Source organism: Dysgonomonas sp. HGC4, assembly GCF_001261715.1.
Lineage (GTDB): Bacteria > Bacteroidota > Bacteroidia > Bacteroidales > Dysgonomonadaceae > Dysgonomonas_A.
Map to the genome: position 1 here is coordinate 1 of NZ_CVRU01000163.1, position 57,671 is coordinate 57,671.

At 36.4% G+C, this 57,671-nt stretch carries 30 protein-coding genes and 3 pseudogenes (1 of these 33 running past the window's edge); 18 read left to right on the top strand and 15 right to left on the bottom strand.

Features of this window, described 5'->3' with window-relative positions:
- Positions 1-123 precede the first annotated feature (123 nt).
- The 5 genes from HGC4_RS15850 to HGC4_RS19305 are packed head-to-tail and all read right to left on the bottom strand — an operon-like array spanning position 124 to position 2,688.
- Positions 124-519, bottom strand: coding sequence for an HAD-IB family phosphatase (locus HGC4_RS15850; RefSeq protein ID WP_050711119.1), 396 nt, complete (start codon positions 517-519; stop codon positions 124-126).
- Positions 488-709 carry an HAD family hydrolase gene (locus HGC4_RS15855; protein ID WP_050711120.1) on the bottom strand — a complete coding sequence of 74 codons (222 nt, stop codon included), beginning with the start codon at positions 707-709 and terminating at the stop codon, positions 488-490. The genes HGC4_RS15850 and HGC4_RS15855 overlap by 32 nt, the downstream gene beginning before the upstream one ends.
- A 14-nt stretch (positions 710-723) precedes the next feature.
- The gene (locus tag HGC4_RS15860; RefSeq protein ID WP_306332072.1) at positions 724-1,950 is read right to left on the bottom strand and encodes a DUF6080 domain-containing protein; all 1,227 of its coding nucleotides are present in this window, start codon (positions 1,948-1,950) and stop codon (positions 724-726) included.
- A 16-nt stretch (positions 1,951-1,966) separates the two neighbouring features.
- Complete coding sequence (locus HGC4_RS15865; RefSeq protein WP_050711122.1) at positions 1,967-2,464, bottom strand: UbiA prenyltransferase family protein; 498 nt, start codon at positions 2,462-2,464, stop codon at positions 1,967-1,969.
- Positions 2,461-2,688 (bottom strand): UbiA family prenyltransferase, encoded by a 228-nt coding sequence (locus HGC4_RS19305; RefSeq protein WP_373419317.1) that lies wholly within the window; start codon positions 2,686-2,688, stop codon positions 2,461-2,463. Before HGC4_RS19305 ends, HGC4_RS15865 begins: the two co-directional genes overlap by 4 nt.
- Positions 2,689-3,233: 545 nt before the next feature.
- On the opposite strand from HGC4_RS19305, the gene HGC4_RS15875 reads away from it, so the two are divergent.
- Entirely contained in the window at positions 3,234-3,587 is a 354-nt protein-coding gene (locus HGC4_RS15875; RefSeq protein ID WP_050711124.1) for a hypothetical protein, read from the top strand.
- 163 nt (positions 3,588-3,750) lie between these two features.
- Positions 3,751-4,389: a murein L,D-transpeptidase catalytic domain-containing protein gene (locus HGC4_RS15880; protein ID WP_050711125.1), complete on the top strand. Its 639-nt coding sequence runs from the start codon at positions 3,751-3,753 to the stop codon at positions 4,387-4,389.
- Positions 4,390-4,447: 58 nt separating this feature from the next.
- Here HGC4_RS15880 and HGC4_RS15885 read toward each other — a convergent pair whose 3' ends face one another.
- The 10 genes from HGC4_RS15885 to HGC4_RS15930 form a co-directional block, all read right to left on the bottom strand.
- On the bottom strand, positions 4,448-5,470 hold the full coding sequence (locus HGC4_RS15885) for a zinc-binding alcohol dehydrogenase family protein (protein WP_050711126.1): 1,023 nt from the start codon (positions 5,468-5,470) through the stop codon (positions 4,448-4,450).
- 24 nt (positions 5,471-5,494) lie between these two features.
- The gene (fucP, locus tag HGC4_RS15890; protein ID WP_050711127.1) at positions 5,495-6,742 is read right to left on the bottom strand and encodes an L-fucose:H+ symporter permease; all 1,248 of its coding nucleotides are present in this window, start codon (positions 6,740-6,742) and stop codon (positions 5,495-5,497) included.
- Entirely contained in the window at positions 6,739-7,665 is a 927-nt protein-coding gene (locus tag HGC4_RS15895; protein ID WP_050711128.1) for an amidohydrolase family protein, read from the bottom strand. Before HGC4_RS15895 ends, fucP begins: the two co-directional genes overlap by 4 nt.
- Before the next feature lie 40 nt (positions 7,666-7,705).
- Positions 7,706-8,638 (bottom strand): aldo/keto reductase, encoded by a 933-nt coding sequence (locus HGC4_RS15900; RefSeq protein WP_050711129.1) that lies wholly within the window; start codon positions 8,636-8,638, stop codon positions 7,706-7,708.
- An 80-nt stretch (positions 8,639-8,718) separates the two neighbouring features.
- Complete coding sequence (locus tag HGC4_RS15905; RefSeq protein ID WP_082204211.1) at positions 8,719-11,460, bottom strand: glycoside hydrolase family 78 protein; 2,742 nt, start codon at positions 11,458-11,460, stop codon at positions 8,719-8,721.
- A gap of 47 nt (positions 11,461-11,507) precedes the next feature.
- A complete protein-coding gene (locus HGC4_RS15910) occupies positions 11,508-14,825 on the bottom strand; it encodes an MGH1-like glycoside hydrolase domain-containing protein (protein ID WP_050711188.1) in 3,318 nt (1,105 codons plus the stop codon).
- Between the two features lie 54 nt (positions 14,826-14,879).
- Positions 14,880-15,833, bottom strand: a complete 954-nt coding sequence (locus HGC4_RS15915) for a glycoside hydrolase family 43 protein (RefSeq protein ID WP_050711189.1) — start codon at positions 15,831-15,833, stop codon at positions 14,880-14,882.
- A 5-nt stretch (positions 15,834-15,838) separates the two neighbouring features.
- Positions 15,839-18,970, bottom strand: a complete 3,132-nt coding sequence (locus HGC4_RS15920; RefSeq protein WP_050711131.1) for a DUF6298 domain-containing protein — start codon at positions 18,968-18,970, stop codon at positions 15,839-15,841.
- 113 nt (positions 18,971-19,083) lie between these two features.
- Positions 19,084-19,731, bottom strand: a complete 648-nt coding sequence (locus tag HGC4_RS15925) for a DUF3826 domain-containing protein (protein ID WP_050711132.1) — start codon at positions 19,729-19,731, stop codon at positions 19,084-19,086.
- A gap of 180 nt (positions 19,732-19,911) precedes the next feature.
- Positions 19,912-21,600 carry a polysaccharide lyase gene (locus tag HGC4_RS15930; RefSeq protein ID WP_050711133.1) on the bottom strand — a complete coding sequence of 563 codons (1,689 nt, stop codon included), beginning with the start codon at positions 21,598-21,600 and terminating at the stop codon, positions 19,912-19,914.
- Between the two features lie 671 nt (positions 21,601-22,271).
- Here HGC4_RS15930 and HGC4_RS15935 point away from each other — a divergent pair.
- The 16 genes and pseudogenes from HGC4_RS15935 to HGC4_RS16005 form a co-directional block, all read left to right on the top strand.
- The gene (locus tag HGC4_RS15935) at positions 22,272-24,869 is read left to right on the top strand and encodes a glycoside hydrolase family 2 protein (RefSeq protein ID WP_050711134.1); all 2,598 of its coding nucleotides are present in this window, start codon (positions 22,272-22,274) and stop codon (positions 24,867-24,869) included.
- Between the two features lie 201 nt (positions 24,870-25,070).
- Positions 25,071-26,063: a LacI family DNA-binding transcriptional regulator gene (locus tag HGC4_RS15940; protein WP_050711135.1), complete on the top strand. Its 993-nt coding sequence runs from the start codon at positions 25,071-25,073 to the stop codon at positions 26,061-26,063.
- Positions 26,064-26,126: 63 nt separating this feature from the next.
- Positions 26,127-27,452 (top strand): annotated as a pseudogene (locus HGC4_RS15945) (glycoside hydrolase family 28 protein); the annotation flags it as partial.
- 257 nt (positions 27,453-27,709) lie between these two features.
- Positions 27,710-29,110, top strand: a complete 1,401-nt coding sequence (locus tag HGC4_RS15950) for an alpha/beta hydrolase family protein (RefSeq protein ID WP_050711137.1) — start codon at positions 27,710-27,712, stop codon at positions 29,108-29,110.
- 25 nt (positions 29,111-29,135) lie between these two features.
- On the top strand, positions 29,136-31,586 hold the full coding sequence (locus HGC4_RS15955) for a glycoside hydrolase family 95 protein (protein WP_050711190.1): 2,451 nt from the start codon (positions 29,136-29,138) through the stop codon (positions 31,584-31,586).
- Positions 31,587-31,651: 65 nt separating this feature from the next.
- Positions 31,652-33,097, top strand: coding sequence for a glycoside hydrolase family 140 protein (locus HGC4_RS15960; protein ID WP_050711138.1), 1,446 nt, complete (start codon positions 31,652-31,654; stop codon positions 33,095-33,097).
- 1 nt (position 33,098) lies between these two features.
- Positions 33,099-36,845: pseudogene (locus HGC4_RS15965) on the top strand (family 78 glycoside hydrolase catalytic domain); the annotation flags it as partial.
- A gap of 147 nt (positions 36,846-36,992) precedes the next feature.
- Positions 36,993-37,709 (top strand): annotated as a pseudogene (locus HGC4_RS19310) (sugar phosphate isomerase/epimerase family protein); the annotation flags it as partial.
- Positions 37,710-37,811: 102 nt separating this feature from the next.
- Positions 37,812-39,647 (top strand): right-handed parallel beta-helix repeat-containing protein, encoded by a 1,836-nt coding sequence (locus HGC4_RS15970; RefSeq protein ID WP_050711139.1) that lies wholly within the window; start codon positions 37,812-37,814, stop codon positions 39,645-39,647.
- A gap of 15 nt (positions 39,648-39,662) precedes the next feature.
- Positions 39,663-41,828: an alpha-L-rhamnosidase-related protein gene (locus HGC4_RS15975; protein ID WP_050711191.1), complete on the top strand. Its 2,166-nt coding sequence runs from the start codon at positions 39,663-39,665 to the stop codon at positions 41,826-41,828.
- Between the two features lie 4 nt (positions 41,829-41,832).
- Positions 41,833-43,860 (top strand): aceric acid hydrolase, encoded by a 2,028-nt coding sequence (locus HGC4_RS15980; RefSeq protein ID WP_050711140.1) that lies wholly within the window; start codon positions 41,833-41,835, stop codon positions 43,858-43,860.
- 93 nt (positions 43,861-43,953) lie between these two features.
- The gene (locus tag HGC4_RS15985) at positions 43,954-46,632 is read left to right on the top strand and encodes an alpha-d-galacturonidase (RefSeq protein ID WP_050711141.1); all 2,679 of its coding nucleotides are present in this window, start codon (positions 43,954-43,956) and stop codon (positions 46,630-46,632) included.
- Between the two features lie 100 nt (positions 46,633-46,732).
- Positions 46,733-51,184, top strand: a complete 4,452-nt coding sequence (locus tag HGC4_RS15990; protein WP_050711142.1) for a beta-d-glucuronidase/beta-L-arabinofuranosidase — start codon at positions 46,733-46,735, stop codon at positions 51,182-51,184.
- Between the two features lie 34 nt (positions 51,185-51,218).
- Positions 51,219-54,476, top strand: a complete 3,258-nt coding sequence (locus tag HGC4_RS15995; protein WP_050711143.1) for a beta-galactosidase, LacZ type — start codon at positions 51,219-51,221, stop codon at positions 54,474-54,476.
- Positions 54,477-54,560: 84 nt separating this feature from the next.
- Complete coding sequence (locus tag HGC4_RS16000; protein ID WP_082204212.1) at positions 54,561-57,431, top strand: glycoside hydrolase family 2 TIM barrel-domain containing protein; 2,871 nt, start codon at positions 54,561-54,563, stop codon at positions 57,429-57,431.
- A 4-nt stretch (positions 57,432-57,435) separates the two neighbouring features.
- Positions 57,436-57,671: the beginning of a glycosyl hydrolase gene (locus tag HGC4_RS16005; RefSeq protein ID WP_050711144.1), read on the top strand. The gene runs 3,145 nt beyond the window's last position; the window shows 236 of its 3,381 coding nt (coding positions 1-236); it begins with the start codon at positions 57,436-57,438; the stop codon falls past the right edge of the window.

Consider the following 57,671-nt stretch of genomic DNA (forward strand, 5'->3'; position numbering starts at 1 on the left):
CTTTTAAGTATTGTTTATCAAAAGCACTTAGAGAGACCTCTACAATAAAAAAGTATCTTCATCTGGATGGTAAGTAGGGAGAAAGAATAGCTATTTCGAATATATATTAACTGATCTTATAGCTTAGCTAATAAAAGTTGGATGGTCTGATAAGGCTAATAATTCTTTATCTCCTGCACTATCGCCATATGCATAAAGTATATATTCAGCTCTGTTAGGAAATTCCACTAAGAGACGATTTACTTTCTCTTGTCCATAGCAATTTGCAGTACTAAAAGTTCCTACTATTAAATCGTCAATAGTAGCAATTTCTGTAGCTAACACCTTTTCGATATTCATCGTTTTTGCCCAAGGTTTTATCCAATTCGATACGGAAGCACTGATTATAACAACTGTATGGTTTTGACTTTGATGCCATTTTATTTTATTTATAATCTCAGGTCTTATTATATCCTGTATTCTTTTAATATAATCCTCACTCGCTTTATTAAATACTTCTATTTTTAAAAAAATAGGCAAATAGTTTTTGTTTAGCAACATCATTAGTTGTAAAACCTAACTTATATAGCACCAATATAGGAGATAAGATCATAAGCCCTTTAAACAGTTTTTTACCTCCCACATAGAATTTAATAAAATCAAATAAAGTATTTTTTGTAGTTATAGTTCCATCGAAATCAAATGCGGCTATCGTATGTTTTTCTTTCATAATCAGATGATTTGTTAGATAGGGAAGAGCTGGATAGATGTTTCGATAAAGTCATATAGATGGTACATATTATTTACAAACATAGAGATAAAAATAACTATATATAGTAAATAGATAGCAGCTTGTTTCTGTTTAGGGAATGACTTATACAACCAGCCGAATAATAATGGAACGATATAAACCCAATGTGCTCCAAACATAAACGGTTCATCCAATCCATACTTTATTATTATGTGAATAAATATATTATAAATTAATATTAAGAATAGGATTTGGACATATTTATTTTTATAATTTTTTATTAAAGAGAATACTATTAAACCTGTTATGGTAAAGATCATTAAGTATTGCCACCAATAATTATAATAGTCCATACTAATAACATCTGTTTCATCACTACGTAATTTATGAATCCATAGCTCCGGTGAAAAGATGGGAGATCCCCAGAATAAATCGATTACATGTTTATAAAATTCACCACTTGTATGAGTAAACCACTCCATGCGAGTTTTTGTATCAGCTATTAAATGATGAGTTGTAGTAATCCAAATTAGTATTATACTCATTATACCACTTAGTATAGCTAAATCTTTAATCTTACTTTTTGTTGGTTTATTGAAAAACAAATAAGGTATTGTACAAATTACAAAGTTTGTAATAGTTATACCAGCAGCTGTTGTTGCTAGTATCGCTTTCTCTATAAGGGGTATATCTGTCTCTGATTTTATATGATATGCTGTATAATATAAAACAAATGTAATTATATAAGTAGATATGGTAAATGATTCGGGTGTAAAGCTCAGCATTAAATTTATAGGAGTAATTGCATATAATACAGCAACCAGAATCGAAGTCCTATTATCTAAACTAATTACCTTACTAAGGTATTTAAAGATAAACAAAACAGAGCTTGCTATCATATAATTACAAAATATAACCCAAAGAAAAGTTTTAGCCTTGAAGCTTCCCGTTAATGCAACTAATAAATTACCCAAAAAGATAATCGGACTTGTCAAATATCTCATAAGTGGATGTGGAACTATACTCTGATACCCATACTTATAAATTATATTATTGTCAAAAGAGAAATAGAGATCACCTAGTATTGAATTATCTATTATTGAAGTTTGTGTTATTATAAAATAAGAATATGAAAAGTAAAATAGCATTAGTAAACACAGTAAAATTATTTCGATCTTCTTTTCAGGGAGAAGATGGTATAGAATACTCCTATTATTCATATTTGTTTATTATTAGCTACTTATAAAAAAATCGGATTAATATAAATGATACTACCCAACATAAGATAGTAATTTGTAGAAAACGGTCCTTAAGAACCAATTTAGTTGGACTATCACCCTTTTTTTCTACGAAAATAGCTTGAAGATATCTGAATAATCCAAGAATTACAAATAATGATGTAATATATAAGTGCTCTCCGTTTCGAAGTATAACTTCGGAGGATATCGTATACATGATATAGCTGAAAATAATAATAGTTACAACAGAAGTAATTATTGTATTTAAAAACTCAATATTATACCCAGTAATACTTTTTCTCATTTCTTGACCCGTTTCTGCAAAAATGACTACATCATTACATCTCTTCCCCACAACCAATAACAAGGCTAGAAGGAATGTCAGTATAATAATCCAGTGTGATAAAGCTATTGAGGTTACAGTGCTACCTATAAAAAGACGGATAACAAAACCGATGGCTACTATTGTAATATCAATAATTGATAACTGCTTCAATTTAAGACAATAAAAGACATTAAGTACAAAATAAAAGAATAATAGTATGGTTGCAATATCGTTTTTAAGATAAACAAATAGGTCGAGAATTCAAAAATTAGCAATGTTATGCATACAATAAAAGCGTTTCTTATACTTATAGCCTTTGATGCGAGAGGTCTTTGTTTTTTAGTAGGATGCAACCTATCAAGCTCAACATCTTTCCACTCATTGATTATATATATAGAACTGGCAATAAATGAGAAGCCAATAAATGCATATAGTGCATTTATTAACGCTTCTAGATTCAAAAAACTAAAAGAAAAGAATATAGGTGCAAAAACAAAAAGATTTTTAACCCACTGGTGAATACGCAGTAATTTCAAGTATGTATAAACGGTTTTAGCCATGTAAGGTATTTTATGTCACAAGAAACTAATATTTAATAGTAAGAGTATGCTTATTTCTATAAACAATTGNAAATTTCATTATTATGGTTACAAAGATAAGTAAGAATAATAGAAATACATTACATAGCAGAATTATCTGGGTTGTTAAAAATATCCTTAAAGTAGCATTTATTGAAAATTTCAGCAAGAAGCTCTAAATTAGGTTTTGTAGAAAATGCTGGTTGTATCCAAACCGTAAGTTTCTGTTCAAATGCCCCCGCGGGCCCAAATAGTAACTAATAGAAAATAAATCAAAGAAGAAAAAGTCAATTTATACACTACTAAACATTTCAGATATTGAAGAAATCGGAGTCATAAAGGGGGCTAAGGCTGGTAGTCTGTTGGGTGTAAGAGGAGGAGCAGGAGCAGTTGTGATACGAACAAAAACAGGAAAGTCTAAAAATATTATAGAACCAAAAGAAGATAATATAAAATCTATTATGCCTCTTGGATATCAGCAACCAATATCTTTTTATAGTCCAAAATATGAGACAGTAAGAGAAATAAATGATAAACAGCCTGATTTGCGTACAACAATTTATTGGAATCCAAATATCAATACATCCTCATTGGGTGAAGCATCTGTTGATTTCTATACGGCAGATTTTATAACTGATTATTCAGTTGTTATTGAAGGCATGACTACGGATGGAAAAATTGTATATGGAATTAATGAAATTAAAGTGACTAACTAATCAATATATATAACCAATTTAAAAATGCTAATAATTAGGTTTATTGCCTCTCTTTTCTCAGATTGACTTTTTTGTTGTTTCTTTGTGGAAGGAATAGGAATAATATATTTCTAAACTAAACACTCTAAGGAAACTGACTTTTAAACACTAACCGACTTTTTATATGAATTTCTCATTCATTATATACATCAAAACTATGATTGTTTTGATGTTATTATCTAGCTGTAATAATATCTCAGGTCATTCACTTGAGACACAAGACACAGCAACAGAAGCTCAAAAACGATTAGAAGAGAAAGCTAATGAGGCTATGGCTTTCTGCGAAAAGAACAATTATAATACAGATTTCTGTGTATTGATTGATATGAAAATTCACTCAGGACGAAACCGCATGTTTGTCTGGAATTTTAAAACAAAAAGCATTGACCGAAAAGCTTTATGTGCACATGGGTGTGGTAAAGGTGAAAATTTAAGTACAGGAGCAAAACCAGTATTCAGCAATACAGATGGTAGTTTATGTTCTTCTCTGGGCAAATATAAACTAGGTATACGATCATATAGTCAATGGGGAATTAATGTACATTACAAAATGCATGGACTCGAAAAAACGAACAATAATGCCTATAAGCGTATTATTGTATTTCATTCGCATACACCTATGCCTACTAAAGAAATATATCCACAGCATTTACCAATGGGATGGAGCTTTGGATGCCCCGTTACAAGTGACGAAATGATGAGATATATGGACAAGAAATTACAAACCAATAAAAAGCCCACCTTAATGTGGATTTATTATTGATTTGTAATTTGCGTAAAGAGAGATATTTGTATTTTAGATAGATGCTATACTTATTTTTCTAAAATTGAATCAATAGCCGAAATACCTTGCCTGGATTTTCTTGCCACTTTATCAAAGCGTTTTGAGCTTCATCGGGCTTATAGATTCCGCTAATAAGTTCGTTAATAGGGCATGTCCCTTTTTTTAGATATTTTATTACACTTCTAAAATCTTCAGGCATAGCATTGCGGGAGCCTCTAATATCTAATTCTTTTTGAACAAAATATTTAGTTTCGAATGCTATTTCGCTCTTTGCATAACCAATGCACACTACCCTACCTGTAAAAGCAACTTCATTTATAGCCATCTGATACGTTATAGGTGAACCCACTGCTTCGATAATTACATCAGCTCCCAACCCATTAGTTAAATTGCCTAAAACTTCCGTTACATTTTGGGTTTTAGAGTTAATTGTATGATGTGCTCCAAGACGTTTTGCTAATGCCAGTTTTTCATCATCCATATCTACAGCAATTACCGTAGCACCTCTTATTACAGATCGAACAATAGCTCCAACACCAATCATGCCACAGCCTATAACCATTACTGTATCAAGGTCAGACACCTCGCCTCTCGAAACGGCATGGAAGCCTACACTCATAGGTTCTACTAAGGCAAAATCTTTAGGCGAAAGTTGAGAGTCGCCATCAATAATAACTTTACTCCATGGCACAACAATATATTCAGCCATTGCGCCATTGCGCTGAACTCCGAAGGTTTCATTAAATTGGCAGGCATTAGGACGACCATTTCTACATGATGGGCAATTTCCGCAATTGGTATATGGATTTATTGTACATGGCGATCCTACTTTAATATTTGATGGAACTTTATTTCCAACAGCGTCTATAACTGCTCCAATCTCATGTCCTGGAATTACTGGTAGTTTTACCATTGGGTTCTTTCCTAAATATGTATTTAAGTCTGATCCACAGAAACCAACATACTGAAGTTTTACTAAAACTTCGCCTTCTTGAGGTATAGGTTTTTCTAATTCAACCATACGAACTTCGCCAGGTTGAACAATTTGTATTGCTTTCATTATTATTTGTTTATTCCGTTAACTTCAATCTATTATTTTATATCCTTTCCATCCATAATAGGCACAGAAAAGGAAGCATATAAGTGGTATAATATAAGCTATTTGATAGATATGCTCATTTTGATCCATAAAAAAGGCTGTTAGCTGTGGCAGACAAGCATTGCCTACAATTGCCATTACTAAAAAGGCTGACCCACTTTTAGTATTTGATCCTAAATCTTTCAAAGCTAGGGAAAACTGTGTAGGATACATGATCGACATAAAGAATGATACTCCAAGCATAGCATACAGTCCTATCATTCCGCCAAATACAGCTATTACCACACATAATATGACATTGACTATTGCATAGAGGAGCAACATATTCTGAGGTTTGAATTTACTCATAAACAGTGTACCTATCCATCTACCTAAAAGAAAAGCGAGCATATAGAGTCCAAAGAAAGTTGTAGCTAAATCTTCCTCCATTTTAACATATACACAGCAATATACCAGAAACAGGCTATTAATGGCTGTTTGCCCTCCGTTGTAAAAGAATTGAGCAATTACGCCCCATCTCAAGTGGGAACGTTTCAATACTTTAAAATCGATCAATTTGTCTGAGCTATCTTCGGCTTCCTCTTCTTTTATTTTCGGAAACTTAAAGAAGACAAACAATATAGCTATAAGTACTAAAACTAAAGCTAATACGAGATAGATTGATTTCATGGAGTCAGTTTCGAACTGAATATAAGCTTCCCATCCTCCTAAATAATCAGTAGGCAATGTATCTCTCGTGTATGTTTTTCCACTGAGAATAAGCTTACTCAAAAACATAGCAGCTATAAAAGCTCCTAAACCGTTAAACGATTGTGCTAAATTGAGTCTTCGTGCTGACGTATTAGGATCTCCCAATGCTGTAACGTATGGGTTTGCTGCCGTTTCCAGAAAGCACATACCCGTTGCAATAATGAAAAATATGCCCAGATATGCCCAATATTCCTTTATATTGGCGGCAAATAGAAATAGAAAACCTCCGAAAGCGGCAAGAAGTAATCCTAGAATAATACCCGATTTGTAGCTGTATTTTTTCATAAACATAGCTATCGGAATAGGAAATATAAAGTAAGCAAGCCAATAAGCGGTTTCGGTAAATGATGCTTCGAACGTATTAAGTTCGCAGGTCTTCATTAATTGCCGAATCATGGTTGGCAGAAGGTTACTACTGATTGCCCATATAAAAAACAGGCTGAAAATTAATATTAAGGATCCTCTGTACGTGTTGTTTTTCATTCGGACATATTTTTGATATAGGGTAATTCTACTAAATCTTTTAAGTTATAAAATCGAACAGCGTTTTCTCCCAAAAACATGCGCTTTTCATTCTCCGAAAGTAAATCAGACTTCAAAATAAAGTCGTATGACATACGATAAGTTATAGCTGTGATTGTACGTGGATAATCTGATCCCCACATCAGTTTTTCCATTCCTACAAGTGAGGCAGCTTCTTTTATCGCTAATACTGCTCCTTTGAATGGATAAAACTCATCATTAAATAACCACGTTATTCCTCCTGATTCAATCATTACATTTTTATATCGGGCTAACTTGATCTGTTTTTGCCAGTTAGGGCGGTTTACCATCCCGAAATGTCCTATTGCAATACGTAGATCGGGATACTCGGAAATTACCTCTCCCATTTCTGCAACTTGAGTGTCGCCTTCTGCCAAATCAATAGAAAGCAAAATGTCTTTTTCTTCCATCAATTTAAACATCTTCATCATTTCAGACGATGTCAGAAATGTTTGCTTATGTGGTTCTATCAATCTTTCGGCAGGAATCTTAATCGCCTTAAACCCCTGTTCTATTAATTTCTGAACATGCTCAAAATAACCAGAGCTACGAGCATCAACCATGCCGCAACATAAAAAACGATTGGGATATTTTTGTTGAACTTCCCACAGATAACCATTCTGTAAGCCGTCTATATATTCTTGTGTAATAACTGCCGCCGATACTTGGGCATAATCCATATTCGATAAAAATATTTCAGCAGTGTTACGTCCGTCAACCATGAATGGAGGAAGCATTTGGCGAACTTCTCCCATAAAAAGTGAGCGTCCATTGTCTAAAGTTTGTATTTTAAGACCGTTTACTTCTGTATCTTGTTTCAACCAAAGGTGAGCATGTGCATCAATTATTTTAATATTTTTCATGATATGTAGTTTGATTAAGGTTAAATAGCAAAATAGACCTTTAGCTATTCAGCCAAGTATCTCGAAATCGCGATTTAAGGATATCTTGTACTTCTTCTAATAATTGAGTATCTAAAGGCTCTTCAATCCACTGTAAGTTCTGAATAACAGCTTCTGATCGTGTAGTACTAAATAATGTTGTTGCTATGCGTGGATTACTCACTACATATTTTATAGCAAGCTGTTCGATGTTTTTTCCCTTACTTTTGCAATGTTGTGCAGCTTTCTTACAAAGTTCTATTAAAGGTTTTGGTGCTGGATGCCAATCGGGAGCTCCTCTTTCTGTTAATAATCCCATAGAGAAAGGAGAAGCATTAATAACCCCCACTCCATTGGTTTCAAAATAATCCAGATAATCACTAAGAGCGTCATCATTTAAGCAATAGTGACAAAAAGAGAGAATGCTATCAACTGTTTTTGGAGGTACATTATCAATAACATATTTAAAATGTCTTAATGCTAGATTCGTAATGCCAACATATCCAACAACACATTCCCTTTTTAGTTGAACTAAGGCTGGCAATGTTTCATTACAAATCTGATCTAGATCGGCAAACTCAATATCGTGTATATTAATCAAGTCAAAGTAGTTGACATTCAAGCGCTCCATACTTTGATATACACTCTCTTTTGCTTTTTTTGCTGAATAGTCCCAAAGGTTTATACCGTTCTCCCCATATCGACCTACTTTAGTTGATAAATAATACTTCTTTCGATCAATTTCTTTTAAAGCTTTTCCTAATAAAATTTCTGATTTTAAATGTCCGTAATAGGGAGATACGTCAATGAAGTTTATACCACCTTCAACTGCTGTATGCACCGTTTTTATACCTTCGGTCTCCTTCAACGAATGGAAAACTCCACCCAATGAAGAAGCTCCAAAACTCAGAGTAGACACCCTCATGTCTGTATTTCCAATTCTTCTGTATTCCATTTCAATTCTTCTAAAATGTTATAAGGTCTCAGACCTTTAATCCTTTATCTAGTTATATCTTCGAGATATTATGCCAATCTTTACTTTTTATTTAATTTGCACTCTAATAAATGTTGTCCTGAGCCCACTATTCTTTTTGTATCCTTGCCATCGGGTAATATAATAGTAGCACGAGTATTAACGGGTACATCAACTGATAGGTAGAATATATCATTCTCCACTTTCCAGCTTACTGCTATTTTTCCATATAATGTTTCGTGATTAGCTTTTACCCAAGTTAAATCACCCACAGGTTGTGGCTGTATTGTAAACTCTTTGAAACCGGGTGTTGAAGGAACGATTCCTGCTAAACTTTGGAAAAACCATTCGTCTATCTGCCCCATCATGAAGTGATTCCATGATGCACCTTTACGTGGATCCCATTGTTCAGTCAAGGTTGTTACACCAAATTGTATTTGAAAGCCATACCCCGGAGCATCGGTATGATTATTCATTAAATACATTAGTTCGTTCTCGTCATTTAGAGCCAAAGCCTGAAACAAATATCTATTGCCTACATCACCCGTAGTCAATCGATTACCTCTTTGCTGAATATCTGCTTTCAGATTTTGTAGTACAGCAACTTTGTTCTGTGGCTCTACTATACCCATAAATAAAGCTACGGCATTACAAAATTGACTACCTGAGCCATATTGCATCGTGTTTTTATCTAAAAACTTTTCATTGAAAGCTTTTCTTATATCTTGAGTTAAAATAGTATATTTCTTCTCATCATTAGACTTGTTAAACATCTTTGCAGCCTTTGCTAACAAATGTGTAACATAGTAATAATGAGCTGTAGCCGACACTTCAACAGGGCTATTCATAGAGAATCCTGCACGATGTTCTCCATAATCGTACCAATCACCCAATCCATGAGAAACTATGTGATCTGTTGATCTTGAAGTTAAGTAATCTACATATTGCTTCATCACATTGTAGTATTCCCCAATCAAGGCATTATCACCATAAAACTGATAATACATCCAGGGTACAATAACCGCAGCACCACCCCATTCGGGAGAATCTCTGAATACTTCGAGCCCTTTGCCAAACTCTACATATTCGGGAACTATATTGGGTACAAGTCCATCAGCTTGCTGTCCGTCTGCTATATCTTGCATTACTTTTGGAAAGAACTGAGTTAAATCCCAATTGTAAAGGAGCCCTGGACCATTTAAATGAGTTTCTTCTAACCATCCAAGTTTTTCGCGGTGAGGACAATCTGTAAATACCGACTGCATATTACTTCTCACTGCATTTTTAATCAACTGATGTGCTTTATTAAAAATCTCGTTAGAAGATCCAAAATGCCCATTCTCATTAGTTGAGTTATATATAAAGTGCGATTTTATATCTACAATCAATGGTTTATCTGAACCATCTGACGATAATACATTAGCCCCGTCAATCTGAATATATTGAAAACCATAGTAAGTAAACTCGGGGTGCCACTCCTCCACTCCATCACCTTTTAATGTATAAGAATATGTATGTGGTCCTCCCGATTGTTTTTGAGAAACTTTTTCTGTTTCTTCGTTCAACAACTCACCTACGGTAATTTTAACTGTCTGTCCTTTTTTACCAGTAACTTTTATTTCGGGGTAACCCGAAAGGTTTTGTCCCATATTCAAAACATAGCTGGTATCTATTTTAGACATCGATACTGCTCCATATTCTTTAATACTACGAACACTTGTGATCTGTTGGGCACGAAGAATTCCTTTTGGAGCTTCTTGGATAACAACCGATTTCCATGACTTATCATTGAAACTTGGTTTATCCCATCCTTTTTGTTCTAAGCGGGCATCGTAGTCTTCGCCCCCAAAAATATCATTGAATGTTATAGGACTAAGTGCGTATTTCCACGACTCATCAGAAGTAATTATTTCACTTGTGCCATCCGTATAATACACATGCATTTCGAGAAATAAAGTTGGAGGTCCGAAAGAAATCCATAATTTCCGATAACGATTGCCTACTGCATTGTAAAAACCATTGCCTAATGTTATTCCGATAACGTTTTCTCCTTTATTTAGTAAAGTATCTATCTGATAAGTATTGTAATAAACCGTCTTATCATAATCGCTCCATACGGGAGTAAAAATATCTTTACTTACTTTCTTACCATTTAAAGAAAGGTTATAATGACCCAAACCTGAAGCATGAACAATTGCTTTGTCCACAGTTTTGCTTGTATTGAAAGATTTTCTCAATATAATACTGCGTAGTGCTAATGGATTTATTTTATCATACAGCTCTTTATATTCGGGTTTCTTAAAAGATGGACTATGTAGATCACGACGCCCTATTGGTAAATTGGAATTTGCTTGAGTAATTGCACCAATCCATTGTGTTTTTGTATTATTAAAATCGGGTGCAGTTTCAAAAAAAGTGTTTTTGCTTTCACTCATTTTTCCTTTTGCATCCCACACTTTCACAATCCATAAATAGCGTTTACCTTTTTCCAAAGGCTTCCCTTTATAAACTACTAATTGACTTTGATCGGATTTTACTTTTCCCGAATCCCATATTTTCATTCCATTAGATGTAAGTATTATCTGATAAGCCGTTTGTTTATCTCTTTGGACATTAGAAGTCAGCTTCCACCCGAAACGAGGATTAGCTTTATCCATAGCCAATGGAGTTTTCTGCATTTCACAAGTCAAATCCTTAATATCTATAGGATAGACATTAAAAACAAAAAGTGTAAACAATATCAGAAGCAGAGAATATTTAATGTTGTATTTCAGAATCATAGTTATCGGTTTTATGCTTGCCATAGTAATAAAAAGGTCTCAGACCTTATCTTATAGAATCGTTCGTATCATTACATCTTATAGGTTAATCGTTCTAATTTATCAGATTTAGCTACAACTTTTCCGTCTAGCATAATATAAAATCCTTTTCCTCTTTTGTACTTGCCTCCTGTTTTATCCCAAACGATAGTAACCGTTTTTCCATGATAAGGAACGTTATCTAAACAGAACCAATCCCATTTATCCTGAGGTATGAGGGGATTAACTTCTAAAGTATTATCGGGACGAGGTTTTAAGCCTATCAATCCAGAGATAATCAAATCATTGAAAGTGGAGTGATTATAATAACGGCTGCGTTCCTGATCGCCTTTAAGCCAGTAGCCTGTTACTTCATCCTGATACTCTCCGATATAAGGTCTTCCTCTGTGATACTGACTTTCTACATATAATTCCATATGACGAAAATAAACACTGTCATTTACTACATCTTGTTTGTAATTATTTAATAGGTTAGCCATAGCTGTTAAAGTTTGTGATGAGGCAAAAGGCCAGATAGCTCCATCCCACTCACATTTACAACATCCATGAGAACGAAATTCGGGATGACGGCGTTCTGCTGTGGTAAGTCCATAAGGGGCACAAAAACCACCTTCGTCTTTCACTTGAGACCATGCTTTTGCAAAATCAGTCTTATTGTCGGGAAGATTAAAATACCAAGGTATATAACCGATTGCTTCGCGTACCAAAGCAAATTTTCCGGGTTCTCTTAATGTTTCAAAGAATATACTATCTGAGTTCCATAGTTGATTTTGAACCAAATTCTTAATCTCAATAGCTTTATTCTCATATTTCTGAGCTGTGGCATTGTCTCCCTTCAATTTGGCAACTTCCGATAGAGCTTTTGCATTACCAAACATATAAGAATTGATAGTTGGGCGAGCATATTTCTTACGGCGTCCGCCACTAATGGTTTCTTCCATTCCGTCTTGTACATCTCCTTGCCAATATAATCCGCTTGGTAAGCGATGATCTCCCTCCCATGCTGCATATTCGCTTTCCAGATCGGGAAACATGTCTAACAGATAGTTTTTATCTCCATCCACCAAATATTTATTATAAAGTGCATCGGATGTCCAACTACTGAAACTACGAAGCTTCGACATAGGCTTACCCTCATTTCCTCTAAACCAAACATGTACGTATTGATTTAGATATTTAGGATCGCGTAACCATCGGCTTTCATAGATATGATGCCCTAAAGCACAAGAGATTAAATTATATTTATCAGCATACGAACGATTTACTAAAAATTCGGTCATTATATAACCTTCGGGAGTTTCTTTGATGTGTTTTCTTAAAGACCACCATCTATAATAGAACATCTCTTCGAAGTTATTTTGAGGACATTCAAACAATGGTATATTGGCTTTCATCCACTCCCAAGACTTAGCATTTGGAATAGCTTGTGCTATATTTTCGTCTTCCATTGTATTAAAATAATCTGCATAACGCTTATAATCATCCACGTTTAAAATTGCAGCACGATTTACTGGATCAGATGTTTTTAGGTATGAGATATAATATTCTGCTTTAGCATCTTCAGCTCCTGCATTGGGCAAATCGGTATCTCTATCAGCCACATCATTAGGAGTCGGATCGGTCGGTAAATCACCCGTTCTGAACACAATTCTTTGGATAGATTCTACGGGATTAAAAAATAATTTTGTAGAAATCTCCTTATCGTTGATTTTCATTGTCAGGCTTCTGGTAGAAGTCGATAAAGAAACTTTGATATCATATACAATTCCTGCTTCATAGGGTATTAAGGTAGCATATCTTGCTCCGGTTTTTAATTTTATCAAACCGTCATTCTCAAAAATGATACGGGTGCAAGCATCGCCTTGAGCATTTTGAAACTCAACTTGTAGGTTTCCATTCTTATTTTGAGCAGACAGAACCGAGAAAGAGGCTTCTAAATTCTTAGATTCGGGAATAACTCTTTCCACTTTTGCATAATCAAACGGATCCCAGTCTTTCAACGAAAGCCAACGTTTATTATCCGATCTTTTTTCTATTTTGACAGGAGCCCATAAGGGACTATACACATTCCAAGTATCTAGCTCTTTGCTTTGTGGCATCAAATCAAAGGCTTCATCTGCATGACTAATCGCTTTATCTGTCACAGGAACCGGAACTTTTGACACCCATATATCTTCTTTATTCACACTATATGTTACCCACATATTGCCATCGGGAGGTGTGCCATTAGTTTCAAGAATACCTCTTGGATATTGAGGTCCTCGTGACTTATAGTTTCCACCATAACGCATTGATGCTATATCTCCATGTACAGAATATAAATTCGTGTAATTCAATCCATCTTCACTTGTTGATACAGCCAATGGCCAACGAAACTCGGATGGGTTATAAACGGTAGCAAACTTTCCATCAGAAGTTCTTTGTCCCCATATTTTCGCGTTACTATTTACAAAACCAACAGCACGGGCAACATTTCCCGGCCATGTTTTACCTCCGTCTTTGCTTATCGTAGTTAGGGCATGCTTCCATAGAGCAACAACATCACCATTATTTAAATGATAATAACTGAATGCTTTGTATTTCTTTTTCAATGGAATAAGGGCATCATTACTGTCCGATTCTTCAACCCATTGCATCATCATCAAAGGGTTAGCCATTAATTCTTCACACGCTGCAATAAATGCTTTGTCCTTGCTCTTTTTATAGAAAGGATAAGCTGTGTTTTTCTCGTTCCACGTAGGATTATAATGTATAAAATAAATAGGGCCGTAGCTTCCGTCAGCTTTTATTTCTCTTACAACACGCCCTATTCCTTTTCCATCATTCGGATCATCTTTCTTATCAAGACAAATACCGTAAAAGCCAATAGTTAGTAAACGATTACTTTTTGATACATAAAAACCCATACGTTGATGCATTATAGCGTATAAGTCTTTTGCAACACCATTATATCCTGCTTTGGTTGTACCATCGGGTACTTTATATCTAGGGAAAACAATTTCGGGTTTAGTCCAGCTATAGCCGTCTTTAGATGTTTGCAATAATGTCTGAGATGGAGGTATATGTTCACCAACAGAATCACTCAAGTACTGCAGATAATATGTATTGTTCCAATATGCAAGAAAAGATTGGTGATTGTAAGTCCAACCGAAGCCATCACCTTTTTCGGGATGCTCGCGATTGGCACGCATCGTTTGAATATTGTGAGTACCCACCGCAGGATTCAATCGTCCATTGTGATAGTTCACATTAGATAATGTTTTTCCCGTATAATAAACACCGTCTTGAGCCTTGGATAAGAAGATGCTACTCAAACAAAGTAAGGATAGTATAATTGATTTCTTTTTCATAATAATCATTTGAGGTCACAGACCAAAGCCTGTTCAAATTGCACTTTACTAAAATTATAAAGAGGTCTGAGATCTTAATTTATTCAAAACACTTTCGGGAGCTTTAAATATAGTTCCATGTTTATGTCCAACAGGAATCGATATTTTATCATTTATATCAGTAAATGTTTTGAAATCTTTTGTTGATACTGCATCATAAGACTTTTTATCGTAAGCATCAAAATAGATAAGCCATTCATCTCCAACTTTCACTACCGAAGGACCTTCTGTAAAATTACCTGTAAAGGGTTCAGATGGATTAATATATTCTCCCGTTGAAGTTGTCGCAAATGCTACTTTCATATTTCGTTCAGGACGTGTATTGTCTTTGAAAACCAGAACATAATCTGCCGAATCTCGTTTAACAATCACAGCATCAATAGAGCTATATCCGGGATCATAAAGCAATTCTGCTTTGGTAAAGTCTTTAAAGTCTTTTGTTTTTGTGTAATATAAGCGATGGTTATTATCTTCATCTTCTATTCCTTTTTCGAATTTGAATGGAATTGTTGAAGCCCATACAATAATAAAATCGTTTGCTTCGTCATCATAAAATAATTCGGGAGCCCATACATTTACAGTCGTTGTATCGAATGCCATAATGGGAATATACTTTTGTTCCGACCAATTAATTAGGTCTTTAGAAGAAGCATATCCAAAGGCGGGATCTCCCTTCCAACTGCAAGTCCACACCAAGTGAAATGTACTGTCGGGTCCTTGAACTATACTGGGGTCACGCATTATTTTTTGCACCCCTACTTCGGGTTTTAGGTATATTCCCGGAATACTGTCCCATTTATATCCATCGTAACTGTAAAGGAATCGAAGCCCTTCGGTAGCCGGTTCATGAAAAGAAGTAAACAGATATACTTCTTTTTCGGGAGTTATATTTTCTGTTTCTTTTTTACTAGTATTACAGGATATCAGAAGAACTACTAGTCCTAATATATATAAGATTGATTTTTTCATAGTATTTATTTTTTTTGTAGCCATATAACTACATCCTTAGCATCAGTATTTTTTAATTGAATATGGGTTCCTCCTTTTATTTCATTTTTCTCTTTTACAATTGAGCCATCTGTAGGATTAATTCTATTTACTATAAATTTGCTTGCCACTTTAGATAGATCTAAATCTATTGTTGAATTGCTCGTATAAATAATGAAGCCTTTACTTTCATCTCCCAATACATATTGATTTGTACTATTGAGTGCTTGTAGTGGTTGCATAGAAGAAGCTGCTTCTAAGAAATTTTTATTAGAGATACGAGGTAAATTAGTCAAAGAGCCACCTGCCATAAACGAAGCCCATGCTTGTTGCGGATATGAGTTCGAAAAATAGGTAACTGCTTTTGCATATTTTGTTTTATATTCATTCACAGCACGATAAACGGACTCAAAAGAAACTTTCCCAGGTTTAGTCAAACGGGCATGTTGGCGTGGAGCCAAGTTTAATCCTCCCTGAGGTTCGTAAGTTGTACCGTCTTCACGATAAAACCAATAACGGATATCTATAATATCAACTACTTTTGAGCGGATAGGATCAGCCAAAATAGCATCCTGTACATCCTTTGTTGCACTAAGAGCGATAAGAGGTCTCTCCCCGGTTTCAGCTTCCCATTCGGCAATTATATCAAACCAAAATTCCACAAAGTGAAGAGGTCCTGTATATTCCTCACTGATAAGTTGAACCACACTATTATTCCCTCTGAAATTCTCCAAACATTTACGAATAAAAGCACGGTGTAACTCTCTTCTTACGGGATGATTTATATCATAAAACTGCTCAGCCAAAAAGATACGTTTATCTCCCGCATAAGGTGCAGGTTCGGGAAATCCTGTGGTATTTATATTATTTGCCGGTCTCCAAGGACTATCAGCCCAATGTGCACCTGCTTCGATAATATTATGTTGAAAATAATTCTGATGGAATAAGATCAGTTCTTTCTGATCTGCCAAATCCACAAATTGACGAAGCCGCCTCCAATACCAGTCATTGTATTTTGTTAGGTCATATTTACTTAACCCATCATAAGCTGTACCTTCCCCACTACGGGCAAAAGGTTGCTCATAAAACGGAGGCCATACTTCGCCATTTATACGTCGAATGCGTTCGTGATCGTCTCTTCGGCGGTCGTACCACAAACCATAATTATGATCGAGAACAAGAACATGTTCTTGTTTCATCCAACTACCAACTGAATCTATATCATCAGTTAATCCCGTACCTGTTCTTCCCGGAACAAAACGTGTTAAATGAGGACTAGCCGATTTTTTCAGATAAGAGGGTTGAACAGTTCCATTCCACCATTGTATATTGTGCTTTCCTCCTGTTTGAATTGTATTATTTCTTACTAACCATCCGTTTTTTATAGACAATGGTGAAGTAGTCGCCATTGATTTACCAGTAAGTAGTTTATTGTTTTGTCCAAAGGTTTTGATACCTGCTTTTTCAATAGGAATATTGCTATTCGAGATAAGAGTATCTATCCATTCCGAAAGAGTTAAAGGTGTTGTACATGCTTTCTTGGTTAATTCTTGTGCAACAGCTATTTGTGGAGAACTAGATGCCTCTGTTTCCACAGCCAATAAATTCGACCTCTCGGTGTATTTATCTCCCAAACGCTCTTTCAATTGTGCATAATACAAACTTCTGGGATTGATATGATTATTGCTTTCGTTCCAATAACCGTTTCCCGAGAACTCAGACCATGAACCAAATGCCCAGTTTTGAGCTGTGGGGGGTGAAAAACATTCCATTAAAGATGCTGTGCATTGCCAGAATACACTATTTGCAGCATTCCAGCCTGCCCCTTGTGCTTCTTGCATCCTATTTCTATAGCTCAATGCATTACCGTTTATATTAACTATATCAAATAATACTCCCGAAGCCCAACTATCAACAGGACCACTAAAGCTATAAGGCAATTCAGATTGACATTGCACAAAAGCATTGGGACCGGCAACACAAAAACCTAAAGCAAAATCGTGATATCCTTGTTCTGTATACAATCGTTGAAATAAACATTGCTGTCCAGATGTAAAGAATGTGTATCGGCGTTGTCCTCCTATTTCTGAAATTGGGTCTAGTGATTTACAGTTTTCTACTGTCACACGTTTTGCAGATTCGAGTACAGCAACTGCCGATCCTGCAAAATGTTTGAATATAACACTGCGTATCCATGCATCAGAAACATTTTCCAATGTTATTGCCATCCATGCATGTGCTTCATCTTTAGGGTTATTTAAGTCGTATTCCGATATGCAAGATAAATTTTCAATTCCTACATTCGAAATTCGACCATTCCAAGTATAAGGTATTATAAATCCTCCACCATATTTTTGATCTAAGGCGGTTGTAAGAGGTGCATCAAATGTTATTTTATTTCCATTTACCGAAGTAATTATTCTGTCCCAATAAATATCCTGCTCCGATGGTTTCCATCCTAGAGATGTTATACCTCCCCCAAAATGGTCTGTTCCTAGCTCTTCAATCCATTCTTTAGTTGAAGGTCTTTGAATTAAAACATTACCTCCAATTTTTAATCCATGATTGGCTGGTAATGTAACCGAAAATGAGTTTACAGGCACGTAATCATCCGATATTTTAATTGCTGAGTTTAATCTCTTATTATCTTGTCCTAAAACACGAATTAATGTACGGCGATCTTTTCCTGCTGCAATAAGATTTGTTCCATTCTCTCCTATCCCACTACCTCGAATAACGATTCCTGATTGTTGGACTTTTAATTGTCCTTCAATTTTAAAAGAGCCTTTATCTAATAAGACTGCTCCCCTAAATCCATTATTATCGAGAGGTAACGAACCAATATAGTCTATTGCATTTTGGAGAAGATTGGTTACATCTCCATCTTGCCATGCTATAAATATCTTTGCATCAATACTTGGAATCGGTTCGTCGGATGCTTTATAACCGCAATAAGAGAAATCGGGTATTCTATTATTTAAGTTATCAGGTGAATAAGAAAGCATTCCATCTTTAAATACTATAGGGGGTATTGGTTTAGGCGAATCCTTTTTATTCTGAGGAAATGCATTGATTCCCACAGCTAAAAAAAATAATAAACAAACACATATCTTTTTCATAAACTACTTTTAAGGTCGTAGGCTGATTTGTTATTCTTATAAATATAAAATACTTATTATTGTATTACATAATAACAATGAAACTTGTCAAAGCTCTAAAAGGTCTGTTACCATTATAATGTTCCACCTTTTGCTTTTATACGTTCTTCCCATGCTTTTCTTTCTTTCTGAATATCATATCCTTGTTTCGAAAGATAATTATTGAATCTACCTTTATATTTACCAAACCATTCATGCTTTCCTTTCGACGATGCTGCACTCATTGCATGTTCGCGAGCTTCTACTAACCAAGCATACAATTGTCTTTTTTCTTCAGGTTTTAATGAGGGTATCATATCTAAATATGAGGTATATGTAACTTGCACTACCCCATAAGTCATTCCATCTTTTACTTTCTCTATCTGATCGTTTGTCAGATAAGCCGAAAGGGCACCTATATAAACACAATGCTGATTATATAAATTTGAATTTAATTCAGTATCTAGTGCCTTAATAGTATTTTCTTTTGCTGTTTTATCAGCTATATTTTGTTTGGCTTTTTTGATATCTGCATCCGATTTATCGTGTAATTCTCCTAAAGCTTTATATTGGGTTACAATAACTTGTGTAACTGCATCATAAACAGCTTTGTCTTTAATGTCAAGAGTATTAACTATCTTTTCAGCTCTTTGAGTTAAAACCTTGGTATATTCTTCCTCTTTGTTCTGACTAAAAGCAGATAAGGAGATTAAAACAGAAACAAATAATATAAGTGATTTCATAATTCAGATTTCTAGTAAGGTCTCAAACCTTTTTATTGTTTTAGTAACTATAACAATCTGTTATAGTCATAAAATATACTAATTGATGCTTGTATATTATTTATATATACTCATTTTCAAAAGAGTAACTGCACAGCCTAAGCCTGTACAGTTACTTTCAATTCAAAACTATTATTAAACCTAAAATAAACTCTTTCTTTTTGCTAAGGTATCGTAGTTGTTATTTGGATTTTTCCAATCAACTTTTTTCTTTGGGTCTATACCATTGATATATTTTTCAATATTAGTATATCCATCGCCATTCATATCTTTAACAGCATCCGATGGGTCGTTTGGATTCAATCCGTATTTAATTTCCCATGCATCAGGCATTCCATCACCATCAGAATCTTTATATGGTGTTCCTTTATATTCAGGATAACCTCCTACTTGTTCAATATCTGTAATTATACCATGTTTATAAGAATCAGCAGGTAAACGGCGGTGTTCAAACTGATAGAAACTTTCAGGATTTAAGCCTTCTTTATAATATACTTTTCCTGTTTTCACTTGTTCAATAACACGTTGATCTACAATATCACGTTTTGGAAAAGTAGCGCCCACATTATCCATTACAAAGTTATAAGCTTCTTTTGCAGGCATAATGGGGAAAGGGTTTTCTATAGGGAATGGTTTATCCCATTTCATATTGGCAGTATAACCTTCAGTATCTTTTTGCTCTTGTACTTGAATACCTCCGTTCCAGTTATCTTTTGTTACAGCATCATTGCCTTCCATAATATTTCCGTTGGCATATACTCTACCAAAAACAAAGTAACCTAGCTTGCTACGTCCTGATTCTGGCTTAAGGATTCTGTGTCCAACAGGTTTGTCTATAGGAGTTAAAGGACCAGGTTTATAATAATTATTAATCATATTATAAAGAGCAGTGTAATCTCCACCATCAACAGAACGATGTACCCAGTTATAAATTACATTATTTACAAAGTTGAACACTCCATTCCAACCAATCGATGGATTTCGACCTGCATTATTAGCCCAAAGATTACGCATAAATGTGCAATTCTCCCCACCAAGTGTACTTCCGAAAGAGTGGTTGTAAGTATCTAATGCTTGAGAAGATATTGTATTCTGAATAGTAACATTTACTGTTGGTAGTTTCAGATCTTTAGTCCCATCTTGTGGATTAAACATATGGCGATAGAAAGATATATTCTCGTCCAGTCCCCATGAAGTAGAGCAATGGTCAATCATGATATTACCTACAGGGTTTCCGCCAAACGAATCATCGCGACGGCCCACATAAGTTTCGCCTCTACGGAAACGCATATGTCGTACAACAACATCATGAGTATTTGCCCAAATGGTTTCACCAGCAATACAAACACCATCGCCAGGAGCAGTTTGTCCTGCAATAGTTATATAAGGAGCTCTTATGATAACAGGAGTTTTTATATGAATGATTCCCGATACATTAAAAACAACAATACGGGCTCCACCTGTTTCACAAGCTTCGCGAAATGTTCCGGGACCGCTATCTTCTAAGCTTGTAACTACAATAACTTTTCCGCCACGACCACCTAAAGAATATGCACCACCACCTTCAGCTCCCGGGAATGCAGGAATTTCGCCTTGTGGCAGATCTGTTGGGCGAGCTGCCCAAGGAATATATGGACGGCCTTCTTTTGCTTGTTGTTCAATAATTGGCAAAGCTTTTTCCCAAGCAATGTCTGATAATCTTTCAGCCTCTGTCAACATAGCCTCTGATTCTTTTTTTACTTCAGCGGTAATTTTAGGATACTGTGCAAATAAGTTATTAGCACAGATTAAAGAGACAAAAGCCGTAACTACTAAAAATTTCTTTTTCATCTGGTATTTAATTTAAGGAAATTCTTTATTTTCAAGGTTTAGAAGTTTTATTTACAATAAAGGATCAACACTTCCTCTTACCTCAATTTTTGACTATATATTGTTCTTATACGTTAGCTTTTTTAATTTAGCTTGAAGTTGTAATACTCCACTAATAAATTCAGGAACTTGTTTTCCATCGTTTTTTCATAATTTCTAAATGGTATTAATAAAGTAGAACTTCTAAATTGATTAATCGTTTAACTAAAGGGTTATAAAATCTAATTAAACGTTTAACTTAATAAACTAAGAACTCCCTGCAATTTATTTATTTGATAAGTATCTCTTTTTCGGGTCTAAATATTTAAAACGACTAAGGTTTAATTTTTCTAAATAGTATTTGATGTCTGCAAATATATGTTCTTATTCACATTTTGATATATGCAAATTGATCTTAATTATAACTTTTTTGATCTTAACTCAAAGTATGATCGGCATATTACTATTGTATATTTTGCCGTTAAATCCGCTTGAATACTAGATTCTGACTATTTTTAGAATGACTAAATAATCCCAAAGTCATTCTTTAGTCCATTTTATTCTATGGCAAAACTTATATATTTTTGAAAGCACGATTGCTTTTATCCAAGCAAAAATAACCTTTTTAATTGATTATTTGAAAACCACAAAGAATGAACAAAAAAATAATTTTTCTTGTATTTTCTCTATTCTTATCCTTTTTCGTTCTAGGAAACGATATTCAGCCTCAAACATCAGTCGCAGGTTTTTTCGATTTGAAAAACTCGGGGCGTAAGGTCTATAACTTCAATGTTGGATGGAGATTCCAGAGGGGTAATCCAAACGGAGCTGAAAAGATAGACTTCGATGATTCTAAATGGGACATAGTCTCTACACCTCATACCGTTCAGTTAATGCCTGCAGAAGCTAGTGGAGGACGTAACTATCAAGGGCCAGCTTGGTATAGAAAGCATTTTATAGTAGATGAGACTCTAAAAGATCAGTTGATAAATATCTATTTTGAAGCTGCTATGGGTAAAAGTACTATATACCTAAACGGACAAAAAGTAGAAGAACACTTAGGTGGTTATCTTCCTTTTTGCATAGAACTGACTAAATATGGAGTAAAGGCAGGAGATAAATGCTTAATTGCAGTACTTACCGATAACTCCGATGATAAAAACTATCCTCCGGGTAAAAAGCAATCAACACTCGACTTTACATATCATGGAGGTATTTATAGAGATGTCTGGTTGATAGCAACTTCTAGAATTCATATCTCAGACCCCAATAAAGAAAATAAACCTGCAGGAGGTGGAGTATTTGTACATTTTGATGAAATTTCTAAAAAGAAAGCTTCTATATCTATTGACACAGATGTATTGAATCAATCTACAAATAATGAAAATATTAAGATTGAAACCCGACTGTGTGATGTAAACGGAAATGTGTTAAAAACAATATCATCGAAAGTAAACCTAAAGCGAGGGGAATCGAAGCAGGTAAAGCAAAATATTATACTGAATAATCCAACTTTATGGTCGCCCGATCAGCCCTATTTATATAGAGTAGAATCGCGAATTATTGCATCTAATGGAACTAGCTTAGATGGTGGAACAACACGTATAGGTTTGAGAAAAGCCGAATTTAGAGGTAAAGACGGATTTTGGTTAAACGATGAGTTATCGGACAAACTTATTGGAGGTAACAGGCATCAGGATTTCGCATACGTAGGTAACGCCATGCCCAATTCTCAACATTGGCGTGATGCTAAAAAATTGCGTGATGCCGGATGCCGTATAGTTCGTGTGGCACATTATCCACAAGATCCCTCTTTTATGGATGCTTGCGACGAGTTGGGTATATTCGTTATTGTAGCTACTCCGGGATGGCAATACTGGAACAAAGACCCTAAGTTTGCTGAATTGGTTTATGAAGATATACGGAATATGATTAGACGAGACCGTAATCATACCTCAGTTTTAATGTGGGAGCCGATTCTTAATGAAACACGCTTTCCTTTAGAGTTTTCATTGAAAGCCCATCAGATCACACACGAAGAATATCCATATATGGGAGCTTTCTGTGTAGCTGACGCACATTCGGAAGGGGTGGCCGAAAACTATGAAGTTGTTTACGGATGGCCTAAAGATGTAGGCAGCTATAAGCAGTGTATATTTACACGCGAATTTGGCGAAAATGTAGATGATTGGTATGCACATAATACCAACAACAGAGCATCCCGTAGTTGGGGCGAAAGACCTCAGGTTGTTCAGGCTTTGCAGCTGGCTAAAGCTTACAATGAAATGTATACACAAAGCAATCAGTTTATAGGAGGTGCATTATGGCATCCTTTCGATCACCAGAGAGGCTACCATCCCGACCCATATTGGGGTGGACTAATGGATGCTTTCCGTCAACCTAAATATTCGTATTATATGTTCAAGAGTCAGGTTGATGCCGATCTTAAACATCCATTGTCGGAAACAGGACCAATGGTATTTGTAGCTCATGAGATTTCTCCTTTTTCAGATCCGGATGTAACTATATTTACTAATTGTGACGAAATCAGACTGATTGTTTACGGGAAAGATACTTTAACTCAGAAAGTACAAAAAGCTCAATATGGGATGCCCCACCCTCCGGTAATTTTCAAGAATGTTTTCGAATTCAATTCTATGAGAGAATATCCATATGTGCAAAAACAATGGCAAAAAGTAAGCTTTGTAGCAGAAGGACTTATAGATGGTAAAGTAGTATGCTCTACAACAAAAAAGCCATCGAGACGCTCTACAAAATTAAGTTTAAGAATAGATAATGAAGGCAGACAGCTGTATGCTGATGGTTCAGATTTTGTTCCCGTTATATGCGAAGTTACCGATGATGAAGGTAATGTTCGCAGATTAGCTAAAGAGCAGATTTTATTTTCGATAGAAGGTGAAGGCGAAATAATTGGAGGTTCGCAAATAGGAGCAAATCCACGGACCATTGAGTTTGGCTCTGCCCCTGTTTTGATAAGATCAACTATAACTCCCGGTAAAATTAAAGTGCATGCTCGTGTATTGTTTGAAGGTGAACATGCCCCTACCCCTGCTGATATAGAATTTCAGACAATCGCCCCAAATCGTAATCTATTGTTTTTAGATAAACCAATAGTTAATAAAAATAGTGGTGAAGCATATCAGCGAAGCTTTAATAGACAACTCTCAGAGGAAGAGCGAAAAAAAGCTTTAGATGAAGTTGAAAGACAACAAACTGAATTTGGTCAATAAAGGACAAGCTTTATTATAGCTTTGGTTAGTATTGTATATGACCAAAGCTATAATAATAAAACGTAACCATAGATATGATAGCCATGGGAATAATTATTAGATTGGTTTTAGTAATTCATGTTTCATAACATAATGAAAACACCTTGCTAAAACGTTTAATCTAATAATTTTGTAAAACTGAAAACTATAAACAACACAACAATGGCACGAGTTTCTATTAAAGATATTGCAATAGCATTAGGAGTTTCTAACGCTACTGTTTCGTTAGTTATCAATGGCAAAGAGAAGGAAGGGCGTGTAGGATTTGAAATGGCTGAAAAGATCAGAGCAAAAGCCAAAGAATTGAATTATGAGCCTAATAATCTGGCTCGAAGTTTAAGGATTGGACGCTCTGAAACAATAGGATTAATTGTTGCTGATATTTCCAATATATTCTTTGCAACTCTTGCGTTTCATATACAAGAATATGCAGAAAAACTAGGATACACCATTGTGATAACCAATACTAATGAGGATACATCTAAAATGGGAAAGATGATACATACACTCCAAAGCAGGCAAGTGGATGGTTTTATTATAGTTCCTACGGAGAACGGAGAAGAAGACATTGCTAAACTTGTGAGGTCTAAAACTCCCGTTGTTCTTCTCGATAGATGTTTTCCGGCAATTGAAACGAGTCATGTAATGATAGATAATTATCAGACCTCCTATTTGGCTACTCGACACCTGATAGCTTTAGGATGTAAAAAAATAGCATTACTTACTTATAAAAATAAACTTCACCATATGACCGAGCGTAAACGCGGGTATGTTGATGCTGTACAAAATGCAAATATATTTGATGACGGACTCATTAAAGAAGTGAGTTATGAAAATATTACAGAAGATACCACTAATGCCATTAATGATCTGCTTAAAATAAAAGATCTGGACGGTATATTCTTCTCAACAGATAGTGTTTGCGTAGCAGGAATAAAATATATGCAAGAAACAGACAAAAATATTTTTAAGAAAGTAAATCTGATGAGTTTTGATAGAAACGAAATATTTGATTTTGTAAATTATGACGTTCCTTATATGATGCAACCTTTACCCGAAATGGGGAGAAGAGCCATAGATATATTAGTAAATCAAATTGTAAACAAATCAAATACGTCTGAAAAAATAGAACTTCAAGCGACCTTGCATAGCTGATGTAAGATTTTTAATTTAAACAACTTAACCTCTGGTATTAAATAGAAACACGTATAAAATATAATGAAGAAATTATTATTGACAATTTATTTTCTAAGTGTATTTTTTTGCAGCAATGCTAAAACGATTAACCTTATTTCGTTTGGAGGAAAATCCGATGGAAAAACCTCAAATACACAAATAATAAAAAAAGCTATTGATGAGCTTACTTCTGATGGAGGTGGAACTTTATATTTTCCGGCAGGAACATATCTAACAGGACCTATCAAACTCGAAAGTAATATTACAATTGATATTGAATCGGGTGCAACAATTCTATTTTCGGGTGAGTACGAAGAGTATACCCCGTTTGTAGAAATGCGATATGAAGGAGTTGTAATGAAAAGCTTCCACCCTCTCTTTTATGCTTATGAGAAACAAAATATTACCATAAAAGGCAGAGGAAAGATTGATGGCAACGGAGCTTATTGGTGGCATGTAGCATGGGCAATGGATGGTATTGAAAAATACGCACCACTTTTAAAACGAGTAGCTCCTCTACAAGAATTATGGGATAAGGAAAACCCAAATCTTAAGATTGAAGAACAATCGGATTGGAAAAGAACACTTGCAAAGAAGTTCTTTCGCCCACCCTTCATTCAAATGTATAAAAGTAAAAATATACTTATTGAAGGAATCACAATCGAAAACTCTCCTTTCTGGACAATCAATCCTGAGTTTTGTGAAAATATAACTATTAAGGGAGTATCTATTTTTAACCCTTACTCCCCAAACACGGATGGAATAAATCCTTCATCATGTAAAGATGTACATATCTCGGATTGTCACATAAGTGTAGGTGATGATTGTATCACATTAAAATCAGGACGTGACCTTCAAGGACGTGAGTATGCTACACCTTGTGAGAATGTGACCATTACAAACTGTACAATGTTAGCAGGTCATGGAGGTGTTGTTATTGGCAGCGAAATGTCTGGCGATGTTCGCAAAATAACTATATCAAACTGTATTTTCGATGGAACGGACAGAGGTATCCGTATTAAATCGACCAGAGGACGAGGTGGTATCGTAGAAGAGATAAGAGTGAGCAATGTCGTTATGAAAAACATCAAAAAGGAAGCAATTACATTGAATCTTTTTTATTCAAACGTGCCTGCTGAACCATTATCAGATAGAACTCCTATTTTCAGAAATATACATTTCTCTAATCTTACGGGGTCTGATGTAAACGCAGCTTGTACTATATGGGGAATTGAAGAGGCTCCTATCTCGAATATAACTTTTACTGATATAAATATTGATGCCAAAACCGGATTTGATATTGATAAATCGAAAGATTTGATATTTACTGATGTTCAGGTAAATGCAACCTTGAGTCCTTCGTTTACAATCAAAAATTCCGCAAATATTCAGATGAACAATGTATATACGTTGCAACCTAACTCTGAGAAAAGTCTTATATCTCTCACAGATGTAAAAGACATTTTCATAAAAGGATGTTTTCCTCTAGCAGGAAGCCAATCATTCCTAAAAGCAGACGGTGCAAGTACCAACAATATTATATTAATGAGCAATTACCTTAAGAGGTTGAATCAAAGCATTGAGAAAGGACAAAACTTGAACCCGAATGCAATAATTATAGAGCAATGAGAAAACTGACAACTATCCTCTTATTTCAATTAATTATTGTTTCATCTGCATTGTTTGCACAAACAGCAGACGATTCTTATGCACGTCCTCTAAAAGATGTTCTGGCCGACATTGAGCAACAATTCAATATTAAAATCAAGTATGATAAAAAGATGATAGACGATAAGGTCTTGAATTATGCCGATTGGAGAATCAAACCATGGAGTGTCGAAGAAAGCCTTTATGCTGTACTGGCTCCTTTCGATTATACCTTTGTTATGGATAACGAGAAGTATAAAATAAAATCGTTTGAATATGCCAGAACAAATGTAGCGCAGGGCGAAAAATTCCTGACATATCTTGAGACATTATATAACGATAAATCAAGTTGGGAAAAACGAAAAGCTGAACTAATTCCCTGCTTCAAAGAAGCATTAAGATTGTCACCATTACCTGCAAAACCAAATTCTAAGGTTATACTGACAGCCAAAAGGAAATACAATGGATATACAGTTGAAAATTTTGCTATTGAAACTCTGCCGGGAATATATGTTTGCGGATCAATTTATAAGCCTTCTAAAATAAAAGGTAAATACCCGGTAATACTCAATCCCAATGGGCATTTTGGGCAAGGAAGATACCGTGAAGACCAACAAAAACGATGTGCTATGCAAGCCCGAATGGGAATCATTTCGGCCTCTTGGGATATTTTCGCTTGGGGAGAAAGCCTCCTGCAATTCGATGGAACATTACATCGCCTAAGTGCAGCCCATTCTATACAAACATTAAACGCAATACGCGTACTTGATTATTTATTGACACTTAAAGAATCAGACTCTTCTCGTGTAGGGATCACCGGTGGATCGGGAGGTGGAAGCATGACTATGATGATGTCGGCAATAGATGATCGAATTAGTCTAAGCATACCCGTAGTAATGTTGGCGTCACATTTCAATGGTGGCTGTCCATGCGAAAGTGGCATGCCAACCCATTTATGTGGAAATCGTACAAACAACGCAGAAGTCGCAGCCATATTTGCACCCAAACCACAGTTAATAATCTCTGATGATAAAGATTGGTCAAGTAGTGTTCCTACTTTAGAATATCCTTTTATAAAACGGATTTACGGATTTTATGGTGCTACTGATAACGTAAAGAATGTTCACTTACCTGAGGAAGGACATGACTATGGCTTCTCTAAAAGGATAGCGGCATATGATTTTATAGCTGAAAAATTCGGGTTAAATCCCGAAATGCTTAAAAATAAAGAAGGTCAATACGATGAAAGTACAATAATCATCGAGAAAGAATGGCAAATGTATGCTTTCGGAAAAAATGGAGAAAATCTTCCTTCAAATGCCATAAAAGGAAAAGAAGCCTTAATGGAGGTTTTGAAAAACATAGGCATTGAAAAATAAACCTCATATCTTAAATAAAATAGCCATGAAAAAACTCGTCTATCTCTTAATCTTACTATGCTTTTCATCTCAATGGATAACAGCAAAGGATAACGACAATTTACGCCTCTGGTATAACAAACCTGCTGCCGATTGGAATGAAGCTCTTCCTTTGGGAAATGGACGTTTAGGTGCAATGGTATTTGGTGTACCTTCAGTCGAACACTTGCAATTGAATGAAGAAACTATTTGGGCTGGTTCTCCTAATAATAATGCTCATGAAGTAGCTCCCGAAGTTTTACAAGAGGTTCGTAAGCTTATTTTCGACAAAAAATATGTTGAAGCTCAACAGTTAGCCAATGAAAAACTAATGTCTAAAAAGAATCACGGAATGCCTTATCAAACGATGGGCGATTTGTTTATTTCTTTTCCCGGACACGATAAATACACAAACTATTACAGAGATTTAGATATATCTGATGCTCTGGCAACTGTGACTTATAAAGTGAATGGTGTAACTTTTAAACGTGAAATTCTTACATCATTTACCGATCAGGTGATAATGGTTCGGTTGACAGCTGATAAACCCGCTAGCATTTCATGTAATGCATTTTTGACAACTCCACAGGAGAAAGTCGAATATACTGCCGATAACAATCAGATTATACTATCAGCACTAACACCTGCACACGAAAAACAAAGTGGAAAGGTACAATTAGAGACAAGAGTAAAACCCAAAATTGTAGGAGGGACTTATCAAATAAAAGATAATATAATAAGTATTGAGAACGCTGATGAAGCAATTATCTATATTGCTATCGCTACTAATTTTGTGAACTATAAAGATATATCAGGAGATAAAACTCTGAAATGTAAAACATATCTTGATAATGCAACTGTCAAAGATTATGCCTTATCAAAACAACGTCATATTGATTTTTATCGTCAATACATAGATCGTGTTTCACTCAATTTAGGCACTACGGACGCAGTTTTAAAACCAACCGATGTAAGAATAAAAGAGTTTGCACAGACTTTCGATCCTCAATTGGCTGCCTTATATTTCCAATTCGGGCGTTATTTGTTGATCTCATCCTCTCAGCCAAATACCCAACCTGCTAATTTGCAAGGAATATGGAATGACAGACTCCTACCCTCTTGGGATAGTAAATATACTTGTAATATAAACTTAGAAATGAACTATTGGCCTGCCGAGCCTACAAATCTAAGCGAAATGCATGATCCTATGTTACAACTTGTAAAAGAGGTTGCCGAAACGGGAGAAACCACAGCTAAGATGATGTATCACACTCGTGGATGGGTATTACATCATAATACAGATATATGGAGAACTACGGCTCCCGTAGATCAGGCAACATCAGGTATGTGGCCAACTGGAGGTGCATGGGTAAGTCAACACTTATGGTATCGGTATTTATACACAGGTGATACAAAATATCTGAAAGACGTTTATCAGGTGATGAAAGGTGCTGCCATGTTCTTTGTAGACTTTCTTATTGAAGAACCCGACCATGGCTGGTTGGTTGTATCTCCTTCTAATTCTCCCGAAAATGCTCATGCAGGAAGCAAGCTTAAAGCTACAATAGCAGCAGGCACAACAATGGATAATCAGTTGGTATTCGATTTGTTTTCGAATGTAATTGCTGCTGCTGACATATTAGGTGTAGACAAAACATTCGCTGATACATTGCGTACGAAAAGAGATAAACTTCCCCCTATGCAAGTAGGACAACATGGTCAATTACAAGAATGGTTATATGATTGGGATTCACCCGAAGACAAGCATCGCCATGTATCTCATCTATACGGATTGTATCCTAGTAATCAGATATCACCCATTCATACACCTCAGTTGAGCGAGACTGCAAAGAATACCTTAATTCAACGTGGCGATCCATCAACAGGATGGTCAATGGGATGGAAAGTATGCCTTTGGGCACGTCTTTTAGATGGAGATCATGCCTATAAATTGTTGACTGAGCAATTGAACTTAGTAACCAACGAAAAGAAAAAAGGAGGTACTTACAGCAATATGTTTGATGCTCATCCACCTTTTCAAATTGATGGAAATTTTGGATGCACTGCCGGAATTGGCGAAATGTTTGTACAAAGTCACGATGGATTCATCTACATATTACCTGCATTACCTAGTGTTTGGAAAACGGGTAGTATCAAAGGTCTTGTTGCCCGAGGTGGATTTGTTATAGATATCGATTGGAAAGATGGAAAGGTAGAGTCTCTAAAAATTGTTTCTAAGAATGGAGGAAACTGCCGATTAAAAATTGATTCGCCACTACTAGGAAAAGGATTGAAGCCTGCGAAAGGAACAAATACACATCCGCTTTATACAACACCCGAGATTAAGCAACCTATAATCTCAGATAAAGCTCAATTGTCTATTCCAGCTAATAGAAAATCGTTAACATACGACCTGAAAACAGAACAAGGAAAAACATATACATTCAAGAGTAAGTAATAGTTAGTATTTAAAGTAACCTTATTAAATAATTAAATAGGTCTGCGACCTTAAATATAAAAAACATGAAGATACGCAAAGTTATACTTATAGCAGCTTTTGCATTTTTAGGACTTGGTTCTATCCATGCACAAGAGAAAAAAAGCAAAATAGATATACCTTGGGACAATGGAAAATTAAAAGTAAGTGACAATAAACTTTTCCTTCAACACGAAAATGGAAAACCGTTTTTCTGGTTGGGAGAAACTGCTTGGTTATTGCCCTCACGATCAAATAGGGATGAAGTAGACTTCTTTATGAACGAAACTCAAAAGAATGGCTATAATGTTGTTCAAATATCAACATTGCATACTGTTCCAGCTATGAATGTGTATGGAGATTGGGCTTTACCTGATGGCTTCAACTTCGATAATATAGATAAAAAAGGAGAATATAACTATTGGCAACATGTAGACTATATTGTAGAGAGAGCCAAAGCCAAAGGTATGTACATAGGCATAGTTTGTGTTTGGGGAAGTGTTGTTCAACAGAAACAAATGTCAGTTGAAGATGCTAAGAAATACGGTAAATTTCTTGCTGAGCGCTATAAGAAATACCCCAATATTGTGTGGCTCATAGGAGGTGACATCCGTGGAGATGTTCAGCCTGAAGTCTGGCAAATGCTTGCTAAAACTATTCGAGAAATAGATCCTGATCATTTAATGACTTTCCATCCTCGTGGTCGTACCATATCGACTACTTGGTTCAATAACGAATCGTGGCTCGATTTCAATATGTTCCAATCGGGACATCGCCGCTATGGACAACGTTTCGGTGACGGAGATTATCCGATAGAAGAAAATACCGAAGAAGACAACTGGCGTTTTGTAGAACGCAGCTTAGCCGAAAAGCCATTAAAACCTGTAATTGACGGAGAGCCTTCTTATGAAGATATTCCTCATGGTTTGCACGATTTTAATGAGCGCTATTGGCAAGCCGAAGACGTACGTCGATATGCTTATTGGTCGGTATTTGCAGGATCGTTCGGTCACACATACGGACACAATTCTACCATGCAAATGCTTCGCCCCGGTTATCAAGCTTCATTTGGAGCAAAGAAACCTTGGTGGGAAGCAATTCATGACCCAGGATGTCAACAAATGAAATACCTTAAAAACTTAATTCTGGCATTCCCTTTCTTCGATCGTATTCCCGATCAATCAGTAATAACCAATGTAAATGGTGTGCAATACGAACGAGTAATTGCTACACGTGGAAAAGATTATATTCTAGTATATAATTATACAAATAGATTATCTGAAATTGATCTGACTAAAATATTAGGAGCAAAGAAGAAAGCATGGTGGTTCAGTCCCGCTAATGGAAAAGTAGAGTTTATTGGAGAATTTGAAAATGGAAAACAAACCTTCATCCACGATTCGGGTTACCGAGCAGGAAATGACTGGGTACTTATTATTACAGACGCTTCGAAATCTTATGTTCAGGATAACTTACAAGATAATAAGAATTGATATGAAAAAAATAATATTACTCCTATTATCAGCCTTTTGTCTAGCCTCTGCATTTGGTGTAGAAGTAGACAGGCTTAGATGTGAGATGCTTGTAAACCCTGAAGGTATTGCTACTTCTCAACCTCGATTAAGTTGGATAATTCAATCCAAAGAAAGAAACATTAGTCAAACTACCTATCAAATATTAATGGCATCATCTGCTGATAAATTAGCGAAAAATGAAGCTGATATTTGGGATTCGGGAAAAGTAAACGGTAGCCAATCCATTTTTGTAAATTATGGCGGCACTCCCTTAAAAAGTCGTACCGATGTTTATTGGAAAGTGAAAGTTTCTACCAATAAAGGAGAATCAGAATGGAGTAAACCCGCAAAATTCAGTATTGGATTATTGTCTGATAAAGAGTGGTCTGCTCAATGGATTGGGCTAGATAAAGTATTCCCTTGGGATAGTGAAACTCAGTGGGCAAGACTCTCAGCGCGTTACTTGAGAAAAGAATTCAGCAGTAATAAAAGTATTAAATCGGCTAAAGCATACATCTCAGGATTGGGATTATATGAGCTATATATCAATGGTAATAAAATAGGCGATCAGGTATTAGCTCCTGTGGCTACCGATTATACTAAGACTGTTCTTTATAATACGTTTGATATCACTAAAGAAATCAAAAGCGGTAAAAATGCTATTGGAGTAGTTTTAGGAAACGGACGTTTTTACAACATGCGTCAGAACTTCAAACCTCATAAAATTAAAACATTTGGTTATCCTAAACTTCTTTGTCAATTCGAAATAGAATATACGGATGGAACAAAAGAAGTTATAGTAAGTGATAGTTCATGGAAGATTACAACTGATGGGCCTATCCGATCAAATAATGATTTTGATGGCGAAGAATATGATGCAACAAAAGAATTAGGTAAATGGAACCAAATTGGATTTAATGACAGAAAATGGCAAAAAGTCGAACTTGTAAAAGCTCCCGAAGGGAAACTTTCGGCTCAGATGAGCGAAAATATGAAAATTCATGAATCGCTTAAACCTATTTCAATCACCCATCTTAAAGCTGACACCTTCATTGTAGACATGGGGCAAAATATGACCGGTTGGGTGAAGATTCAGAACATAAAAGGAAAAAGAGGTGCTAAAATATCTTTGAGATTTGCCGAAAGATTAAAAAGCGACGGACGTTTATATACCGAAAATTTAAGAAGTGCCAAGCAAACTGATATCTATACGATGAGAGGCGATTCTTTAGAATCGTGGGAGCCATCATTTATGCATCATGGATTCCGTTATATGGAAGTTTCAGGATATTCAGAAACACCAACTATTGACAACTTTCTGGGTCAAGTTATTTATGATGATATAGAAACAACTGGTCATTTCGAATCATCTAATGATGTGCTTAATAGAATTTATAAGAATGCATATTGGGGTATTCGTAGTAATTACAAAGGAATACCACTTGATTGTCCGCAAAGAGACGAAAGACAACCTTGGTTAGGCGATCGCACAACCGGTTCTTTAGGCGAAAGCTATATTTTTGGTAACGAAAAGCTATATACTAAATGGCTTAAAGACATACAAGACTCTCAACTCGATAATGGACAGTTATCGGACATAGTGCCACCTTTTTATATGACTTATTACAGCGATAATATGACATGGCCGGGTACATATATGTTTATTGCCGATATGTTGTATAATCAATTTGGAAACTCTCAACCTATTGTAGATCATTATCCGTATATGAAAAAATGGCTTTCGTATATGACTGACAAATATATGACGGCAGATTACATTATGACTAAAGATAAGTACGGTGATTGGTGTGTTCCACCCGAAGCTAAAGAAATGATTAAGTCGCAAGACCCTGCCCGAATAACAAATGGTGAGCTAATTGCCACTGCCTATTTCTATAAGATATTGTTATTCATGCAGAAATTTGCAAAAATAAATGGTAGCACCGCGGATGTTCAGACTTATGCAGATTTGGCTGAGAATGTAAGGATGGCATTTAATACTAAATTTTATGATAGCGAGACAAAACAATATGGCAACTATACTGTTACTGCTAATCTTTTACCATTGGCATTCAATATTGTAGATAAAGAAAATGAAGATATTGTATTCCAGAATATGCTGGATAAAGTTGTAAGGAAAGAGAAACTACATATCAGTACAGGAGTTATCGGTACACAGTGGCTCATGCGTGAGTTGACTAAAAGAGGCTGTATGGATGTTGCTTACACCATTGCTTCACAAAAAGACTATCCAAGTTGGGGCTATATGGCTGAACAAGGCGCCACAACCATTTGGGAACTTTGGAACGGAGATACAGCTAGTCCTAAAATGAATTCGCACAATCATGTAATGTTATTGGGAGACCTCATAACATGGATGTATCAAGATGTGGCAGGTATCAAACCCCACCCTAACTATCCCGGATTTAAAAATCTGTGGATGATGCCTAATCCAACCGAAGATTTGACTTATGCAAAAGCTTCTCACCAAACATTGTACGGATTAGTAAAAAGCGAATGGAAGCTAGATAAAGGCATTTTCACATGGAAAATTACGGTTCCTGCAAATACTCGTGCCAATATTTTATTACCCGCTGCCTCCGGAGATGATATTACAGAAAACGGGCAACCAATTACAAAAGTTGAAGGATTAAAATATGTAAGAGAAGAAAAAGGCAGAATAAACCTCGAAATAGGATCAGGAGAGTACGTTTTCACCTGCAAATACGGACAATCTTTCAATCGTTGGAGGGAAGGAGTCATAGTTGATCAATTTATAAATAAGACTGCCCCTTATCCCGAAAGTCATGCAGCAACTATTGCTGAAACGAAAGAAGGACAATTGATCGCCTCGTGGTTTGGAGGCACTAAAGAGCGAAATCCTGATGTTTGTATCTGGACTAGCCATTTGGTAAACGGACAATGGACAGAGCCTCAGAATGTAGCTAATGGCATTGTAAATGATACTCTGCGATATGCTTGTTGGAATCCCGTATTGTTTCAAGTACCAAACGGAGAATTACAGCTCTATTACAAAGTAGGTCCAAATGTTGGAGGATGGGCTGGTAAACTTATAACCTCTCAAGATGGTGGTAAAACTTGGTCAAAACCAGTTGATTTACCTGATGGATTTTTAGGTCCTGTGAAAAATAAACCTGTTTTATTGAAGAATGGAACACTACTTTCCCCATCCAGTACCGAAGGCGGTGCATGGAGAGTTCATCTTGAAGCAAGTAAAGACTTTGGAAAAACATGGTCTAAAATAGGTCCTATAAATGAAGGTGTAGAATTACATACTATACAACCATCGATACTAACTCATAAGGATGGAAGATTACAGATTCTTTGCCGTACTAAAGAGCGGGCAATTGCCGAATCGTGGTCGTCTGACAATGGAAAGACATGGAGCCCTATGACTAAAACGATGCTACCCAATAATAATTCGGGAACGGATGCAGTAACCTTGCAAGACGGCCGTCAATTGTTAGTGTACAATCATGTATTGCCTCATGACACTTTAAAAAATGGAAAAGGTGCACGCACTCCATTAAATGTAGCCATTTCGGAAGATGGTAAAACATGGTATGCTACCTCTATATTGGAAGACTCACCTATCAGTCAGTACTCTTATCCGTCTGTTATTCAGAGTAAGGACGGCATGGTGCATATTGTATATACATGGAGGAGAAAAGCTATTAAACATATTCAGATAGATCCTAATAAACTGGTACTATCAAAAATCAAGGATATGAAATGGACTTCAACTCAAGAAACATCTGAAATAGAAGTTGTAAACAACAATAGATATAAGGTTTCGGTTTGTGACTGGATGATGTTAAAACGTCAAAAAGTAGGAGCTATGCAATTAGCTCAAGAAGTTGGTGCTGATGGTTTAGAGTTAGATATGGGTAGTTTAGGTAAACGTGTATCGTTTGATAACAAGTTTACTGATAAACAATTTCAAGAGTTATTTATAGCTGAATTTAATAGAGTTGGCATACAATTGAGTTCTATTGCCATGTCTGGATTTTATGGGCAATCGTTTGCCAACAGAGATAATTATGAACAATTGATTGACGAATGTATTGCAACTATGCAGGCATTAGGTGCTAAAGTAGTTTTCTTGCCCTTAGGAAATCAAAGTGATTTAGCCAAAAATCCAGAACTATATCCCATCATATTGCAACGCTTAAAAGTGGCTGCAAAGAAAGCTGAAAAAGCAGGAGTAGTTATTGGTATTGAAACTTCTTTGGATGCTAAAAAAGAAGCAAAATTGATTGATGAGATAGGTTCTCCATCAGTAAAAAGCTATGTCAACTTTTCAAGCATTCTGAAACGTAATGGAGATATTATCAAAGAATTGAAGACTTTAGGAAAAGATCGTATCATACAAATACATGCAAGTAATACAGATGGGCATTGGCTAGAAAACGATCCTGCAATTAATATGCCCGAAGTAAAGAAAACCCTTGACAAAATGGGTTGGAGCGGATGGCTTGTTATCGAACGTTCACGAGATACAACAGATGTTCACAATGTGAAGAAAAACTTCGGAGCAAATGCCAACTATCTTAAATCAGTATTTCAATAAGATCACAGAATAGTAGTTGTAGGGCGAACCTATGTGCTCGCCCACGGAGGACAACCATATAGGTCTGCCCCTACAACCATATAGAATGTTAAGTTTTATACCATGATTAAATATATTAGTTTTTTACTTTTCACTTTCATTTCAATCCAATCTTTTGGAGCAGACATCTATGTAAACTCTAAGGGAAAAGACAGCAATGAGGGAACTAAATCTGCACCTAAAGCAACTTTAAGCAATGCCTTAAGGGAAGCTCGAAACATGCGTCGACTGGGTAAGATCAAGAATAATGAGCCTCTTTATATTTGGATGTCAGGAGGTACTTATTCATTGTACGAACCTGTTTTCGTTCGTCCTGAGGATTCGGGAACAGAACAAAGCCCTACTATTATACAAGCTCTTGAAGGAGAAGAACCTGTATTAAGTGGAGGAATCAATATAATCAATTGGAAAAAAGAAGGTAAGTATTGGACTGCGAATGTTCCGTCATTTAATGGAAACCCTCTCCTATTCAGACAGCTTTGGATTAATGGAAAAAAAGCCACAAGAGCACGTAATGTCTCCGATTTTGAGAAAATGGACAGAATCCGAAGCAACGATAAAATAAATGAAATTCTTTGGGTTCCTGCTTCTGCCGTAAAAAATGTAGTGAAGTCTGAAAACCTAGAATTGGTTATCCATCAAATGTGGGCAATTGCAAATCTACGTGTTAAATCAATCACGATACAGGGTGATTCGGCAGGGATAAAGTTCCATAATCCCGAAGCTAGAATCCAATTTGAACACCCATGGCCACAACCAATGATAAAGAAGGGATTCAACTCTGCTTTTTACCTGACTAATGCCATCGAACTACTAGATGAAGAGGGTGAATGGTATCACGACAGAGCCAAAAACAAGATATATTATATTCCGAAAAAAAGTGAAGATATGAGCAGAATACAGGCTGTTATTCCTGCTGTGGAAACGCTAATCAATATCTGTGGAACATTGGAAAAACCTGTTCAGCACATTTATATAAAAGGACTCTCTTTCAAAAATACAACATGGACAAGACCATCCGAAAAAGGACATGTTCCGTTACAAGCGGGTATGTATTTAGTGGATGCCTATAAATTACGTCCTCCGGGAGTTCCTGGTAATTTCAATAAAGGAATCGAAAATCAAGGGTGGATCGGTCGCCCTCCTGCTGCACTTCAAATAAAGAATACACAATATATCGGAGTCGAAAACTGCCGATTTGAGCAGCTTGGTTCTTGTGGAGTAGATATTCTTCCGGGTTCTAAATATTCAACAATCGAAGGTTGCCTATTCAGAGATATAGCTGGAAATGGTATACAGATAGGCGAATTTGCAGAAGAAGCTTTCGAAACACATTTACCTTACGACCCCAAAGACGAAAGGCTACTATGTTCTCATCAACGCATAGCTAACAACCTAATTACCGATGTTACTAACGAAGATTGGGGATGTTTAGGCATAGCAGCAGGATTTGTACGTGATATTAATATCGAACACAACGAAATCAGTGAGGTCTCGTATTCGGGAATCAATCTTGGATGGGGATGGACTAAAACCGTAAATAGTATGAGAAACAATCTAGTTCATGCTAATTATATCCATCACTATGGTAAACACATGTATGATGTGGCAGGTATTTACACCTTATCGGTACAATCTAAATCGACTATTAGCGAGAATGTTGTAGATAGTATTTATGTATCCTCTTATGTACATGACCCCGAACATTGGTTCTATTTATATACAGACGAAGGCTCATCTTTCATTACTGTAAAAGACAATTGGACGCCTTCAGAAAAGTTCTTGCAAAATGCCAATGGTCCCGGTAATACTTGGGAAAATAACGGGCCAATGGTAGCAGATTCTATCAAGCAAAGAGCAGGATTACAGGCAAAATACAAACATCTATTAAACCGATAACTTATGAAACTATATATAAAACACATATTATTCCTTTTTATAATTGCTTTTTCGATACAATCGATCAATGCACAAAAAGCTACTTGGATATATTATCCAGGAGATTTCGAAATATGGTTGGGTAATGAAATGCAAAACAGAAGAACCGAAAGAGGAACTTTCTTTCCTCCATTCTGGAAAATGGATAGTCATTATGTATTAGTGGAATTTTCCAAGAAATTAGACCTGACTCAACCTGAAGAAGTACAGATTTATGCAGAAGGTCGCTACAATGTAAAGTTGGACGGAAAAATGATCTCGGGTTACCCTACCACCGTTACAATTCCTGCAGGAAAGCATAGCTTAAATATAAAAGTACATAATCAGGCAACTGTTCCTGCTATTTATGTGAAAGGAAAAACCGTGCAGTCGGATAACACATGGTTGGTTACTTTCGAAGATAAAGAATGGATTGACGAATCGGGTAAAGCATCAGATACTTCTTCGGGAACTATGTATCTGAATGCTTCTTCATGGAATTTCGATTCCCCCGAAAATACACCATCTAAATTTAAATTGGCTACAGAGCCCATGTCAGCCGTAAAATCAGAACAAAAAGGCAATGGTACACTTATTGACTTCGGAAAAGAAACTTTCGGTTTTGTGAAATTCCATAATCTGCAAGGAAAAGGGAATCTAAATATTTATTATGGAGAATCGCCCGAAGAAGCACTATCAACAGCCTCTTGTGAAACACTAGATCGTTTACCTATTGACTACAACAATGCTAAAGATTTAACTATTAGCGATTCAAAAGCGTTCCGCTATATCTATATTGAAAAAGACAATAATCTTTCGTATGATTCGGTATCTATGTTATACGAATATCTGCCTTTAGATTACAGAGGTAGTTTCAGATGTAATGATGCTCTATTGAATCAGATTTGGGATATTTCAGCCTATACAATGCATCTTACTTCTCGTGAGTTTTTTATTGATGGAATCAAGCGTGACAGATGGGTGTGGTCGGGCGATGCTTATCAAAGCTATTTGATGAATTATTACCTGTTCTTCGATTCGCCTTCTGTCACCAGAACCATGCTTAATCTGAGAGGAAAAGATCCTGTGACAAGCCATGTGAATACCATTATGGATTATACATTCTATTGGTTTATGGGTGTATACGATTACTACCAATATACAGGTGATAAAACTTTTATAGAACAATTTTATCCTCGAATGCAATCTTTAATGCAATACTGTCTGTCACGCACCAATTCGAATGGAATGATGGAAGGTCTTTCGGGCGATTGGGTATTTCTCGATTGGGCAGATTTCAAGATGAGTAAAACAGGAGAAGTAAGTTTCGAGCAATTACTTTTCTGTAAAAGCCTCGAAACGATGGCTCTTTGTGCTAAACTTGTAGATAACACTGAAGACAGTAATAAATATACCTTACTGGCTAATGATTTGAAATCAAAACTGTTCACAGCTTTCTGGTCAGGAAAAGAAAATGCATTTATACATAATCGTGAGAATGGTGTGCAAAGCGAGCAAGTAACCCCTTATACTAATATGTTTGCAGTTCTTTTTGATTACTTAGATCAGGATAAAACAAATGCGGTAAAATACAATGTATTGTTAAATTCCGATGCGTTAAAAATCACCACTCCTTATATGCGTTTTTATGAATTGGAAGCACTCTGTATACTTGGTGAACAAAATTATGTACTAAAAGAAATTCGTGATTATTGGGGTGGAATGCTCAATGAGGGAGCTACTTCTTTCTGGGAAAAATATAATCCAAACGAAAAAGGAGCAGAACATCTTGCGATGTATGGTCGTCCCTTTGGTAAAAGCCTGTGTCATGCATGGGGAGCAAGCCCTATATACTTATTCGGTAAATATTATTTAGGAGTAAAACCTGCCTCTCCCGGATACGAAACATATACGATTGAACCAAATCTGGCTGATTTGAAATGGATCGAAGGAAAAGTACCAACTCCTAACGGGGATATTTACGTCTATTGTGACACCAAACAGATCAAAGTAAAATCGGATACAGGAACAGGAACATTAACTGTCAAAAGTAAATCAAAACCAGCCTCTAAAGATGCCACTATAAATTCTAAAGGCGGCAATATTTATGAAGTCGAAATACTTAAAGGAAAAGAATACGTAATAACATATAAGCCATTGTAAAAGAATGAAAAAGTTAAGTTATATATTTTTATCAGCATTGTTTTTGAGTGGGACTTTTACTCTACCTGCTCAAAATAAAAGTCTGGTAAATACATCTCAAAGCCCATATGCCAAACTTTCGGGTGTAGGTATGAGCGATGTTCATTGGACAAACGGATTTTGGGCAGATCGCTTTGAAGTCTGCAAACAATCTATGTCTCCCGGTTTGATGAAAACATATATGGATGAAAGTATCAGTCATTCATTTAAAAATTTCGAGATAGCAGCTCGAATTGATACAGGTTCGCATGTTGGTCCTCCATTTCATGATGGAGATTTCTATAAAGCGTTCGAGAGTCTGGTAAGTTTATATGCCACTACCGGAGATAAAAACCTGATGGTATTAATGGATGAGATTATTCCCGTTATTACTAAATCACAACGTGAAGACGGATATATCCACACACCTGTAATGATTGAAGAACGCAAAAACGGTCAAAAAGCAAAAGCATTTGACGATCGGTTAAACTTCGAGACTTACAACATGGGACATCTAATGACTATGGCTTGTTTACATTATCGGGTTACAGGAAAACGCACTTTATTGGATGTAGCTGTAAAAGCAACCGATTATCTCTATAATTTCTATAAAACAGCATCACCCGAACTAGCCAGAAACGCCATTTGCCCTTCACATTATATGGGAGTGGTGGAAATGTACAGAACTACCCGTGATCCTAAATACTTGGAATTATCGAAAAGCCTTATCGACATCAGAGGATTGATGGAAGATGGAACAGATGATAATCAAGATAGAGTTCCTTTCCGTCAACAAACCAAGGCAATGGGGCATGCCGTGCGTGCAAACTACTTGTATGCAGGTGTAGCCGATGTGTATGCCGAAACGGGAGACACATCTTTGATTCGTCCATTGAACCTTATATGGGATAACATGGTGAATACCAAAATGTATATAACAGGAGCTTGTGGTGCTCTTTATGATGGAGTATCTCCTAACGGAACATCATATGATCCATTGGAGGTTCAGAAAACACATCAATCTTATGGTCGAGACTATCAACTACCCAATATGACCGCACATAACGAAACTTGTGCTAATATAGGTAACCTGCTTTGGAACTGGCGGATGCTTCAACTCACAGGAGAAGCCAAATATGCCGATATAGTTGAGTTGACTCTTTACAATAGTATTTTATCGGGTGTTAGTCTTAATGGGCTTGACTTTTGCTATACAAATCCTTTGGCTGTTTCCGATAAGTTTCCGTATACCATGCGTTGGTCAGGAGGTAGGATTCCTTATATAGCCTTATCCAATTGCTGCCCTCCAAATACAGTGAGAACTATATCAGAAGTTCAAAATTATGTCTATAATCTTTCAGAGGATGGCTTATATGTAAACCTTTATGGAGGAAGTCAATTAAAAACCAATCTTAAAAACGGTGATAATATTCAAGTGACTCAAGCAACTGATTATCCATGGGATGGACAAATATCATTAACCATTGATAAAGCACCTAAGAAATCGTTTACACTTTCGATGCGTATTCCCGGATGGTGTAAAGGAGCAACAATCTCCGTTAATGGCAAAAAGCAAGAAGTCAATTTGGAATCGGGTTCCTATGCTCAAATAACAAGAACATGGAAAAACGGCGACAAAGTAGAACTAAATCTCCCAATGGAAGCCAAATTGATAGAAACAAATCCTTTGGTAGAAGAAACACGTAATCAGATAGCAGTAAAAAAGGGACCAGTAGTTTACTGTCTTGAAAGTAACGATCTGCCTAAGCTAGATATATTTCAAGTAGTTATTCTTTCTGATACTAAGTTTACCCCTATCACAATGAATATCGATAATAGCAAATTCATGGCTTTAGAAGGACAAGCATATATTGAAAATAGTAATTGGGATAACACTCTATATCGTGAAGTATCACCTGTAAATAAGCTTAGTTCAGTAAAATTAATCCCCTACTATGCTTGGGGTAACAGAGGTAAATCGGATATGACTGTTTGGATGAATCTAAAAAGATAAAATCTATCAATATAAGGGAGATACATAAATCTGCCTCTATAAGAAGAAATAATAACAAATGGATCTGCAACCTTGATCCAAAATCTATAAATTATGAAGCATAAATTATTATTAGCTATTTTTTCTATGATTTTATTTATTTCGTGCTCAACGGAAAAAGTAACAATCATAGTCGAAGACAATCCATCAACTCGTGTAGCCTTTGGTGTTGAGAAATTAAAATCAGCTCTTGAAGAAGCTAAATATACAGTTTCAATAAAAACTGCAAACGAAAATAACGACGCACTAGTTATTACTATAAGCGAGAATAAAACCGATTCTTTGGCAAAGGAAGGATATACAATAGCATCCGAAAACGGATTGATTTCAATCAAAGGAAATGACGCTTCAGGCACATTATATGGTTGTATAGAATTGGTAAAACAAATTAAAGAGGAAAAGAAACTACCTGCAAATTTCAACATTACAGATCAGCCCGAAATGGTTTTGCGTGGTGCTTGTGTAGGTATTCAAAAACCATACTATCTACCCGGCAGAAATGTATATGAATACCCATATACCCCTGAAACGTTCCCTTGGTTTTATGATAAAGCATTGTGGATTGAATATCTGGATATGTTAGTCGAAAATAAAATGAACTCTTTATACTTATGGAACGGGCATCCTTTTGCTTCGTTGGTAAAACTGGAAGATTATCCATTTGCAGTAGAGGTAGACGACGAAACATTCAAAAAGAATGAAGATATGTTTGCATTTCTTACCGAAGAAGCCGACAAACGCGGTATTTGGGTTATACAAATGTTTTACAATATATTCGTATCTAAACCTTTTGCCGAACATTATGGAATAAAAACACAGGATAGAAGCCGCCCTATTACACCACTTATTTCGGATTATACTCGAAAATCAGTAGCTGCATTTATTGAGAAATATCCCAATGTTGGACTTTTGGTTTGTTTGGGAGAAGCAATGGATACTTATGAAGATGATGTAGAATGGTTCACTAAAACTATTATTCCCGGAGTACAAGATGGGTTAGCTAAATTAAATACTACAATACAACCTCCAATAGTTGTAAGAGCACATGATACTGATGCCAAAATGGTGATGGATGCTTCCCTACCCCTTTATAAGAACTTGTATACTATGCACAAATACAATGGAGAATCGTTAACCACTTACGAACCTCGAGGTTCGTGGTCTAAGATTCATACCGATCTTAGTAGCTTGGGCTCAGTACATATTTCAAATGTTCATATTCTAGCTAATCTTGAGCCTTTCCGTTATGGATCTCCCGATTTTATCCAGAAATGTGTACAAGCTATGCATAAAGTACATGGAGCCAATGCCCTTCACCTATATCCACAAGCATCGTATTGGGACTGGCCTTATACTGCCGATAAAACTGAACCTCGTTTAAAAGAAATGGAACGAGATTGGATTTGGTATCAAGCTTGGGGACGCTATGCTTGGAATGTAAACAGAGACAGAAATGATGAAATAAAATACTGGACAAAACAACTAGACAATATGTATGGTTGTGGTGAAGGAGGCAAAAACATACTCGAAGCTTACGAACAATCGGGAGAAATAGCACCTAAACTGCTTCGCAAATTCGGAATTACAGAAGGAAACAGACAAACCCTCCTATTGGGTATGTTCTTAAGCCAATTAGTGAATCCAGCCAAATGGAAAGTATATCCTGGATTTCATGAATCTTGCGGACCCGAAGGCGAAATGCTAATTGATTACATGAACAAAGAATGGAACAAACAACCTCATATAGGTGAAACTCCTCCTCAGTTGATTTCTGAAGCTGTTGCTCATGGTAATGCTGCTGTTGCCGCCATAGACAAAGCTGCACCTAAAGTAAACAAAAACAAAGACGAGTTTAACCGTCTGAAAAACGATATGTATTGCTATCAAGCATTTGCTAACTTCTTCTCAGAAAAAGTAAAAGCTGCTATGCTAATACTTCAATATACACATTCTAATAAAATTGCCGACTTAGAAAATGCAATTCCTCATATAGAAAAAAGTTTGGAATATTATCAACAATTAGTAAATCTTACCAAAGATGCCTATCTGTATGCAAATAGCATGCAAACAGCTCAACGCCGTATTCCGATTGGAGGCGATGATGCAAAAAATAAAACGTGGGAAGAACTTCTGCCTCACTACCAAACAGAATTGGCAAACTTCAAGAAAAATGTTGAGTTTATCAAAAAGAATGGAAATTCAGATAATCAAACCTTTGAAGTACTAAAACCTGTTGAGGTTAAAATAGACAATAAAGAAGGAGTCTCTTACCTTATAAAAAAAGGAGAAAAAGTATTCTCTGATAAAGATTTTGTGATCGGAGATTTCTCTCCTGAATTGAAGAATATGAAGGCAATTCGCTTTAGTCAGGATAAACAAGCAGAACATGGAACGACCCTATCTTTCGAAAGTCAGAAACCTGTTAGCATCTTAGTTGGATATCTTAATACCGAACGTAAAGAATATGCTAAAGCTCCTACTTTAGAGACAGATGCAAGTGCTAATCAGTATGGACAAGGAGATGTTAAGATAGCCAATGCTTTAGACATTCCGGGAAGAGGTTCTATCAATATTCACTCTTATACTTTCCCCGCAGGAAAAAATACGTTGAATTTGGGTAAAGGAGCTTTAATGATTCTCGGATTTATAGATGCTAACCAGAAAATCACACCTCATAATGCAGGATTTGGAGGAGAAGATGCTTCAAGTAAAATTGATTGGTTATTCTATTGATATTTTAGATTAAATAGAGGGGTGAACCTATGTGTTCACCCCGTATAGAACAGACAAATAAGTCTGCCCCTATGGATAAAAGTATTTCAAAAAACTTACTATGAAGAAAATATTTGCTACCATACTGTTATGCATTACCTATATATCGTTGCTGTCTGCACAAAAGACAGTAACTAAAGATGTAATGCAGAAAATTTACGAAGAAGTAAAAACTCCGTTTAAATATGGGCTTGTACTTGCTCCTTCCGATAACAAACATAAGATGGATTGCCCTACCGTTTTTCGAGAAAATGGAAAATGGTATATGTCATATCTAGTTTATGACGGAAAATCGGGCAAAGACGGACGCGGATATGAGACATGGTTAGCTGAAAGCGACGATCTTTTGCAATGGAAAACACTTGGTAGAATAATGTCTTTCCCTCAGATTGGAAGTGGCAGATGGGACGAGAATCAACGTGGAGGATATATTTCCCTCATAGATTACGAATGGGGCGGAAGTTATAAAGCTCAGAAATTCGATAATAAATATTGGTTATCATACTTTGGAGGCATTGGTCAAGGATACGAACAAGGAAGACTAGAAGAAGGTATTGCTTACACTGATGGAGATATAACCAAAGCTCACGAATGGAAATACTTGGATAAACCGGTTCTCTCTCCTCTTGATCCCAATAAAGGGTGGTGGGAAAACATTACACAATACAAATCGTCTGTTATTTGGGATAAGAAAAAGACATTGGGCTATCCTTTCATTATGTATTACAATGCCGGCGGTATCAATCCTGCCAATAATGTAAAAGCTGAACGCATAGGTATTGCACTGTCAAAAGATATGGTTAACTGGAAACGCTACAAAGGCAATCCGATAGTTAACCATGAAGAGGGCATTACAGGCGACGGTGTGATACAAAAAATAGGCGATGTATATGTGATGTTCTATTTCAGTGCTTTCCGCAAAGATCGCCCTTATAAAGCATTCAATACATTTGCTTGTTCGTATGATTTAGTCAACTGGACCGATTGGGACGGTGAAGACTTGATTATACCATCTGAAAAATATGATAATCTTTTTGCTCACAAATCGTTCGTTGTAAAATGGGATGGAACTGTATATCACTTCTATTGTGGAGTGAATGAGAATGATCAACGGGCAATCGCCGTAGCTACATCTAAAGATTTAGGTAAGAGTCTTATTCGTTTTCCAAAACCCGACAAAGAAACTTTCAGAAAAGAGTTTTCTTTGAATGAAGGTTGGAAAACGATAGTAAACGAAACAGACAGAGATGCACACAAAGGATTTGAAAATCCGCTTTATAACGATACTCAATGGGAACGTGTAAGTGTTCCTCACAATTGGGACAAATACGAGGGTATCCGACGCCTGAAGCATGGAAATAAACACGGATATTCTTGGTACAGAAAAGATTTCAATATAGAAAAACAAGGCGAAAATAAAAGATACTTTTTATATTTTGAAGGTGTAGGCTCGTATGCAACTGTATTTGTAAATGGTAAAAAAGTGGGTTACCATGCAGGTGGTCGTACCACATTCACTTTAGATGTAACAGACGTTGTCAACTTCGACCGTCCTAATACATTAGCGGTGCAGGCAGACCATCCATCTATGATCTCCGATTTGCCCTGGGTATGCGGAGGTTGTTCGTCAGAATGGGGTTTCTCTGAAGGTTCTCAACCTATGGGTATTTTCCGACCTGTAACATTAGTGGTTACAGATGAAGTGAGAATAGAACCTTTCGGTGTTCATGCATGGAATAACGAACCCACTGGTAATAGTAAAAAGATATTTACGCTAAATGTAAATACAGAAGTCAAAAATTATAGTTCAAGAGAGCGTACTTTCGAGGTAATTCAAAAACTGGTTAACAAAGATGGCATTCAGGTAGAGCGTATTACCGATAAAGTAATCTTAAAACCCAACGAAATAAAAACTATCAGTCAAAAGAGTAAAGATATCGAAAATCCACATTTGTGGGATACCGAAAATCCGTATCTCTACAAACTGATTACAATGATAAAAGAAGACGGGAAAACCATCGACCAAGAGACTACCGCTTATGGTTTTCGTTGGGTTTCGTGGCCTATCTATCGTACAGATGGTGACCAGCGATTCTATTTGAATGGTAAGCCTGTTTTTCTAAATGGAGTTTGCGAATACGAACACATGTTGGGAGACAGCCATGCTTTCAGTGAAGATCAGATACTATCACGTATCAGTCAGATGAAAGCAGCAGGATTTAATGCCTTTCGAGATGCTCACCAACCGCACAACCTTATCTATCAGAATATGTGGGATAAAACAGGTATGTTTTTCTGGACTCAGTTATCCGCTCATGTATGCTACGATACCCCTGAATTCAGAGAGAACTTCAAAAACAACCTTCGCGAATGGGTAAAAGAAAGACGTTCGTGTCCATCAGTTGTTCTGTGGGGATTGCAAAACGAAAGCACACTACCCGAAGATTTTGCCAAAGAATGTACTGATATTATCCGTGAGATGGATCCTACTTCACCATCACAACGTTTAGTTACTACTTGTAATGGAGGCTCGGGAACGGATTGGAATGTAGTACAAAACTGGTCGGGAACTTATGGAGGCGATCCTTATAAATATGACAAAGAGCTTAGTAAAAAAGAGCAACTACTCAACGGTGAATACGGTGCTTGGAGAAGCATCGGATTACATGCTGAAGGAGGTTTTAAGCAAGATGGAATTTGGAGTGAAGACCGAATGACACAACTCCTGGAAATGAAAATCCGTTTAGCAGAACAAGCCAAAGACAGTGTTTGCGGGCAGTTCCAATGGATATACAGTTCGCATGATAATCCCGGGAGAATACAGAACGAAGAAGGGTTTCGGGATATAGACCGTATAGGACCTTTCAATTATAAAGGTTTAGTCACACCATGGGAAGAACCTTTGGATGTATATTACATGTACCGTTCTAATTATGTATCGAAAGAAGAAGCACCAATGGTCTATCTGGTTTCTCATACTTGGAATCACCGATGGACAGAAGCAGGCAAAAAAGACAGTATCATTGTATATTCGAATTGCGACGAAGTAGAACTTTTCAACGATGTAAAATCCATTTCGCTAGGTAAACGCACCAGAGGCGGAATAGGCACACATTTTCAGTGGGATAATGTAGACATTCGTTACAATGTACTTTATGCAGTAGGCTATGTTGATGGAAAAGCTGTTACAGAAGATTATATTGTTCTGGAAAACCTACCTCAATCGCCCGATTTCGACAAATTATATAAGAATGTCACCAATCAAACTTTACCCGAAAAGGGATATAATTACATATACCGTGTCAATTGCGGAGGAGGTGGTTTTACAGACGAAAACGGAAACCTCTGGGCTGCAGATGTTCATAAAAAAGGCGGAAACTATTGGGGTTCTCTTTCGTGGACAGATCAATTTGGCAATCTTCCTAATTTTTTAGCTTCTCAACGAGTTACTAAAGACCCGATTGAAGGCACTAAGGATTGGGAATTATTTCAAACTTTCCGCTATGGTCGAAACAAACTTAAATATCAATTTCCCCTACCCGATGGAGAGTATTTGGTAGAAATGTATTTTATCGAACCTTGGTGGGGAACGGATAGAAGCATGGACTGTGAAGGCTACCGCATCTTTGACGTGGCAATAAGTGGAGATACTGTTCTGAAAAGTCTGGATATTTGGAAAGAAGCAGGACACGACAAACTACTTAAAAAGATTGTAAAAGCATCTGCTAAAAATGGTATTCTAGAAATATACTTTCCGAATACTACGGCAGGGCAAGCTATCCTTTCGGCTGTTGCAATTGCATCTACGAACAATACTATTAAAGCTGCACCGCAATCTCCTCAATTGGTTACTAACGTAAAAGGAGGTACGCAAAAATCGTGGCTTGATACAGGTAAAGAGTTTAAAACACTTCCTCCATTATTATATGGGGCAGAGTATATAATTCCGAACAAAGACTCTAAAGAAATCAGTTTTAGTTTGACTGACAATGCTGATATTTATATCAAAGAAGATACAGGTTTTGTAAAGAAATCATATCCTAAAAATCAGTCGATCATAATCAGCGGAAACAAATATATTGTAGCCATTCCTCAAATCAATTGGATAGAAGAACCTAATCTTCGCCCAGAAATCAGTTACGAAGCAGAAGAAGCCATTACCAAAGGAAAAGGCTGGGCAAAAGTTAATCACCGCAAAAAAGACGGAATGAAAATAGTACAAAATGGTGTACATAGCATCACTTGGACTATTTCACCCGGATTGGCGGGGGTGTATGCTCTTCGTTTCAAGTATATGAATGTGACTAAAGAACCCATTATTGCTAAAATTCAAGTATTTGCTTCGGATGACAGAGTGATGCGTGAAGATAACATACAATTCCCATCTGCTCCCGAAAAATGGCGTATGGTAAGTACCACTACAGGAGCTTATATTAATGCAGGGCATTACAGGGTGGTGATTAGTGGAGATAATCTTAACGGACTTTGGTTCGATGGTTTAGACATGCAGTGAAGGTTGCAGACCTTTTTATTATAATTCACTTAAGATGAAAAGAATTTTAATTATAGCCACTTTCGTAGCATCGGCATTTTCGGGTTTCGCACAATACGAGAAACCTGATTGGGAAAACTTGTCAATATTGGGGATAAACAGAGAAGATGCAAGAGCTGATTTTGTACCCTTTGCCGATACTCAACAAGCACTGTCGGGCAATAGGGAAAAATCTCCTTATTTTGTATTACTTAACGGAAACTGGAAATTCCATTGGGTAAATACACCCGACAAAAGACCTCTGAACTTCTATCAAACAAATTTCAATGATAGTCAATGGAAAACCATTTCTGTTCCCTCCAATTGGGAGATGCAAGGATATGGTACACCTATTTATGTAAGTGCAGGATACCCCTTTAAAATAGACCCTCCCCGTGTGATGGGCGAACCTAAAGCCGACTACACGGCGTTTAAAGAACGAAATCCCGTAGGTTCATACAGGCATTTGTTCGACTTACCTCTAAACTGGAATGGGCGTCGAACATTTATTCATTTTGCAGGAGTACAAAGTGCATTTTATCTGTGGATCAACGGCAAAAAGGTAGGATATAGTCAGGGAAGCATGGAACCTGCCGAATTTGATATTACAGACTACGTTCAAAAAGGAAAGAATCAATTGGCAGTAGAAGTGTATCGCTGGTGTGATGGAAGCTATCTAGAAGATCAAGACATGTGGCGAACAAGCGGCATTCACAGAGAAGTGTTTCTATACTCGACTAGTGATGTCCGTATTTCCGATTTTGCGGTAAGAACTGTTTTAGACAAAGACTACAAAGATGCAAGTCTGCAAATAAAACCCGAACTGAAATCGTATAAAGGAAATAAACTCGAAGGTTGGAACATCGAAGCGCAATTGTATGATGCGCAAAAAAAGCCTGTATTTATAGATGCTCTGAGACAAGATGCCCTACCCATACTTAATGCGGATTACAAAGCGGCAATAATGAATGATAGAGCACCTCAGCGTGGACCTGCCAAATTTGCTTGGTTGGAAGCGAATGTGTCTAATCCATTGAAATGGACAGCTGAAACACCCAATTTATATACTCTCGTTCTTAGTTTAAAAAATGATAAAAACGAAGTAGTTGAAATGGTTCGTACTCAAGTCGGTTTTCGTAGTGTAGAAATAAAAGACGGTCAAGTTTTAGTGAATGGGAACCCTATTCGCTTACGAGGAGTAAACCGTCACGAACACGACCCTGCAACAGGTCGAAGCATTAGCTACGAAAGAATGAAACAGGATATTATTCTAATGAAGCAAGCTAATATAAATGCCGTTCGTACATCTCATTATCCTAATAATACACAGTGGTACGAGCTCTGCAATAAATACGGAATGTATGTAATAGACGAAGCCGACATAGAAGAACACGGCTTAAGAGGGCAACTGGCAAACGATCCTGCTTGGCATGCTGCATTTATGGATAGAGCTGTTAGAATGGCTGAGAGAGACAAAAATTATCCTTCAATAATATGTTGGTCGATGGGTAATGAGGCTGGTTACGGTCCTAATTTTGCCGCTATATCAGCTTGGCTGAAAGACTTCGATCCTACTCGATTTATTCATTATGAAGGAGCGCAAGGTACACCCACAGACCCTAAAACGGTAGATGTAATTAGTCGTTTTTATCCACGTGTACAGCAAGAATATCTCAATCCAAATATCAAAGAAGGAGAAGACAAAGAACGTGCAGAAAATGCCCGTTGGGAAAGACTGTTGAGTATTGCACAAGATACTGTTGACAATCGCCCCGTACTTACCAGTGAATACGCTCATGCGATGGGAAATGCCCTAGGCAATTTTAAAGAGTATTGGGATGAGATCTATTCTAATAAACGAATGTTAGGCGGATTTATATGGGACTGGGTAGACCAAGGGTTATATAAAACCGACGAAAACGGCATTCGCTTTATGGCTTACGGTGGAGACTTCGGAGATAAACCCAACCTAAAAGCATTTTGCTTTAACGGAATTGTATTTGGAGAACGTGAAACTACGCCTAAATACTTTGAAGTAAAAAAAGTATATCAACCTATACTTATTGAGCCTTTGGTTTTAAATAAAAATAAAGCATCGTTCTATATAACAAATCGCAATCATCACATAAATCTTAATGAATATGAAATGAAGTGGCAGATAATTACTGAAGGAGACACTATACAAAAAGGAGTTATCCCTAATCTAAATATTGCGGCAGGAGCGCAACGAGATATACAACTCCCCATACAAGCTATAAAAGTTAAGCCGAATTCAGACTATTGGTTACGGGTAAGTTTTCACCTGAAAGAAAATATTCTTTGGGCAGATAAAGGATTCGAAATAGGCTTTGAACAATTTGATCTAAATATTAGAGAAGATGCAGCTGTATTAAAAGATAAAACACCTATCTCTAAAATTGATAAATATGCTGATAGAATTGAAGTTCAAGGAAAAAGATTCTCGACTGTATTTGATTTACAAAAAGGAAACTTATCTTCTCTTATATATAATGGAAAAGAAATGATTGTTTCTGCTCCTATTTTTCAGGGATACCGTGCTCCTGTTGACAACGATAAAGGTTTTGGTAATTGGTTGGCAAAAGACTGGAAACAACAAGGATTAGATAGTTTAAAACGAATAGTAAAATCAGCTGAAATAATTGAAGAGAACAGCTCATACATCAAAATAAAAACCATTGCCGAAAGTTTTTCTAAAAATGGAAAGTTTACTCATGAATGTATCTGGAAAATAAATGGTGACGGAAGTATAGAGGTCAACAACAAATTTACCCCATCAGGAGATTTACCCGAACTACCCCGATTAGGAGTAGTTATGTCTTTAAACTCTGATTTAGAAAACATAAAATGGTATGGTCATGGTCCTTTCGAAAATTATTCGGATCGTAAGACTAGTACCCCCCTTGGTATATATTCAAGTACTGTTACAGATCAATATATACCCTACCCTCATCCACAGGAAACAGGAAATAAAGAAGGGATAAAGTGGATAAATCTAACCGATAAAAACAGAAAAGGTATCTCAATAACTCGCCTATCTGAAACCATGTCGGGCTCAGCGTTACATTTTACAGCAGAAGATTTAGATACTGCAACTCATGCTTATCTTTTGAAACCAAGAGAAGAAGTAGTACTATCTCTAGATGCTATTATGTTAGGTTTAGGAAACAGTAGTTGTGGACCGGGTGTATTAAAGAAATATGCCATCGAGAAAAAAACGTACAAATTAAATTTCGTTATTAAACCTCTAAATTAAGTAGATAAAAGTATTTAATGAAATGCTTTCGAAAGTAATAAAAAGGTCTGAGACCTTAATAACAATAGAACTCTATATTAGACTATGAAAAAAAGAAACCTCTTATTCCAATTTATGCTATTCTGCGGCATTTTGGCCTCACAATGTATAAATGCACAAAATAAAGTCCAGCCTTTTCATCCTACCGAAACTGGCATACAATATTTATCAGGCACAGGATCAGATGATACTGTCGATTGGGAGTTTTTCTGTACTGATGGACGTAACAGCGGTAAATGGACAACTATTCCCGTTCCATCCTGCTGGGAATTACAAGGCTTCGGTACATATCAATACGGAATGCCTTTTTACGGCAAAGCTAATCCTCCGGGAATAGCAAACGAACAAGGTAAATATAAATACAAATTCAAGCTACCCAAAGAATGGGAAGGCAGAACTGTACGTATTGTTTTTGATGGAGTGATGACCGATGTAGAAGCACTAATCAATGGTCGTCGATGTGGTAATTTGCATCAAGGAGCTTTTTATCGCTTCAAGAGCGATGTTAGCGACCGTATATTTTTTGGAGATAAAGAAAATGTATTAGAACTCACTGTTAGTAAAGAATCTGCCAACCCCAGCGTGAATATGGCTGAAAGACGTGCCGATTATTGGAACTTTGGAGGCATTTTCCGTCCTGTGTTTGTAGAAGCACTTCCTGCCGAATTCATCGATCGTACAGCAATTGATGCAGATGCAGACGGTAGTTTCTATGCAGATGTATTTCTAGGCTTAGCAATGGGCAACAATACTAAGGTAGTTGCCGAATTGACCGACATAAACGGAAAATCAATCGGTAAAAGCACAGAAACTCCCATTTCAGGAGGTTCAGACAAAGCAATAATAAAGACAAAATTGGATAATATAAAGAATTGGACACCTGAAACGCCCAATCTGTATTATGCTAAGTTTTCATTGATACAAGACAATAAAGTACTACATACTGTTACTGAACGCTTCGGATTCCGCACTATTGAAGTTCGTCCAAGTGATGGTTTATATATAAACGGTCAAAAAGTTATAATAAAAGGAGTTAACCGCCATAGCTTCCGTCCCGAAACAGGAAGAACTCTGAGTAAAAAAGATAATTATGATGATGTAAAACTCATCAAAGAAATGAATATGAATGCCGTTCGTCTATCTCATTATCCATCAGATCCTGATTTCTTAAAAGCATGTGATGAATTGGGATTATACGTGATGGTAGAGCTTGCAGGGTGGCATGGAAAGTACGACAGCAATGTAGGAGCAAAACTTATTCACGAAATGGTGAAAAGAGATGTAAACCATCCATCAGTAACATGGTGGGCCAATGGTAACGAAGGAGGTCACAATCTTGAAATAGACAAAGAGTTTGCACCGCTCGATCCTCAAAAAAGACCCGTTTTGCATCCACAGAAAAACTTTGGAGGATTTGAAACTATGCATTATCGTTCCTATGGCGAAAGTCAGGAATATATGCGTTTACCCGAAATTTTTATGCCTACCGAATTTCTTCATGCCCTTTATGATGGTGGAGCTGGTGCAGGTCTTTGGGATTATTGGGAGATGATGCGCAAACACCCTCGTTGTGCAGGTGGTTTTATATGGATGTTTGCAGATGAAGGAGTCGTAAGAACCGATCAGAACGGACGTATTGATAATGTGGGCAATTATGGTGCAGATGGTATCGTAGGGCCTCACCACGAAAAAGAAGGAAGCTTCTATACCGTGAAACAAGTATGGTCACCCGTACAAATAATGAATACTACCCTACCCGATAACTTTGACGGTACATTTACAGTCGAGAATAGATATGACTTTACCAATCTTAAAGATTGTCGTTTTGTATGGACACTTAAATCGTTTGATGATCAAGAAAAAATAATAAAAACAGGAGATATAAGGGGTGTTGATATTGCTCCACATACTTCGGGTACATTTAAAGTCAATCTCCCCTCTGATTGGCAGAATGCAGGAGCCTTATCACTTACAGTTTATAGCCCAACCAACGAAGAACTTTGGACATGGGATTGGCAATGGAAAAAGCCCAGTGAGTATTATTCGTTCTCTAAAGGAAAAAACAACTTATCGGCAAAAGAAGAAGATGGTAAACTCCTTGTAACAGTAGGTTCAACCCTATTGACTTTCAATACAGAAAATGGAGAACTGAGTTCTGTAAAACAGAATAATAAAGATATATCTTTTGGTAATGGTCCTCGCTTTATAGCAGCTCGCCGTGGCGATCGGTCTATGGATGTTTTCTATAATCATGATGATGCCGAAGCACGAAGCAAAGAACGGATTTACAATGATATTTCGGGCGAAAACAAACTTACTAATTTTACATTTCAGAGTACGCCAGACAGTATCACTATTACTGCCGACTATTTCGGAAATATGCGTCAGGCACATTGGGTTATCAAATCAGATGGAAATATTCGTTTAGATTATAGCTATCAGTATGAAGGAGTCGTAGAATTGATGGGTATAAAATTTGATTACCCCGAAAATCAAGTAATATCGAAGCGATGGTTAGGCGAAGGTCCGTATCGTGTATGGCAAAACCGTATACATGGCTCTAACTTCGGAATATGGGAAAACGATTATAATGATCCTATTCCTGGAGAATCATTTATCTATCCTGAATTTAAGGGTTATTTCAACAATTGGAAATGGGCTGACATTAATACTACCGAGGGTATTATCAGCTTAGGCAATACTAACGAAAATAACTACTTCGGAGTTTATACACCTCGTGATGGACGTGATGTATTATTATATACTATTCCTCAAAGTGGAATCTCTGTATTAAAAGTGATTCCCGCTGTCCGTAATAAAGTAAATTCTACGGACTTAGTAGGTCCATCGTCCCAAGCTCAATGGGTAAGCGGTTTGCAGCAAGGTAGTATTTATCTAAAATTCGAAGCAAAATAAAGTTATGAAAAAAATATATTTTATCTGTTTAATCCTTTGTCTAAACTTAAGCCTAAGCTATGCGCAAGACTTAAGACAATTGTGGACATCTCCTCCCGAAGCATCTAGATCGTGGGTGTTTTGGTATTGGATGAAAGGTGCTGTAACTAAAGAAGGAATCACTGCTGACCTTGAGGCAATGAAAGAAGTAGGAATTGCCGGCGCATACCTGATGCCTATAAAAGGAGTCCCCGAAAAACC

Bases quoted from the DNA above. Each gene is read 5' to 3' on its own strand.
- HGC4_RS15895 (WP_050711128.1), bottom strand. From the start codon at position 7,665: ATGAAAAATATTAAAATAATTGATGCACATGCTCACCTTTGGTTGAAA.
- HGC4_RS15960 (WP_050711138.1), top strand. From the start codon at position 31,652: ATGAAGATACGCAAAGTTATACTTATAGCAGCTTTTGCATTTTTAGGA.
- HGC4_RS15900 (WP_050711129.1), bottom strand. From the start codon at position 8,638: ATGGAATACAGAAGAATTGGAAATACAGACATGAGGGTGTCTACTCTG.
- HGC4_RS15885 (WP_050711126.1), bottom strand. From the start codon at position 5,470: ATGAAAGCAATACAAATTGTTCAACCTGGCGAAGTTCGTATGGTTGAA.
- HGC4_RS15970 (WP_050711139.1), top strand. From the start codon at position 37,812: ATGATTAAATATATTAGTTTTTTACTTTTCACTTTCATTTCAATCCAA.
- HGC4_RS15935 (WP_050711134.1), top strand. From the start codon at position 22,272: ATGAACAAAAAAATAATTTTTCTTGTATTTTCTCTATTCTTATCCTTT.
- HGC4_RS15980 (WP_050711140.1), top strand. From the start codon at position 41,833: ATGAAAAAGTTAAGTTATATATTTTTATCAGCATTGTTTTTGAGTGGG.
- HGC4_RS15905 (WP_082204211.1), bottom strand. From the start codon at position 11,460: ATGGCAAGCATAAAACCGATAACTATGATTCTGAAATACAACATTAAA.
- HGC4_RS15985 (WP_050711141.1), top strand. From the start codon at position 43,954: ATGAAGCATAAATTATTATTAGCTATTTTTTCTATGATTTTATTTATT.
- HGC4_RS16000 (WP_082204212.1), top strand. From the start codon at position 54,561: ATGAAAAAAAGAAACCTCTTATTCCAATTTATGCTATTCTGCGGCATT.
- HGC4_RS15940 (WP_050711135.1), top strand. From the start codon at position 25,071: ATGGCACGAGTTTCTATTAAAGATATTGCAATAGCATTAGGAGTTTCT.
- HGC4_RS15910 (WP_050711188.1), bottom strand. From the start codon at position 14,825: ATGAAAAAGAAATCAATTATACTATCCTTACTTTGTTTGAGTAGCATC.
- HGC4_RS15860 (WP_306332072.1), bottom strand. From the start codon at position 1,950: ATGAATAATAGGAGTATTCTATACCATCTTCTCCCTGAAAAGAAGATC.
- fucP (WP_050711127.1), bottom strand. From the start codon at position 6,742: ATGAAAAACAACACGTACAGAGGATCCTTAATATTAATTTTCAGCCTG.
- HGC4_RS15855 (WP_050711120.1), bottom strand. From the start codon at position 709: ATGAAAGAAAAACATACGATAGCCGCATTTGATTTCGATGGAACTATA.
- HGC4_RS15920 (WP_050711131.1), bottom strand. From the start codon at position 18,970: ATGAAAAAGATATGTGTTTGTTTATTATTTTTTTTAGCTGTGGGAATC.
- HGC4_RS15915 (WP_050711189.1), bottom strand. From the start codon at position 15,833: ATGAAAAAATCAATCTTATATATATTAGGACTAGTAGTTCTTCTGATA.
- HGC4_RS15955 (WP_050711190.1), top strand. From the start codon at position 29,136: ATGAAAAAACTCGTCTATCTCTTAATCTTACTATGCTTTTCATCTCAA.
- HGC4_RS15995 (WP_050711143.1), top strand. From the start codon at position 51,219: ATGAAAAGAATTTTAATTATAGCCACTTTCGTAGCATCGGCATTTTCG.
- HGC4_RS15880 (WP_050711125.1), top strand. From the start codon at position 3,751: ATGAATTTCTCATTCATTATATACATCAAAACTATGATTGTTTTGATG.
- HGC4_RS15930 (WP_050711133.1), bottom strand. From the start codon at position 21,600: ATGAAAAAGAAATTTTTAGTAGTTACGGCTTTTGTCTCTTTAATCTGT.
- HGC4_RS15950 (WP_050711137.1), top strand. From the start codon at position 27,710: ATGAGAAAACTGACAACTATCCTCTTATTTCAATTAATTATTGTTTCA.
- HGC4_RS15990 (WP_050711142.1), top strand. From the start codon at position 46,733: ATGAAGAAAATATTTGCTACCATACTGTTATGCATTACCTATATATCG.
- HGC4_RS15925 (WP_050711132.1), bottom strand. From the start codon at position 19,731: ATGAAATCACTTATATTATTTGTTTCTGTTTTAATCTCCTTATCTGCT.